Here is a 57,671-nt window from a genome sequence, read left to right as displayed (position 1 = left end):
GGAAATGGAAAAAGACCGTCTTAATATGTGGGTGAAGGATATACAAAAACAGCCTTTTAAACATATCTTTTTTTTAGCATTTGATTCAAAGTGGAAAAAAATGGAAAAGGAATTAGATGGGACTTTAATTTGGCTACCTGGAGTACAAACGGGAGAGTTACAATCAAAAGAAATGCAGCAAATGCTTCGTGACCAAGTAAGTCAAATAGGAGAATTAATCCGTTCTTATTGGTAAGGCATTACCTTGTAACCCATCAGGTAAGAATTTGCAGGACAGATATCGATACTTTACAGTTTATAGTGCCAATAGTTAAGAGTAAAACACAATAAGTTTTTTCATCGGTAAAATACAGTTATTTTTTACATAATTGTATGAATGAGGTAAGGTTATTTATTGACCGAATAAATAGATTGCGCTATCATTGGTATTGTCCTAGTAATCTGTTTATAAGAATATGTCTGTGATTACATGAAAGAGGGGGGAAATTCATGAGTGACAAAAAACAGCAAGTATCCCGAAGACAGTTTCTAAACTATACGCTTACAGGTGTAGGGGGCTTTATGGCGGCTGGTTTATTAGTATCTCCAATTCGCATGGCGATCGATCCTGTACTAAAAGAATCTTCTTCTGGTGACTTAGTCAATGTTGGTTTATCAGTTGACGATATTACAAGTGAACCACAGCGTGTGGATTGGACGGTTGAGCAAGTAGATGGATGGTATGAATCCGAACCCAGTCGTTCAGCATGGGTTTACAAAGAAGACAATGGAGACATTGTAGCTCTATCCCCAATATGTACGCATCTGGGATGTGTCGTTTCATGGGAGGGCAGTGAACAGTATCCAAATCAATTCTTTTGTCCATGTCATGATGGACGCTATGAAAAAGATGGGACTAATGTACCTGGTACGCCACCACTAGCTCCATTGGCAGTATATGAACAAGAGGTAAGAGATGGAATGCTATTCTTAGGAAACACAATATCAAGAGAGGGGGCGTAATTATTTATGCTACAGAAATTATATGATTGGATAGATGAACGTATAGATATTACGCCTATTTGGCGCGATATTGCAGATCATGAAGTACCAGAACATGTTAATCCAGCACACCACTTCTCAGCGTTTGTTTACTGCTTTGGTGGGTTAACATTTTTTGTCGTTGTTATTCAGATTCTATCCGGTATGTTTTTAACCATGTACTATGTACCAGATATTGAAAATGCGTGGAAATCTGTTTATTATCTGCAAACAGAAGTAGCGCATGGTCAAATTGTTCGTGGTATGCATCACTGGGGTGCAAGTGTAGTAATTGTCATGCTGCTGTTACATACGTTAAGAGTATTCTTTCAGGGTGCATACAAGAAGCCACGTGAGCTTAACTGGATTGTTGGGGTTTTAATTTTCTTTGTCATGCTCGGATTAGGTTTCACAGGTTATTTATTACCTTGGGATAATAAAGCATATTTCGCCACACAGGTTGGTCTTGAAATTGCTGAACAAGTACCGTTTATAGGGGAACAATTAAAGACATTGTTAGCTGGTGATGCAAATATTGTTGGTGCGCAAACCTTAACGAGGTTCTTTGCAATCCATGTATTCTTCTTACCAGCAGCATTATTTGGACTTCTGGCAGCACACTTTATATTAATACGTAGACAGGGAATTTCTGGACCACTATAAAAAGGAGGGGAAAGCGATGCATAAGGGTAAAGGTATGAAATTTGTTGGAGACTCTCGTATCTCCGCAGAAAAAACATCACAAATACCAAAAGATTATTCTGAATATCCTGGTAGAACCGAAGCTTTTTGGCCCAACTTTTTATTAAAAGAATGGTTGGTAGGTGCAGTGTTCTTAGTTGGTTTTCTATGTTTGACATTAGCACATACACCACCATTAGAAGGTATGGCTGATCCGACTGACGCTGCTTACATACCGCTACCAGACTGGTATTTCCTATTTCTTTATGAACTTCTAAAATATGAATTTGCAAGTGGGGATTGGGTATTAATGGGGATTTTAGTTATGCCTGGTCTTGCTTTTGGAGCATTATTACTTGCACCGTTCTTGGACAATGGTCCAGGACGCAGACCACATCAACGTCCAATTGCTAATGGAATGATGATTCTAGGGTTAATCTCTGTTATTTGGTTAACGTATGAATCGGCAGCCCATGTTGATTGGGAAGCTCGTGCAGAAGCAAATAAACCTATTCCAGAATCATCTGTAACCATTGACACAGAACACGAAGGATATGCAGTTTACGAAAATAACTGTATGACTTGTCATGGTGGAGAATTAGAAGGAGGTCCTGCAGCACCAACGTTACTGGGCATTGAGTATTCTGCTGAGGAAATTGCAGATATCGCTGTAAATGGTATTGGTGGAATGCCTGGAGGGATCTTTACTGGGTCAGATGAAGAACTGGAGCAGTTAGCCGATTTCATTATAACGGTTAATGAATCAGCTGAATAAAATTATATTAAAAAACACCTTACCAATTTGGTGAAGGTGTTTTTTAATAGCCTGTTAAGGGATGATAATAAATGATTCGATACACATTACTTGATAAACGTTTTTTAATTTGTCTGTTTCTTATTAATTTTATCGGTACTATTTACGGTTATATTTGGTATGAAAGCCAATTGTCCATCACACCTGATATATTTCTCGCTTTTGTTCCTGATAGTCCTACTGCAAGTTTGTTTTTCACAATATTTTTGCTGTTTTCTATTTTTAATAAACATGTACCCTATATTGAGGCATTGGCTATTACATCTTTATTTAAATATGGGATTTGGGCGGTAGTAATGAATATTTTAACGCTCATAATGGAAGGTGGCCTAGATTGGACAGGCTATATGCTTATGGCATCCCATTTAGGTATGGCAATACAAGGAATACTCTATGCTCCATATTACAAAATTGAGCTAAGACATCTTACGGTTGCAGCAATATGGGTACTGCATAATGATATGATTGATTATGTTTTTGGAATGATGCCTATGTATTCTTCTTTGACAGATTATATGAATGAAATTGGCTATTTTACATTCTGGTTAAGTATTATATCTATTTTCATTGCTTACACTTTAACAGTCAGAAAGAACAAGAAATAGGTTGGTTATATATTAGAAAACCGAAACATACATTAGTGAATAAGACGTATGTGAGGTGATCTCTATGGTAAATAAAAAAGTGCTTCATGTTTTACTATTCATCATGCTCATAGGGATGCTATTTTTTTTCCAGCTTGGGGCTTATACAGCAGAAGCAAAATCTGTGCAGGAACCTGTCGTCTCTAATAATTTGGACTGGAGTCCGTTTTTATGGGCAGTTATCATTATCGGTGGTAGTATTGGAATTACATTATCTTATGTTAGTTGGAGAAAATACAAAGGGGAACAAAAATATAGAAAGAAAAAGGACAAAATGATTGACTAAAACTAAAAATTTGACTAAAATTGACCTTAGAAAATACTTCAAAAAAACTATGGAGGAATGCAAATGGCAGGGTATCTGATTTATATTGCACTCTTGTTAATTATCCCAATATGGGCACAATCAAGAGTAAAGAATACCTATCGGAAATATTCAAAACAACCAACATCTTCTTATATGACGGGTGCAGAAGTTGCTCGAAAGATTTTAGATGATAATGGATTATATGATGTAACTATTGAAGAAACTAAAGGTACCTTATCTGACCACTATGACCCTAGAAAGAAAGTTGTCCGACTATCCACTGATAATTACCACGGTCGTTCCATGGCGGCTTCAGCCGTAGCAGCCCATGAAGTAGGTCATGCTATTCAAGACCAGCAGGAATATGCATTCTTGAAGTTTAGAAGTGCCCTCGTACCAGTAGCCAACATTGGGTCTAACTTATCGTTCTTCTTTATTTTTGCAGGTTTGATTTTTGGAGCAATGAACTGGTTACTGTTAGGGATTATCTTCATGTCAGCCGCCGTATTATTCCAGCTTATAACATTACCTGTGGAGTTTGATGCGTCGAATAGAGCAATGGGTCAGCTTGTATCTTCCGGTGTTATTCGAAATAATGAAGAAAGAGAAACCAAAAAAGTATTAAATGCTGCTGCAATGACATATGTTGCCGCTGCATTAGTAGCTGTAGCAGAATTAGTAAGATTTATTTTAATATTTGTATCAGCTAATCAAGACTAAAAAAAGGGTGGCAATTGCCACCTTTTTTTCTTTGCTCGTTAGGATAGTACAAGACTACTCGATAAGCACCTTTTGAAGAAAGATTTTAATTCGTATGTTATATAGACTTCTGATTTATTTAATTACAGGTATTCAATCACTACGGAAATACACTATTGTGTTGCCCTCGCTTGTTCTAATGATGATAGCGGACTTCATTCGCTCCGGCAGAATACTTCGCTTTCCGTGGGCACGACCTCAGCCTCCTCGCGGAAAACCGCCGCTGCGGGGTCTTCGGAACGTGCTATTCCCACAGGAGTCTACGTATTCTGCCTCCGCTAGTACTGGTTTTCCTATTAATTTGTAGCTAATAACCTATAATTGGGACGTTTGATAATACTTCTTTTCATATTGACTTTACTGTACGAGATATTTTTTGGGCCTTAAGGATATAAGGAAATATACTTTTCTCAGATCGAATCAAACATCATTTAAAAGGGGAATGGCATAAACCAGCGGAGGAAATACACGGAGACTCCTGCGGGAAAAGAGGCATCGGTGAGACCCCGCAGTGCGACAGCACGAGGAGGCTCACCAACCGCCCGCGGAAAGCGTAGTGTATTTCCGTAGCGGTAGTATTATCTCAAATTAAACATATTCGCATTTTATATCAAATCAATAACAACAAAACAATGAGAAGAGAGTCAAATTTTAAAGTAGCGATAGAGCGATAGTGTATTAGAAAAAACTCGGCATTCGCTAAAGGACGGGGCGCATGCCGTTTTTCTAAAAAGATAAGAAAGTATAAATTTGCGCTTTGATGTCTAGCTCCATCGCCCAGCGACTAGCGGACTTCCCTCACCTTCGTGCGATAAGTCAACATCGACTCACTCCGTTCGTCGTGTTTCCTTTATCTCCTACGGGGACTGTTCGGTTAAAACCGCCGCTTTGCGCGTCAACACCGCACCACCTGTGGCATGGCCAGGCGCAGTCCGTACGTCGCTAAACGGGCGCTTACGCTTTTCTAATCGTCATTAATAGGGTTTTTATTTTCATCTAATGTGAACCCTTCACCCACAACATCGTGCACCGTGGTGACGGCTACAAATGCATGGGGATCAATGCTGTGAATAATATTTTTTAAACGGACGATTTCATTTCTTCCTACAATACAATAGAGTACATCACGTCTCTCACCGGAATAACTGCCTTTTCCATTAAGAACAGTTACTCCTCTCTCCATTTTCTTCAGTATCATTTCGGCAATCTCATCACTATGATTTGAGATAATCATTGTTCCTTTGGCAGTGTAGGCACCTTCCTGCAGGAAATCAATCACTCTTGCACCAATATATACAGCAACGAGCGTATACATTCCCTCGTGTAATTCAAGGATAACAAAGATGGAAGTAGTGATAACAACTAAATCAAAGAGGAACATGGTTCGCCCCATGCTCCAGCCAACATATTTATTGACCAGGCGGGCGATAATATCAACACCACCAGTAGTTCCACCATACCGAAAAATGATTCCTAAACCAACACCTATGAATACACCTGCAAACAGAGCAACCAGCAGCATATCATCCTGTAAATGGATTTGGAACTGGTACGTCTGGAATAATCTTAAGAACACCGATACAGCCAGTGTTCCAATAATAGTATATATAAATGTATTTCGACCTAAAAATTTCCATCCTATAAAAAAGACAGGTATATTTAATACGATATTGGATATAGCTGGATCAATTTGCCATAAAAAGTATAATAGAAGAGTAATCCCTGTAAAGCCACCTTCACCTAGGTTATGCTGCATATTAAAATGAACAATACCAAAAGAAAATATAGCTGATCCTAATAGAATAAAAAAGATATTTTTCATTTTCAAACCGAAAACCATTATTCCAAATTCCTCCTCTTATTCCTAATAACCCTATCTATTATAGTCATATTTTGTACAATCAAACAATGATTGGGAAAGTATATGATTTGTCAAAATCGTTTCAATTCGCTAACATGAAAGATATGTATAACATGTTAAAGGGGTAATTCATATCGAGAAGCCAATTTATAGTACAGCAGATATTCAAAAAAGAGTAGATGATTATATTTCACAATTTAAGGAAGGGTACTTTTCCCCGTTGAGCCTTATGGCCAGAATTACCGAAGAAGCAGGAGAATTAGCTAGAGAGGTGAATCATTATTACGGGGAGAAACCTAAGAAAGCTACAGAACAAGAAAAAACAGTGGAAGAGGAATTAGGAGATATGATCTTTGTGTTGACATGTTTTGCTAATTCACTTGATATTGACTTGTCTGAAGCTTTCCATATTGCTATGACTAAGTTTGAAACAAGAGACAAAGATCGATGGACACGTAAAGAATAACCATATTTAGGAGGAATGGCAGCAATGATTAATGTAATCATCGCAGGACCACGTGGAAAAATGGGTTCTGAGGCAGTAAACATGGTAACCAATGAAGAAAATTTTAGACTCGTTGCATGTCTGGATCGTAAAAATAGTGGAAGAACATTAAAAGACTTACCTGAATTCCCTGGTCTGGATATTCCAATCTTTGAAGATATAGATCAATGTTTTGAAAACGTTGAAGCTGATGTATTGGTTGATTTAACCGTACCAGAGGTTGGTTATGTACATACAAAAAAAGCTATTGAGAATAATATCAGACCGGTAATTGGTACAACTGGATTTACCAATGAACAAATAACTGAACTTAACGAGATGGCTAAAAGTAAAAATTTAGGGGGAATTATAGCACCTAATTTTGCTGTAGGAGCAGTACTCATGATGAAATTCTCACAGATGGCGGCGAAATATCTACCAGATGTGGAGATTTTGGAAAAGCATCATGACAATAAATTAGATGCTCCATCAGGAACTGCCGTGAAAACAGCAGAAATGATTCGAGAAGCTAGAGAATACAAAAAGCAGGGCCATCCAGATGAAAAAGAAACTATTAATGGTGCTCGCGGAGCTGAACTGGACGGAATGAGAATTCACAGTGTCCGTCTGCCTGGTCTTGTGGCACATCAGGAAGTGATGTTTGGTGGAGCAGGGCAAACCTTAACGATCAAACATGACTCATTAAATCGTGCTTCATTTATGGATGGGGTAAAGCTTTCTATTGAAAAAGTATTCGATTTAAATGAGCTGGTATATGGTCTTGAAAATATAATTTAAGTACGAGGTTAAATAGGAGAATGAAAAGGACCAAGAAGTTCGCCACAGGACATATCGGTAATTAGCTGAACATTCTATATTTCCGCTGTGGCTTTTTCATCAAACTTTTTGAACATCCTCTTTCACAACCTATCAATAATGTATAAGAAACTATCAGATAAAGGAAGAGAATTCGGAATGAAAATTGGAATTACATGCTATCCGACAGTTGGGGGTTCGGGAGTCATCGCCACGGAACTTGGCAAATTATTAGCGGAAAAAGGCAATGACATTCACTTTATAACATCTAGTCTTCCTTTTCGTTTAGATAAAGTGTATCCTAATATTTTTTATCATGAAGTGGAAATGGGACACTATCCGGTTTTTCAGTATCCACCATATGATTTAGCTCTGGCCACTAAAATGGCGGACGTCATTGACCAGGAAAAATTGGATGTTTTACATGTACATTACGCCTTACCACATGCGATTTGTGCTATTTTGGCAAGGGACATTGCTGAACATGATGTAAAAATTATTACTACACTTCACGGAACAGATATTACGGTTTTAGGTGTAGACAATACGTTTAAAAAAATGATCAAACATGGAATTGAGCAATCTGATGCAGTAACCGCTGTTTCTAACAGCCTTGTTAAGCAAACAAAGGAAATGCTCCAACCATCAAAAGAAATCTCAGTTATCTATAATTTTGTCAATGAACAGGATTATCATCGAAAGGATCATTCCAACTTAAGGTTACAATATAAGATTTCATCTGACGAAAAAGTAATTACTCATATATCTAACTTTCGTAAAGTGAAAAGAGTGCATGAGGTTGTTCGTACTTTTAATTATATTAGGAATGAAATGCAAAGCAAATTGCTCTTAGTAGGTGATGGGCCTGAATATTCAGATACTGTTCAGCTAGTTCATGATTTAGGGCTGGACAACGATGTTCTATTTTTGGGAAAACAAAATAACATCAGTGATCTTTTGTCTATATCTGATTTAATGTTATTATTATCAGAAAAGGAAAGTTTTGGATTAGTATTACTGGAAGCAATGGCATGCGAGGTGCCTTGTATTGGAACGAATATTGGTGGTATTCCCGAGGTAATTAAACATAAAGAAACGGGTTATATTGTAGAATTAGGGGATATCGAACAGGCATCTGCTTATGCGATTCAATTACTCAAGGACGATGTGAAACTGCAACAGTTTTCACATAAGGCATTTCAGCGTGCGCAAGAACATTTTAACTCCAGACAAATCGTCGAACAGTATCTCAATTTATATAAAGATGTTCTAAAAGTGCGTGTTTAAAATGGAGGATGAAAAGGGCCACGAAATAACGGACTTTTAAAAACATCCTTTAAATCAGGTTAGAAAATGGTGAATTGCATGCTTACCGAGCCATTCAATAGAGCAAAACCTATTATAGAAACGATCAAAAAACATAACCATCAAGCATACTTTGTTGGTGGATGCGTTCGTGATTATTTATTGAAACGACCAATAGGTGACGTGGATATTAGTACATCTGCATCACCGGCTATCATTCAGAAATTATTTAAAAAAGTGATTCCAGTCGGGATTGAGCATGGAACGGTTGTAGTTATTCATGAAGATACGTCTTACGAGATTACAACGTTCCGGGTTGAAGGGGGTTACTCTGACCAGCGTCATCCAGATTCTGTTAAATTTATCGATCAAATTGATAAAGATTTAGAACGCCGCGATTTCACAATGAATGCTTTAGCGATGGATCTTTCCGGACATATTATCGATCTCTTTGACGGAAAAAAAGATATTAACGCTAAAATAATCCGTACAGTTGGAAATGGATATGAACGATTTAAAGAAGACCCGCTGCGCATTCTCCGAGCATTACGATTCTCCAGCCAACTAGGTTTCCAAATTCATCCTGAGACATTAAAGCAGATGAAGGAAATCAGTAGTGATATTGAAAGCCTTGCGGTAGAAAGGATTACAAAGGAATTTACCAAAATGTTTGCAGGTGAATATATCACCAACGGACTACAGTATCTTAAAATTTCAGGAAGCTATAAATATCTTCCTATTTTTTCTGAGGATCCTGATTTAATGGAGCAAATTCCAAAATCCATTCAACCGTTATATTCGTTTGGTGAGGTTATTGCATTACTTCACTTATTGAATAAAGAAAGAAGTATTATGGAGTGGGGAAAGAAATGGAAATGTTCCAATCAGGAAAAAATGGAAGCTGCAGCACTTGTAAAAGCATTTGAATATTTTCAAACAAATAATATGGATAAATGGTTAGTCTATAAACTGGACAAGGTGTATTACAATGGATTTATCCGGATTATAAATATCTTTCATCCTGGTCGTATAGATAACAAAGATATATTAGATGTATATCAAGCATTACCGCTTCATTCACGTAAGGAATTATGTGTGAATGGCAATGATTTAATACATTGGTTTCCAAACATAAAGCAAGGACCGTGGATTCACGACATGCTTACAAAAATAGAAAAAGAAGTAGTAATAGGAACTTTGATAAATAATAAATCAGATATAAAGGATTGGATAAAATGGAATCCACCCGAAGTAAATTAATTAACCTACTAGCAAAAAATAAAGATCAGTATATTTCTGGACAAGCCTTGTCAGATGAATTGCAAATATCCAGAAGTGCCATTTGGAAACACATGAAGGAATTAAAAAAAGACGGTTATGTAATAGAGGGGAAGTCAAATAAAGGATATCGTATTATTGAATTTCCAGATAAGTTAAGTGAAAATACGATAAAATGGGGACTGGAAACCAACTGGATTGGAAAAAATATCAAGCATTATGAAGCTGTCACATCGACACAAATCATTGCTCATGACGAAGCTCGAAATGATGCACCACATGGTACGATTGTGATAGCGGATGAACAAACTAAAGGAAGGGGAAGAGTTACCAGGAACTGGCATTCTACAAAAGGGAAGGGAATTTGGCTAAGCCTTATTCTAAGACCACGGATTCAGCCACATGAAGCACCACAATTAACTTTGTTAACTGCAACTGTTTTAGCAGATGTCCTTCGTTCATATGTACAGATTAAGCCACAGATAAAATGGCCTAATGACATATTAATTAACGAAAAGAAAGCAGCTGGCATTTTAACGGAAATGCAGGCTGAACAAGATCAGGTATGGTATGTCATTATCGGAATTGGATTAAATGTAAATCATACGGAAGATGATTTGTCAGAGGAACTGAAGGGTATAGCGACCTCATTAAGGCTGGAAACGGATAAAGAATGGAAGCTTAATCACTTGATTCAAGAGATTCTGGTTACTTTTGAACAAACGTATAATTTTTATCTGGAAAATGGTTTTACGAAAATAAAACAAAAGTGGGAAAGCTACGGATTTAAAATCGGGCAGGAAATTTCCATTAAGACATCTAAAGACCATTGGCGCGCTCCTTTTCTCGGAATTAGTGATGATGGGGCACTGCTGACAGAAACCAATGACGGCAGTAAGACAAAGATTTACTCCGCGGAGATAGATTGGTTTAAAAGTTGACGTTGCTTTAATTCCTGCTATTATGGAAACAGAAAAGAATGGAAAATATATAAGAAAATGTTCATTCACGCAACTTAAATAAGAATAGAAGATTAATTTTTGATTATTCAAAGTCTTGGAAAGTTAGGTGGACTTTAATGGAAAATAGATATGTCGTCATTGATTTAGAGACAACAGGTCACTCACCAGTAAATGATGATAAAATTATAGAAGTGGGGATTGTTGTAATAGAAAATGATCAAATAGTAGATACCAAATCTACTTTTTTTAACCCAGATAAATCCATTCCACCTTTCATATCTAATCTAACCGGGATTTCTGATGTTGATGTAAAAAATGCTCCTTTCTTTCATGAGAAAGCAGATGAAATTATAAACATTTTTGAAAATAGTTATCTTGTAGCACATAATGTACCCTTTGATTTAGGTTTTTTAAATGCTGAACTGAAAAAAAACGGCAGGGACCCATTAAAAAATCCGGTTATTGATACGGTTGAGCTTGCGCGTATTTTATTTCCGAAATCCCCCGGCTATAAACTTAGACAATTAGCAGAATTCCTGCATATTGAGCATGATGATCCGCATCGAGCTTTATCAGATGCCTATGTAACAGCAAAAGTACTATTAAGATTAAAAGAAAAACTATTTTCTTTACCGTTTGAAACGATTGATTCTTTATTAAAATTAGAGAAAATGTTTAAATCTGATTTATATGCGCTATTATATAAAAGACACCAGGATTTGGCATTTTCTGTTAACGAAAATGAAACAATCGAAACTTTTCATGGATTAGCTTTTAAAAAGACAGAGCAGACACAAAAATCAACCTTCTCCATCGAACAATCCTTTGGGGAATATTTAGATGATATATATGAAGAAAATGGAACATTGGAGCAGTATAAGATAAATTATGAACGCAGAAATGGCCAAAGAGAAATGTCAGAAATCATATTCGACGCTTTTCAAGCGAAGCAGCATGCATTAGTTGAAGCTGAAACAGGTACTGGTAAGTCATTAGCCTATTTACTTCCAGCCATTTTTGAAGCAATAAAAACGAATGAGAGAATCATTATCAGTACATATACCACACAGCTTCAGTCACAGCTTATTGATGAAGAGATTCCATTAATCAATATACTAGTCAATTTTCCTTTTAAAATAGCGTTATTAAAAGGAAAGAATCATTATATCAGTTTAGAAAAATTTGCTCATGAGTTAGAGATGGGGCATAATGACAATTATGATATTGTATTAACGAAAGCAATGATTCTGGTTTGGTTAACCGAAACGGAAACAGGAGATATCGATGAAATTAATTTACCATCCAGTGGATATCTGTTTTTTAAAAAAATCTCAACAGATGCAGAAGGAATGTTAGACCCGCATTCTCCTTGGTTTTCGAAATCCTATTACCAAAAGGCGAAAAAAAGAGCACAGCAAGCAGATATAATTATAACCAATCATGCATTGTTATGCACGGATATTTTTAATGATTATCAATTTTTGCCTTCCTACAGGAAAATTATAATTGATGAAGCTCATCACTTTGAAGAGACTGCTTCTCATCATTATGGTTTACAAATGGATTACATGAACATGCAGTATATTCTTAATCAAGTCGGTCATTCTGATGAAAACAAATCATTAGGAAAAATTATTGCTCATTATCCATTACATGATGAACTTCCTTTAAAACAATGGGATGACACCCTCGATTCTGCAAGATATGAAGTGGAAGATTTTTTTCGAACGCTTTTTCATTATGTACTAAATCGGCAAAAAGATGGGAAAGCAATTAGTGATATAGGAAGAATCCAATATCGGTATGAGGAAGAGAAGGAAGACCCAACAAAATGGAATGTCATTAATGAAATGGCGACAAGATTAACATTTTATTTTAGGGATTTAATTCATATTCTGGCAGTAATCGAACAACATCTCACTCAAAAAGAACTGCTGGACAAATATGATAAAGATGATTTAAATGGAATTGCCAAATTCTTGCAGGGGTTTATTGATGGTTTAGAAACTTTATTTTTAACAAAGGACGACATTCCCCAAGTGAGATGGATTGAGGTTGACACGAAGGGAAGGAATAACGCCGTTTTCCTTTACTGTGAACCTACAGATGTTTCGAGGTTATTATCCAAGGAGTTCTTTGAAAAAAAAGACAGTGTTGTTCTAACAAGTGCAACATTAACGATGAATCATTCATTCTCCTTTATACAGAAGAGATTAGGTCTGCCACCTGATCGACTGGTCACACAAAAAATAAATTCGCCATTCTCTTATAAAGAACAGGTACAGCTTATGGTACCAAATGATTTTCCTGATATTAAATATGGGAGTATGGATGAATATATCTATGCAACCTGTGAAGCAATCTTATCGCTGGCGGAAATTACGAGTGGAAGAATGCTAATATTATTCACTTCGTATGATATGTTGAAGAAGTCGTATCAATTATTAAGAGATACCATGGAGCTGGATCAATATATGTTAATTGGTCAAGGTATTACAAGTGGGAGCAGAACAAGACTGAAGAAAAATTTCCAAACCTTTGATCAAGCTATTCTCCTGGGAACGAGCTCCTTTTGGGAAGGTGTGGATATTCCTGGCGATGACCTTTCCTGTTTAATGATTGTAAGACTGCCATTTCAGCCGCCAGACCATCCAGTTTACGAAGCGAAATCCAGTTACATAAAGGAACAGGGGAAAAATCCCTTCATGGAATACTCCCTTCCAAATGCTGTCATTCGCTTTAAACAAGGTTTTGGCCGGTTAATACGCTCTTCCAATGATCGGGGAATTGTGTTTGTTTGCGATGCAAGAATGATGAAAGCACGTTATGGAAAGTATTTCTCCAATTCCATTCCAGAAGTTCCCATTACATACGACACAACTAAAAATCTTATGCATAAAGCAAAAGAATGGTTTTAGTTAGGTGTGTAAAAAAATTACTGATGCAATTAATTGCATCAGTATAATATGGTTATAATGGTATGGGCGAAGAATTTTTTAGTTGTATTATAAAAAAATAAAGCAATGGATACGTGAAAATTGGTATACTTTAAATATGCTTCATCTTGATAATATCAACGTAATATTATTGTTTGCATATCTAATTGAACTATGACTAACAAAATTTGATAAATAAAGAAGCATTTTATCTGGAGGGAAAATGATGGATAATAATAAAATTGAAACATTATCAACCGTTAGGCTTCAACATTCATCAGAACTGTATAAAATTGTCGATACATTAAATCGAACACTAAAAGATAATGATTTAATGTTTGGATTAGCATTGGATGAGGAAAATGAAGAACAAGCGATATTCACAATCTACAGGACGTAAATGGTTGCGTAAAAGTATCCTGTTTCTGCTGGTATTTATTATCATATGTATAGCGTTTGGGATTTATTTATATCAGGATATTCATAACAACAGGACAGCAGATTTCGATAAAACAAAGGAAAACATTATTAAGCAAACATCCATCACAGAAGTGAGTAATATCCAATTGTTTCACGGAGATGAAGCATATCACGTTGTTTATGGCAAAAATGAAGAAAACGAAGAAAAGATTATATTTTATCCGTTAGAAGGTACTGAAAAAATCATTACGACAGTGAATACTTCCGAGATTATTTCAAAAGAGGAGATTTACAGCAGATGGAATGCAGCATGCGAAAACTGTGACTTAGTTAAAATCACTCCTGCTTTAATCGAGGATAGTATCTTATGGGAGATTACATACTATGATGAGGACAACCGATATGGATTAGATTATTTATCGATATATGATGGTTCAACGTATGAACAATTTCGATTTAAGCGAATGTTTAACTAGAGAGGAGAAATTTTTTATGCAATTATCCAAAAGAGTAGAAACATTAACACCATCTTCAACATTAGCGATTACAGCCAAGGCAAAAGAATTAAAAAAGCAAGGTCATGACGTTATTGGACTAGGTGCTGGAGAACCAGACTTTAATACTCCGGATTATATTTTAGAAGCTGCTATGGATGCAATGAAAAACGGAATGACAAAATATACTCCAGCAGGTGGTATCGCAGAGCTTAAAGAGGCGATTGTAAATAAATTTAAGGCGGATAACCAATTATCTTATACAGCAGATGAAGTGATTGTTACATCTGGAGCAAAACATGCACTATATACTTTATTTCAAGTTTTATTAAATGAAGGAGATGAAGTCATCGTTCCTGCTCCATACTGGGTTAGTTATCCGGAACAAATTAAATTAGCTGGAGGAGAACCAGTCATTGTTCCTGCTCTAGAGCAAAATGAATTTAAATTAACACCAGAAGAGTTAGAAAAATCGATCACACCAAAAACGAAAGCAATCATTATTAATTCTCCAAGCAATCCAACAGGTATGATGTATAGTAAAGAAGAATTGAAAGCATTAGGGAAGATTTGCTTGGAACAAAACATTGTCATTGTTTCAGATGAAATTTATGAAAAGCTGATTTATACTTCAGATGAGCATGTTCCCATTGCTTCGTTATCACCTGAATTAAAAGAACAAACAATCGTAATCAATGGAGTTTCCAAATCTCATTCAATGACGGGATGGAGAATTGGCTATGCTGCAGGTGCAAAAAATATCATTAAAGCAATGACAAACCTGGCATCCCATTCCACTTCAAATCCGACTTCTATTGCTCAGTATGCAGCATTGGCAGCATATCAGGCAGATGAGAGTTCTTTGAATGAAATGAAAAGAGCTTTTGGAGAAAGGTTAGATACATTTTATGAATTAATTACGGATATTCCTGGAATTTCCTGTAAGAAACCTAAGGGTGCATTTTACATCTTCCCAAACGTAAAAGAAGCGGTAGCTATGAACGGTTTCTCTAATGCGGATGATTGGGTGAAAGCTATTTTGGAAGAGGAAAAGGTAGCACTTGTCCCTGGGGCAGGATTTGGTTTTCCCGAAAATGTTCGACTTTCCTATGCATTAGCATTGGATGACCTAATGGAAGCAGCTAATAGAATTAAACGATTTGTAATAAATCATCAATCATGAGTAACAGAATGACGGAGGTATCTTTCCTATGAAAACAACTATATCACAAGTACCCAAACATCTAGAAGAAACAGTAACCATAGGTGCATGGCTAACAAACAAGCGTTCCAGTGGCAAAATTGCATTTCTGCAGTTACGTGATGGAACAGGATTTATGCAGGGTGTCGTTGCAAAAAGCGATGTACCAGAAGAAACATTCCAAGCGGCGAAAAATATGACACAGGAAACGTCCATGTATATAACTGGTAAAATTGTTGAGGATAAACGGTCGCCATTTGGCTATGAAATGCAAGTAAGTGGCATTGAAGTGATTCAGGAAGCAGTCGATTATCCCATCACACCAAAAGAACACGGAACAGAATTCTTGATGGATCACCGCCACTTATGGCTGCGTTCCAAGAAACAACATGCCGTCATGAAGGTAAGAAATGAAATCATTCGTGCAACGTATCAGTTTTTCAATGATCATGATTTCGTCAAAGTAGATCCGCCAATTCTCACAGGGTCATCAGCAGAAGGAACCACCGAATTATTTCATACAAAATATTTTGATGAAGAAGCATATTTATCGCAGAGTGGTCAATTATATATGGAAGCAGCCGCAATGGCTTTAGGAAAGGTTTTCTCATTTGGACCGACATTTAGAGCCGAAAAATCAAAAACCCGCAGACATCTTATTGAATTCTGGATGATAGAGCCCGAAATGGCTTTTGTCGACCATGAAGAAAGCTTAAAAGTTCAAGAGAATTACGTTAGTTTTATTGTACAATCTGTACTTGAAAACTGTACACTAGAGCTCGATATTTTAGAACGAGATACATCTCAATTGAAAAAGGTAAAGGCACCTTTTCCTAGAATATCTTATGATGATGCAATAACATTATTAAAAGATAAAGGATTCACGGATATTGAATGGGGAGAGGACTTTGGTGCACCCCATGAGACAGCTATCGCTGAAAGTTTTGACCAGCCTGTATTTATTACAAATTATCCAGCTGAAATAAAAGCATTTTACATGCAGCCTGCTCCGGACCGTCCTGAAGTAGTATTGTGTGCAGATTTAATTGCACCAGAAGGATATGGAGAGATTATTGGTGGATCACAGCGTATTGATGATTTGGAGCTTATGAAAGAACGCTATGAACAGCATGGACTGACAGGAGAAGCATATAAATGGTATTTGGAACTTAGACAATACGGCAGTGTCCCACACTCCGGCTTTGGGCTAGGCCTGGAAAGAACGGTAGCCTGGATATCTGGGGTAGAGCATGTTCGAGAAACAATTCCATTCCCAAGATTATTAAATCGTCTATATCCGTAAAACAAATATAAAATCCCTTGCATATGCAAGGGATTTTATATTCTAAGACTATTTTTCTAAAAGAGTGGCACTGAGTTACTCTTCCCACAAAAAGCTTTGTTGCTTTTGTCACTTAATATTATAAACTGCGACATAGCAAACAATTCCTATTGTGGTGCTCTCGCTTGTTCTAATGGTGAAAGCGTGCTTGTATTCGCTCCGGCAGAATACTTACGGTTCGTGGGCACGGCTCAACCTCCTCGCGGAAAACCACCGCTGCTCAGGTCTGGACACGCGCTGTTCCCACAGGACAAGGAACGCGGTCTGCAGCTCTACATCGCACGAAGAAAATCGGTTTTTATTTTCGAGGAGTCTACGTATTCTGCCTACGCTAGTAATGGTTTTCTGATTTATGTATAGATAAAATCCTATAAAAGGGACGTTTTAAAAACTTTCTTTCACATGAAGAGAAACCTTAGTAAAAAGATACGTACTTCACCAGGTTACCTGAACAACGTTAGATCGAAAAAAGAAGATATCTTTGTACTCTAGAGAAATCCAATCAAACATCGATTAGCAACTTCAGATAGAAAGTTGAATAGCACAAACTAGCGGAGGAAATACACGGAGTCTCCTGCAGGAACAGTGACCAAAGTGAGACCCCTAAAGACGAGACAGCACGAGGAGGCTCACGGGTCGCGCTAAGGTGCGCGTAGTGTATTTTCGGAGCGTAGATTAAGCTCCACCATCATCTAAATTTAGTTCGCAGTTTATATCTACTGAGAATATTAAAAAGCAACAAAGCTTCCGTAAAGAGCGTATTCTAATCATACCGTCAATCATGTGATATACTTAGAACGAGGTGCTTCAATATGTCAAAATCTATTCCGTTTCAACAAATTTTTCTTGATCAGGTTCCGGTTCCTGTAAAATTATTAAAGAATTATAAATCACTGGAACTTGATGAGCAGGAAGTGATGGTAGTGCTGCATTTGTTAAACTTTCTTCGGGAAAACAAGGATTTTCCTACACCAGAGGAAATTGCAAACTATATGACACTTGATGACAAAGAATGTGCTCGAATCTTGCGCAAATTAATCCAAAAGAATATATTAAAAATTGATCAGCAAGAAAACGAACAGCATAAATTAAGTGAATCCTATTCCCTTTCTCCACTTTTTGAAAGGCTGTATGTAAATGACGAAAAGCAAGAGAAAACGTCAGATGGAAGTATTTTTATATTATTTGAACAGGAATTCGGCAGACCATTATCCCCATTTGAAATTGAAATGGTAAATGGTTGGCTGGATGAAGATCATATCGAACCCTCTCTGATTAAAGCAGGGCTTCGTGAGTCTGTGTTAATGGGTAAACTAAATTTCAAATATATTGACAGAATTCTAAGAGAATGGAAGAAAAAGGGAATTCATACTGTTGAACAAGCTAGAAATGCAAGCAGAAACTTTCATCATAAACAAGCTGTGAAGCAGGACAATGTTAGAAAAAGAGATACATCCATTTATTACAATTGGTTAGAAGGGGAAGATTAAACGGGATGCTAAATAAAAAGCAAATTAGATATTGCTTAGACAAAATGGCTGAGATGTTTCCAGATGCAAAGGGAGAATTAAATCATTCCAATCCTTTTGAACTTGTTATAGCAGTTTTACTTTCTGCACAATGTACGGATAAACTGGTGAATAAAGTAACAGCAAGCTTATTTCAAAAGTATAAAACACCTGAAGATTATTTAGCTGTTTCATTGGAAGAATTGCAAAATGATATTAAATCAATTGGATTATATCGAAACAAAGCGAAAAATATTCGTAAGCTATGTCAAGTTTTAATTGATGAATATGATGGAGAGGTTCCACGCAGTAAAGCGGAACTTATGAAACTTGCCGGAGTGGGGAGAAAGACTGCGAATGTAGTCGCTTCAATCGCTTTTAATGAGCCAGCAATTGCCGTGGATACACATGTAGAGCGGGTATCTAAGCGTTTAGGGATATGCAGATGGAAGGATTCTGTATTGGAAGTTGAAGAAACACTGATGCGCAAAGTTCCAAAAGAAGAGTGGAGTGTTACACATCACCGTATGATATTTTTTGGCAGATATCATTGCAAAGCAAGAAATCCGAACTGTGCAGAGTGTCCATTGTTGGATTTATGCAGAGAAGGACAGAAAAGAATGAAAAAAGAAGAAGTGAAAGCATAAAAAGGGTCGAACTCCAAAGCTAGGAGTTCGACCCTTTTTCTTACGATTCATCATCTTCATTATCATCACCGTTGTCATTACCACTATCATCACTATTTTCTTCTTCCTGTTCAGATACCGGCTCTGCCTCAGGTTCAGGTACCTGGAATGTGATACTACGTGTTTCTCCTCTTACACCGTTATTGGCACCATTCTGTCCAATCGGAGTAACACGAATATCATACGTTTGCCCTGGAGTCGAATTACCAATTTCGATTCCATTTGCTTCCACTAAATTTGAATGAATCTGTCCATTTACAGATACCTCAAACAATGCTGGCGGACCATTGTAATTCCATGTAACATCAATAATGGAACGGTCTTCTATATAATCTGCACTAAGTCCTTCGACTGGATTGATGTTTCCTTCCGCTTCATCTTCATTCTCTTCCTCATTTTCTTCTTCATCGTCATCAAGTTCTTCTTCAGGTACAGTAACAGTAGTTGTGACAGGTTCACTTCTGTTTTCGTCATCTTCATTGCTCACAACAACTACTTGAATTTGATATTCACCAGGTTCAATTTCATTAATTTCTAAGGATGTTTCTTCTGTGGAAGATAATTCCTGCATAGCACCATCATTTACAGCTGTGCTAACTGTAAAGGAAACATCTTCACTTGGTTCATAATCCCAGCTTACATTTATGGAGTCTTCATCGTATTCTGCTTGTAAATTAGATACTGGGTCAATTTGATCAAACTTCTCGGAAACACTGGTTGGTTCAGTACCTTTAACGAATAGCTCTGTTACGATTTCAGATGACGGTGTATGTTCACTTGGTTTTGCTGGTGGGTTAGAACCTTTTTCTACTTTTGCTTTAACTACTGAATCTGGTTTTTCAAAGTCAGGAGTATCTATTCCTTCCGAGATTTTTGTCATTGTATGCTTAAATAATTGTTGTGATATTTTCGTATCGGGTAATGCTGCACGTTTAAGCTTTTCCTCTTCATCTCTGACGTAACCACCGGACCAAGCTGCTATGGTATAGTTCGTTGTATAACCGGCAAACCATGCATCCGGGGATCCAGATTCATCCTCTAAATTCGTTGTTCCGGTTTTCCCTGCTACCGGTAGCCCTGGAATATTAGCAGCAGTTCCAGTTCCATTTTGAACGACACTCTTTAACATATCGGTCACCATGTATGCTGTGTAATCAGCCATGACCACTTCAGGTTCTGGGGTTAAATCAACCACTTCTCCATCTGGAAATTCTACCTTTGTAACGGCATAAGGTTCGTTATAAATTCCTTCATTACCGAAAGCACGATAAGCACCTGCTAATTGAAGAGGGGTAACATTCGTTGCTGTACCACCAATTGCATCTCGTATATTGATTTGATCGTCAGCAAATCGAATCCCCAAGCTTTCAGCAAATGTTTGTGCATTATTTGCACCAACTTCCTCAAACACTTTAACTGTAGGGACATTGAGAGATTGCTCAAGGGCATATCTTGCAGTTATCCATCCTGAATAGCTACGATTCCAATTTCTAATTGGGGTGGAACCGGCTACTTCATATGGCTTATCATCATTAATTTGATGATAAGTGGACATTTTGTTATATTCAATTGCTGGTCCATAGGCAATAATTGGTTTAGCTGTGGAACCAAGCTGACTTCCGTCTTGAATCGCATAATTGTATTCACCTGAGTTTTTCGGATTTCTTCTACCACCTACTGCTTGAATGGCACCAGTTTTTGTGTCGAGAACCACCATTGCCGATTGCATATCAGGCATTTGTTCGTTTGGATAAGAGATAGGGTTTTCTTCACTGTCTGTTAATAAAAATTCCACATATTCCTGGGCTTCTGTATCTAAAGTCGTATGAATAACTAAGCCGTCTGTTCTAATATCTGCACCATCTAATTTTTCTTTCACTTCAGCTTCTACCTGTTGTATAAAGGCACCGTATTGTCCAGAATTGGCTTGTTTTTCTACAAGTAAATCAGAGATATCAACTTGTCGAGCTTCTTCTGCTTCTTCTTCGGTAATTTTGTCATGTCTTACCATAAGGTTTAATACAGTGTTCATTCTTTCTTTCGTTAAATCCGGATTTTCAAATGGATTATATGCCGTTGGACGCTGTGGCAAACCTGCTAATATGGCAGCTTCCGGCAATGTTAGCTCTTTTAGATCGGTTTTGCCGAAATATCGTTCAGCTGCTTCTGCTACCCCATAGGCATTAGCACCGTAGAAAATTTTATTTAAATACATTTCCAGAATTTCTTCTTTGGAATACTGTCTTTCTAATTTTAATGCTAACCATTGTTCTTGAACTTTTAGCCTTAATTCCTTTTCCGGTGATAAGAATGATTTCTCCACGACTTGTTGTGTAATGGTACTTGCACCTTGAGATCCAAACCCATTTACTACATTTGCTACTACCGCACCGCCAATCCGTCTTAAGTCAATACCGGGATGTTCAAAAAACCTGGCATCTTCGGTTGCGATAACAGCATCAATTAGCACCTGTGGAAGGTCTTCGTATTCTATTTTTTTTCGATTGGCACCTAACTCCGCAAATTTCTCCCCGTTTTTATCTAAGAGAACAGAAGCATAGGGGTCCATGAGCATCTCTTCATCAATATCTGGTGCAGTAGATATCCAATAAGTGACTACAGCACCTACACCAATGCCAACAACGATAACTAATGTTAGTAAGGTTAATAATATCTTTTTCCATACAGGTTTTTTTGCTGATTTCTTTTGCTTTCTTCTTGCTGTACGAGTTTGGCCATTTTCTGCCATCGCTCTAACCTCCGTATCTATAAAGTGAGACTTCATTCAATATTTTGAATGTGGGACGGGTAAAGCCCATATTGGATAAGTTACGAAAAATAAATTTGATCCATTACGCTTAAATAGTCCACCCTTGCCTGATATTGTAAAGGAATCATATAGCCTTGCTCTTTTATTTCTTTATAGGGAATAGATTTCATTCCACCTTTTAATTTGTCGTTCCAGTATTCAAAAAGTTTCTCTGCTGGCAGTAAAAATGTTTCTTCATAGATTGAAAAACGAATAATGATAAAACTAATACCACCGTGATTCACGATTGATTTCATATGCTTTAGTTGGTGCTCGTGAACATTGGTTAACGGAAAAACGGTTTTGTTTTTTGTTTCTTTTGCTTCAAAATCTACATATTTTCCACGATATAATCCATTATAATCTGTAGTGGATGCTTGTTTAAAGTAAGCCTCTGTAATGACCGCTGCACTTCTACTTGGATAATTGACCTTTACGATTTGAACCGGAGTTGGCTTTTTGTGAATGACTGCCTTATCCATATCTAAGTAATATTGATTGGTTATATTAATATCTTCTTCCAGAGACATCCCGCGATTACTATAAATCTTATTTGATTGTTTTGGCATTTGGTGTTGGTTAACAGCTTTTTTCTGTCCATTTGGATAATTCATTGATATCCTCCCAGTCTAAAGTATCATACCAGAAAAATGATGAAATGATAACTATAAAGTAACCTTCAACCAGTGTGGTGGCTTAAAGCATATGAGTCACGAAATAAACTAACTAGAACTGTTAACTATTTACATACATAGGAGCGTCTGACTATGAATAGAGAACAAGATTATATACATTATATATCAAAGCTAACAAAATCACAGAATGTTGATAATATATCCCGAACGAAGGCATATCTAAGCTTCTATCTTGATTTTCCTGAGATAAAATGGTCTTTGCTTGCGAGCATTGTTTCCAGAAATGCTGGATGGAATATGACCGATCTCCATTTAGCCCCATTCCAGACCTTACTAGGAAAAAAGGAAAAAAACGAACTTTTTATGACTTATGAACGGGCAAACTGGTTAATTTTCTCTGATGCATTCCCGCAATTACTAGTATATAAACTTTCCAAACGAAATCATAAACCTATGTTTCACTTACTATCTAACTTTCACGTTTCTAAGTTTATGGTTAAAGAATGGTATCGTTATTGGAAAACAAAAAATAAGGACAGATTAATGAACGCACTGATTATTAATGAACAAAATGTGATTCATGACCCAGTTATCAAACAACCCTATTTTAAAAAACATGTTTTCTATAATTTTCCATATATGATGCAGGATTTTTTATTTATGAGTGCCGTCATCCTACCAACAAAGTCAAAGGGTTTATATGGTATTTATATATCCCGCTTTACTAATTTGGCAAAACGGATTGAAACAGGTAAAGAAATAGCATCTATCTTGTTTTCTAATGAAATTTATCCCGATATAATGCATTTTCTATTAACCGTGGAACACACGGGTTCTCGTTATGATTATGAAAAATATTATCCAATTTTCCTTCCTAGAAATCCAATGCTTCGATTCGTATATCCGGTGATATCTCATAAGGATATTATTCGTAACGACTGGTTTAAATATAGGGGTGTAAAATCCGGGTGGTTCCAAACCTTACCGAAATCAAACAAAGAACCTATTGGCAAGAAGTTTTACTCCAAACGTATTCTTTTATTTGGATACGCCAAATTAAGAGAGAGGGTTTGAGAAAATAAAACATTCTATTAGCATTATAGGCATTTATAAATCTAACTATTACCAGTAATCCTTCCAGATATAATAAAAAACAATGTGCTGGGAAAACTCGCCGTCTAAAAGCAAATTTGTTCCCTTGGCCGAGGAATTCTACTACGGAGTGGTGCAAGCCCGCTATCATTGTTATAACATCGAGAGCATCACGATAGGAAATTTTGATTAGTTCGTAGTTTATACATTTTGTGTCAATAACAACAAATTTTTTCGGAGGATGAATAACCGCAGTCGCAATCTAGAAAACAGCCTTATAAATAGAAAAATCCGAACAAATTCGAATTCTAACTAAAAGAATTTTTGAATCAGGTTCGGATTTTCTTTAACTAGAACAGTTTTGTCCCAGCCTCATTGGTTTTTTTATTAAGATAGGAGGGATAAAATATTACGATCTCTGATAATGTTATGTGGACGGACGATTTGGTCCGTTTAATTTTTTATCCCCTTTTATTTCAGATTTTGCTTTTTGCTGTTGTCTTTCCTTCTTTAAGATTTCTTTACTTTTATCCATTTTAATACCTCCTTTTATTATTATTGTGTCTAATTATAAGAAAAAGATTAGGATTTTTACTTCTTTTGTACGTTTTTTTCTAGTTTTGTCGAACAGGAAGGAGATGGATATCATTTAGCGAAATAATAGTTAATATCTTATATTTAAATGAGGTGAGGATATGTCAGTTGCAGTTCAGAAAATAGAGCCTTATGTCAATGGTGTGGATAAGAAGCAATTCGAAACATCCTTACATGAAATTACCAATCAGATTCGAATCATGGACCAGAAATTAATCATGAAAACTGAAAATGAAATTTCGCTTCGTTACGAAAACCAGCATGATGAAATTTTAAAGGCAAAAGAAACCATTAATCAGCATAAATTCTAAATCGTTTTTTACGAAGATTGTGTTGTAACTCTTATTACTGTTTAATCTTTCTCTTTATAGCAAATTCATAAATTGTATAATCTGGACAGAGACACAAGCGATGAAATTTTAGTAAAATACTTTTGTCCCAACTTCTTCTAAATAATGTTCATTCTTATGCTTTCCTAATATGGAACGAAGTATGTTACAGTAGAAGAGAAGAAACAAAATAAAGGCGGAAGCATAATGGAATTAATTAATAGAACAAAATCACTTAAGAAATATCTTCACAATCTAAAAGAGCACTTCGAACATGGTCAGCCGCCAGAAAACGTAAGAGACAAGGATTTTTTCTTTCGGGTAAAAGAAGAAACGACTCCTATTTTTGAGTTATTGGAACTTTGGGAGGAAGAGGCCTTAATAGCAGTTAAAGAAAGAAAAGTGAACGTTCATCCACAACAGATAGAATCGACGAAGGAAAATATGGAACTGCTGTTAATGCATAGCTATTACAAAGATTTGCGGAGAAGGCGTTACATGGAGTACTATAAATCTATCCTATATATTTTTGACCAGCTGATAAGTGAACTTCAATAGGATTATCCCGTGAAATTGGTTTTAGAAAATGGATAAATTGCTACTATTTTATTTCTGTGATTACATTTAAACAGTAATGGGTTATAATACGATTAGTATACAGGAAACTGATCTTCAGTTTCCTGTTTTCGTTAGGAAGAGTATCGACATTGTCTGATTTTTAAAGTAACATATAGAATATAACGTTCTTTATTATTGATTAATGAATAGAGATTTTGAAAAAATACGCAGGAAACTTATGGTATAATAAATATTACATATAAATGGTGAATATAATGTAAAGTTAGCTAAAAACCTACTGAAAAAAGATTAAAGTGATTAATATGAGGTGATACAGATGGGTGTAAAAGGTGTTCGTCTAAATGGAAAGGAAATACTCGAAAAAGAATTTAAAACAGGCATGCGTGGATATAATCAGGAAGAAGTTGATGAATTTTTAGACATAATCATCCAGGACTACGATGTATTTCAACAAGAAATTGCGCGTTTACAGCAGGAGGTCGAAAAATTAAAGAAAAATACAACAGAACAAACGACCAGACTACGTTCTCCTCAACAGCCTGCACAAGTTAACTATGATATTTTAAAACGTCTATCTAACTTGGAAAAAGCGGTTTTCGGGAAAAAGTTTGCTGATTCAGAAAGCTAAGTCTCAATTTATCATTTACACTTCCATAATATACCATTGAACAGGTAGACTGGACATGTTATGATAAGTAAACAGTTAAACATTAAATACTTACGTAATCGCTGTATGATTAATCATGCAGAGGAAAGTCCATGCTCGCACAAACTGAGATGTTTGTAGTGTTCGTGCTTGACGAAATCATAAGTCAAGGTAGCTGTCAGAGCTAACGGCAGGATACGTTCCTAAGTCCATATTGGATATGGAATCACATCCTTGAAAGTGCCACAGTGACGTAGCTGAAATGGAAACATTTCGGGTGGAACGAGGTAAACCCCGCGAGTGAGCAACCCAAATAATGGTAGGGGCATCCTTTAGTAGGGAATTCAACCGAACGAGGGACAAGTCATAGACTTGTAGATAGATGATTACACCGGCGTACGAGGCTGACCACCGTTTGCAGTACAAAGGTACAGAACATGGCTTATCGAGTATTTAATGGGTCATTACTCAAATATAAAATGAACTAAAAAACCTTTTTTATGGCATTCGCTATAGAAAAGGTTTTTTTCGCTTTTGAGTGTGGTAAACTATAGTAATAAATTTGGTAATGAAAGGGATTTATAATATGAAAAATGTAACATTAATAGCGACGGCTGCAATGGGATTGGAATCAGTTGTGGCTAAAGAAGTAAAAGAGCTTGGTTATGAAGTGCAGGTAGAGAATGGAAGGGTAGTTTTTGAAGCACCAATATCAGCTATTCCAAGATGTAATTTATGGCTTAGAACAGCAGATAGAGTAAAAATATTAGTTGGAGAATTTAAAGCAGTAACATTTGATGAATTGTTTGAAGGAACGAAACAACTTCCATGGGAAAATTACATAACAGAAGAAGGCCAATTTCCGGTTTCGGGTAAATCTGTCAAATCTGAATTGCATAGTGTGCCGGATTGTCAAAAGATTGTAAAAAAGTCGATTGCAGAAAAGTTAAAGCTAAAACATGGGGTTGTCCACAAAATGCCCGAAACTGGTGAACAGTATAAAATTGAGGTTTCCCTGCTTAAAGATATGGCAGCATTAACCATTGATACATCAGGTTATGGTCTTCATAAGAGGGGATACCGTGTAGGACAGGGAGAAGCTCCATTGAAAGAAACGATGGCAGCCGCATTGATTTTATTAACGAATTGGAATCCTGATTATCCGCTGATAGACCCTTTCTGCGGTTCAGGAACGATACCGATTGAAGCAGCATTAATTGGCCAAAATATTGCACCAGGATTTAACCGCGATTTTGTTTCGGAAGACTGGCCTATGATAAAAAAGAAATATTGGGATAAAGCATTCGAAGAGGCAGAGGATTATGCCAACTATGATCAAAAACTATCCATTGTTGGTTCGGATATAGATCACAAAATGATTCAAATTGCCCAGGACAATGCCATGGAAGCAGGTTTAGGAGATTTAGTTACCTGGAAGCAAATGCAAGTAAAGGATTTATCCATTCGAAATAATAACGGATATATCATAGGAAATCCACCTTATGGTCAGCGTTTAAGTGATAAAGAATCGGTTGCTAAAATGTATAGGGATTTAGGTTCAATTATGAAAGAACACCCAAGCTGGAGTGTATATATATTGACTGCTTATGACGAATTTGAAAAAGAGTATGGTCAAAAGGCAACGAAAAAGAGAAAGCTTTTTAATGGGTTTATTCAAACCAATTATTATCAATACTTTGGGCAAAAACTGAAAGGGGAATAAGATAAATGGCCAGTCTTTCTATGGACAAAGAGTTTCAAAAGTATTTACATGAGTTAGATGCTTACCGTGAAGTAATGATGCTTACTCATTGGGATATGCGGACAAAAATACCCAAGAAGGGTGTAGAACAGCGGTCAGAAGTAGTTGGTTTCCTTGCTGAAAAAGTCCATCAGCTACAAACATCAGACAAAATGAAACACTTCATCGAAATATATAAGTCTTCCAGCGATGAATTAATGAAAAAGGTCATTGAAGAATGCGATGAAACATACAACAGAAGCAGTAAAATTCCGGCAGATGAATACAAAGATTATGTGATACTTCAATCCAAAGCTGAATCTGTATGGCAACATGCACGTGAAAAAGCAGATTTTTCCCTATTTGAGCCATATCTTGAAAAATTAGTAGAATACAACAAGAAGTTTGCCAGCTATTGGGGATACGAAGATAACATTTATGATGCGCTTTTACATAATTTTGAACCAGGCATGACGACAAAAATATTGGATGAGGTTTTTCCGAGTCTCCGTCAATCCATCAGCGGTTTACTCATACAAATAATGGATAGCAGTGCGAAGCCTGATCCATCCATTCTCCATGCACATTTTCAAAAGGAAAAGCAAGAAGCCTTTACGATAGAAATACTAAAACAGATGGGCTATGACTTTGATTCAGGAAGATTGGATGAAACGGTCCACCCATTCGAGATTACATTAAATAGTAATGATGTACGAATTACGACAAGGTATGATGAAGAGGATTTCCGAATGGCAGTTTTTGGTACGATTCATGAAGGCGGACATGCATTATATGAACAAAATATTCATCCTAAACTCATGAGAACACCACTTGCTACAGGTACATCGATGGGGATTCATGAATCACAATCCTTATTTTGGGAAAATATTATTAGTAGAAGTAAAGGATTTTGGCATACTAATTATGACCTGTTCAAATCCTATGCTCCAGATCATTTTCAGCATATCCCAATCGATGTTTTTTACCGGGCGGTGAATGAAGTCAAACCATCGTTGATAAGGATTGAGGCGGATGAGTTAACGTATCCTCTACATATTATGGTTCGTTACGAGCTGGAAAAAGGGTTAATCAATGGGGATATCTCAGTAAAAGATTTACCTTATATATGGAATGAAATGATGGAAAATTATTTAGGTGTTAAACCACCTACAGATAGGGAAGGAGTGCTTCAGGATGTACACTGGGCGAGCGGTGACTTCGGTTATTTTCCTTCCTATGCATTGGGATACATGTATGCAGCACAATTTTATTCTGCGATGAAAAAAGAACTTATGGTAGATGATTTAATCCAGTCAGGGAATTTCCTGCCGATTAAAGAATGGCTTTCAAATCATATTCATCAACATGGAAAAATGAAAAAACCACTTGAACTTATTGAAGATGTTACAAGGGAAAAGTTAAATACGGATTATTTAGTAACATATCTTACAGCAAAATATACAGAAATTTATCAGTTATAGTAGGGGAAAATTTGACTCAGAAGGGTGACTATCTTCCATGACTTATATCTGTTCCACAGGTATTAGTACACCTAAATATAATATGCAGCAACAGGAAATCAAAGAATTAGTCAAAAAAGTATTTAGTTATTCAACAAAACAAGTGGACAGGTTACTTCCAGTTTTTGATAATGCCGCTATCCACAACAGGCAATTTGTAGTGGGGAAGTCATGGTTTGAAAGAGAACATTCGTTTGAAGAAAGAAATTCATTATATCAAAGTTTAGCAAAAAAATATTCCCTGGAAGCGATAGATAATTGTTTACAGAATGACATTTTTTTATCAGATGCCATACCATATGAAGCAATTGATATGATTATTTTTGTTTCGAGTTCGGGAATATCCGCACCATCTATGGACGTTCATATTTTTAATGAACGTCCATTTCGTAAAGATATTAGACGAATACCGATATGGGGACTTGGATGTGCAGGTGGAGCAATGGGGTTATCGAGTGCAGCTGATTGGATTCGTGCCCATCCAGATAAAACAGCATTAATTATTTGTTGTGAGCTGTGCAGTCTCACTTTCCAAAAAGGGGATATTAAAAAAAGCAATATTATAGGTACCGCTCTATTTGGGGATGGAGTAAGTGCGGCATTAGTTGTAGGGGAGAACTCTCCATACCTTGATTATAGAAAATCTGCTATACCAAAAGTAATTGCTGCCCGTTCGCTTTTAAACCCGAACAGCACTTCTGTTATGGGGTGGGATGTGACAAACAATGGTTTGGAAGTTATTTTTGCCAAAAGCATTCCATCACTTGTTCTTACATTCTGGAAAGAGCATATAGATTCCTTTTTACATGAAATGAACCTGAAAGAGGAAGATATTCATTCTTACGTAGCCCACCCAGGTGGAAAAAAGGTGTTAATGGCAATGAAAGAAGTATTGAATTGCTCATCAAACAAATTAAAAAACTCCTACAAAGTATTATCGGAACATGGCAATATGTCTTCTGCAACCGTTATATATGTTCTTCGGGAATGGATGAAAGAGGGAATTGGTAACAAGCAAAAAAGTATTATGTCTGCACTTGGACCAGGATTCAGCTCAGAATTACTATTATTGGAGTGGAATAAATAATGCAAAACGTCTTTATGTGGATATTGTTTATTTTCATTATCGTACAGCGAATAGTGGAGTTAAGAATTGCCAAACGTAATGAACAGTGGATGCGTGCTCGTGGTGGAGTAGAACTTGCCTCTGAGCATTATAAATGGTTTATTATTGTACATAGCTTATTTTTTATTTCTGTTTTAATGGAAGTAATTTTTCGCGATTATGAGACGTACGAGCTTAATAACTATTTATTTGCTTTTTTCCTCCTCACCCAATTGGCTAGGGTTTGGTGTATTCAATCCTTAGGCAGATTTTGGAATACAAAAATTATCGTTCTACCAAATGTTGCATTGGTCAAGAGAGGGCCATATAAATACATTCAGCATCCTAATTATGTTATTGTAGGCATCGAATTTTTCATCATTCCATTGCTTTTTGGAGCATATTACACTGCGGTAGTCTTTCCGATCTTTCACTTAATGCTTATGAAAGTGCGTATTCCAGCAGAAGAAAACGCGCTTAAAGGGAGTGTGAAATTGAATAAATAGTAAATAAATAAAAAATAAGAAGACAACAGTTGTTACTGTCTTCTTATTTTTTGAAGCTAATTATTACCAATTGGCCAAGCGAAAGGCGGTGATCCTGGAGGTGCATGTTGAATGACAACTACAATCGGTATCGTATAGGCAAATAAAATTAGAATTACCGTTATGGAAACCCATACTTTCCATTTTTCAAGCCACATTGGTGTTGGTTCAGCATTTTCTTCTTCTTCTGCAATCGGAAATTCTTCCTTACCTTTAGGAGCGAAGAATGTAAGTTGAATAAAGATATAAAGTATTAATATAATCGCGATAAATAGAATCGAACCTCCAATTGCCTGTGCCATTTGATAGGCACCCCATTCTGCAACCTGTTCGGAACCATTATATTCAGAATACGCGGATCGTCTTGGGCCTCCTAATAGTCCTTGAATGTGCATAGCACCAGACATAATGGTCATACCAACTGCCCAAAAAATCGTTTGAATAATTCCAAGTCGATTCATGGATTTTGTTAACTTACGACCAGTTAGGTGTGGTACAAGCCAGTACGTAATACCGAAAAATGTGAGAATGACTGTAGTTGCTACGGTTAAGTGGAAGTGTCCTGTTACCCAAATGGTATTATGAATGACCGAATTTAATTGATAAGAAGCATTAATTAGTCCGCCAGCTCCACCTGGAATAAATGCCAGCATACCGACAAAGGGTGCTAAGAACCGTACATCTTTCCATGGTAAGTGTTTTAACCAGCCAAATAATCCACCATATCCCTTTTTACTACCAGTAATTTCAAATGTAGCAAACATGGAGAACGCTGTCATTAAACTTGGAATAACTACCATAAATGTTAATACGGTTTGAATGAATTTCCATGTTGTATCGAGACCTGGCTCTGTCAGCTGGTGATGAAGACCAACCGGGATAGAGAAGAATAAGAATAAAACAAATGCTAATCTTGCTAGGGAATCACTGAATATTTTCCCGCCAATAATTTTTGGAATAATCGCATACCAAGCCATATATGCAGGTAATAACCAGAAATACACTAATGGATGGCCAAAGTACCAAAATAACGTTCTGCTTAATAATACATCAATTGTCGCTGTATATCCTAATGACCATGGGATAAACTGCAGGAGAACAGTTGCGGCTACACCTAGTGTTGCAATAAACCACATTATCATATTGATGACAACCATAAATGCAAGAAGCGGTGATTTTTCACCTGGATGTTTTTGTTTCCATACGTAAAGCTGACGCCAGTTTACAAAGCAGGCAATCCAGCTGCCCACTATCACTAAAGCTAGACCAATATAGAAGGCTGGGTGTGCTTGTAAAGGTGCATAGAATGTATAAAGTACACTAGCTTTTCCATATAAAACCGTAATGGCAGCCAAAATCGTACCAATTGTCATTACCCAAAATCCAATCCAGCCAACGCGGCGCTGTGTGTCAGATATTCCAACGGTTTTACCCATTAAAGCATATTGAAAACCTACAATAAAATAAGTAGTTAAAACCAGTCCCAGAATCACACCATGTACGGTTAATACTTGATAATAATCGATTCCTGCTGGTAAGGTAAAATGACCGGAACGAACTAAAACCTGCAAGAGCCCCATAAACCCACCGATAAATAATGAAATGAATGCAAAAGTAATAAAAGTCATATAAAGCTTTGAATCTGATTTTGTAACCGTTAAAGGTAATCTTGAGTCCTGCTGGCAATTTATTAATTTTTCTACAGCCATTATTCTGTCACCTCCACAGTGGCATACATCATGTGGTGTCCAACTCCACAATATTCATTACATAAAAGTGTGAATTCTCCAGAAGTATTCAATGTCACTTCCATACTGCTGATATATCCAGGCTCTATCATCATATTTGCATTGGTACCGGCAATATTAAATCCATGTACAACGTCTGGAGTGGTAGCCTGAATTAGTACAGTCGAACCCTTTGGAATTTGAATATGTTTGACAGGATTACCGTCTTCATCTTTACCTAAATCATAATTAAATGCAGTAGCAACCACATTTAATACGTATTGTCCTTCATCTACCTTTGTCAAACCTAAATTTTCTGGTTTAAAAGCTTCTTCTGCTTCAATATTTTCCGGGTCAATGGTTATTCCATGACTCTGTGGATGTGTACCTATATAGAATGCACCAAAACCAAGAACAATCAGAAAGGTTATCAATGCCCCGACTCCAAAAATAAGCCACCATTTTTCATATTTGTGTAAATGCATTTCTTTTCCCCCTTAATGATTAATGTAATTTACCTTGAAAGAAATAAAACAAAAACTACGATCCATGAGGCAACTATAAACAATCCAAGAAATGATACCGAAACAAGTGTTCCTTTTAGGTTTGGTTCTTTTTGTGTATGGGATTGGACTTTATTATTTCTCGTTTTCATTTTCTCACCCCTTTAAAGTTGACTAGGATTATCTGCCTATTTTTATCATACACAATATAAAAATAGAATTTATGGAGATGGGAAACGTTTCACAATTTGTTCAAGAACCCTAATACGAAGCGGGTTAACGATTTTACTAACTTTTTGTTTAGAAAAGTTTATGAACATTTTGTGATCAAATAGGTACATTTGTTCGTTTGATTTCAGGGAATAAGTTAAGAGGTTCTGTGTAAAAGGGGGAAGTTGTGGTCTTTATATTGGCTTGCTATTTAGAACTATAGGCCAATTACATTTTAGAAACATCCTTATTATTTGGAAAAACGGTATACATAGTTGTAGTTAACCATTATTTTAAGCAGAACAAAAGCGTAAGCGCCCGTTTAGCGACGTACGGACTGGACTGAGCCGCAGGAGATAAAGGAAACACGACGAACGAAGGGAGTCGATGTTGACTTATCGTACGGAGGCGAAGGAAGTCTCGCTAGTCGCTGGGCGCTGGAGCTGGATGTGGCTACTTATAGTAATGCAAATTATCCACAGGTTTTACATTTTATAATTTCCTAAGCGCAAAAAAAAGCGGGAATCTTTAGGAGATTTCCGCTTTTGTTATATACGTTTTTTCATTATTTTTTTACAACGTTTGCAGCTTGTGGGCCACGTTCACCTTCTACAATTTCAAAAGAAACTTCTTGGCCTTCTTCTAAGGATTTGAAGCCTTCCTCCTGAATTGCAGAATAATGTACAAATACATCATTTCCTTCTTCTAATTGAATGAACCCATAGCCTTTTTCTGCATTGAACCATTTTACTACTCCGTTTTGCATTTACATATCCTCCTAAAAACTTTCACGTAAAACGTGGTAATACAAAGTAGAGAAACAAAAACATTAAATAAAAAAGGCAACTTACCACTAGAAGTGTAGGATCACTATTACATCCACTTCTATAGGAAGTTGCCTGTTTATTAATGAATCCGTACATCTTCTTTGCTTGTTCCTAATATAGCTCATTTGAAAGCCTTAGTCAAGAAATTAATGCCAATTTTTGAGAATTTGACAATATATTCTATAATTAAATGGGCATCAGTTATATCGTGTACGAAAAGTTAAAAGTTTATCAAATAAAGGTTAAAAAACGTTATAATTTAAGGCTCTTTTCGCAAAGTTTGCTATTATAGAATTGATATAGACTTCTGATTTATTTAATTACAGGTATTCAATCACTACGGAAATACACTATTGTGTTGCTCTCGCTTGTTCTAATGATGATAGCGGAGTTCATTCGCTCCGGCAGAATACTTCGCTTTCCGTGGGCACGACCTCAGCCTCCTCGCGGAAAAACCGCCGCTGCGGGGTCTTCGGAACGCGCTATTCCCACAGGAGTCTACGTATTCTTCCTCCGCTAGTACTGATTTTCTTATTAATGTGTAGCTAATAACCTATAATTGGCACGTTTGATAAAAACTTCTTTTCATATTGACTTTACTGTACGAGATTGTTTTTTGGCCATAAAAATATAGGGAAATATACTTTTCTCAGATCCAATCAAACATCATTTGAAAAGGGGATTAGCATAAACAAGCGGAGGAAATACACGGAGACTCCTGCGGGAAGAAGAGCATCGGTGAGACTACGTAGTGCGTCAGCACGAAGGAGGCTCACCAGCTCCCCGCGGAAAGCGAAGTGTATTTCCGTAGCGGTGTTAAGCACCTTATTATGAATTAAAGATATTAAGAATTTATATCAAATATGGAACAACTTTTCCTGTAAAAGCAACATTTTTTTAGAAAACAGCCTAATTTAAATAATACATAATATGTCTTTTGGAGTGATAAAGGAATGAATAAACATGACCAAATAAAAGCAATAAAAGGATATGTAAAGGAACTTTTTCAACATGATGAGTCTGGACATGATTTTTACCATATGCAGCGTGTGGCAAGGCTGGCCAAAGGAATTGCTGTACAAGAAAAAGCAGACGTCTTTCTTTGTGAAGCGGCTGCCTGGCTACATGACATAGGGGACTACAAGCTTTTCAAACAGCCAGATAATGCAATTGAAAACATGGAACAATTTTTAAATTCACTATCGGTTTCCGAGAAGCAAGTAGAGATTATTCATGAAATGATAAATGATGTCTCTTTTAGCAAAGGCAAAGTCCCTAATACCTTGGAAGGCAAAATTGTACAGGACGCTGATCGGTTAGATGCCATTGGTGCCATTGGAATTGCCAGAACGTTCGCTTATGGCGGTTCAAAAGGGCAATTAATCCATCATGACGGTAGAACCGATACATCCATTCAGCATTTTTACGATAAACTTCTAACATTAAAAAACAGGATGAATACCGTAACAGCAAAAGAAATTGCATTGAAGCGCCATCAATTTATGAAGGAGTTTTTAGAACAATTTTATAAAGAGTGGTAAGGGTTTAGGAAGAGAAGATATCTCTTATCATAGGACATGTAGCCGTATAGCCATGTCCTTTATTTACATTTTCGAAAAGATTTACTATGCTATTGCAAGTTCATTTAATTTTCTAGGATTTGTTTGTCGCTAATAGATGAGTGTTGCAAGTTTTTTCTCACGTTGAACAAATTGAAATTCATTTTATTGGACTCGTTTTGCTCCTAAATATCTTTGCTCCCAATACGAGTCATTGACATTGCTTATCGTTACCCCAGATGAGGATCCAGCATGAATGAAATCACCGTTTCCAAGGTAAATCCCCATATGAGAAGGTCCAGATTTATATGTTGTAAAAAACACTAAATTTCCGACAGCAGGGGAATCCACCACATGCGTGACATTCCATATTTCACCCACTGTTCGGGGAACGCTTATACCTTGAGTACGAAATACATATTGGATAAATCCACTGCAATCAAATCCTGAAGGGGAATCTCCACCCCAAACATAAGGGGACCCAATTAAGGAAGTTGCAGTTTGAATCAAATCCGTATGACTGGTTGTATTTTCTGAATTTTGCTCTTTAGCTTCTGGTTCAGTTGGGGGATTTGAATCTACTTCATTTGTTAATGTAGTTTCTGTTTCTTCATTTGTGATTCTGCTTTGTTCCAGATTGTTCTCGTATATAGCTGCAATTTGTGTTTGGATATCTTCTTTTATTTCGATTTCATGGTTTTCTTCGGCAATTTCTAAAGCCTCTTCCGTTTGTGGACCGTACATTCCATCAACCTCACCGTCATAGTAACCAAAATACTGTAATGCTTCCTGTAATTCTTTTATATCATGATGGTAGTCTTCTATATTCAGATTTTTTGTCAGTTTTTTTAATTCTTTTATAAACCGCTTTTTTTCAGATTCATACAAGATTTTAAACGTCTCATTATCCGTTATCTTCGTTGGGTCGATGTGATTTTTTTCTAGAATTTTTTGGATGATTTGATTTTTTTCAATATAAAAATCACCATCTATATCTTCTTCCTCGAAATAATTGAGGTGATTGAGTTTTTCTTCCAAAAATCGCATAGCTTCACTATGGTTATCATATTTAAGTTCTTGTTCTTTTTTCTCTTCATCTTTTCGTGTTTCTTCTGCAGAACTAATCATCGGTGCACCTAATAAAATAATATGTACGAATAAACTTATGCATAATATCCTGACGACTCTATTTACCATAATAGTTCCTCCTATTATCAGCTAGTCTTCTTTATTAGATTTATGTTAAAATGAGCATCATATGATTTACGGTTATGTTACAATAGATGCAATAAAATCTTAATATTGGAAAGAAAGATGGAGGGAATTAATTCCATGGTAACAGGTGAACAGGCTTATTTAAATTTATGTCAACATATATTAGACAATGGGTACAAAAGAGATGATCGTACAAATACCGGTACATATTCAATCTTTGGACACCAAATGCGATTTGATTTAAAAGAAGGATTTCCATTACTGACAACGAAGAGAGTTCCTTTTAAATTAGTAGCAACTGAGCTGCTCTGGTTTATGAAAGGAGACACAAATATTCGTTACTTGCTGCAAAATAATAATAATATTTGGAATGAGTGGGCATTTGAAAAGTGGGTAACAAGTGATGAATATACTGGACCAGATATGACAAACTTTGGTATAAGGTGTCAAGAGGATTCGGAATTTAATGAGCTTTATCAGCAGCAAATGGCTATATTTAAAGAAAGAATTCTTCATGATGATGCGTTTGCAATTAAATATGGTGACCTCGGTTCGGTTTATGGGAAACAATGGAGAAATTGGAAAACATCTCAGAACGAAACGATTGATCAATTAAAAGATGTGGTTGAATCGATTAAACATAATCCAAATTCGAGAAGGCATATTGTATCTGCTTGGAATCCAGAAGATATTCCGAACATGGCATTACCACCATGCCACACGTTATTTCAGTTTTATGTTGCAGATGGCAAGCTATCATGTCAGTTATATCAAAGGAGTGGCGATGTATTTTTAGGAGTTCCTTTTAATATTGCCAGTTATGCCTTATTAACTTACTTCATTGCCCATGAATGTAATTTGGAAGTCGGGGAGTTTGTTCATACATTAGGAGATGCTCATATTTATTCGAACCATGTGGAACAAGTAAAAACACAAATTAGCCGAGAACCAAAAGACTTTCCTAAATTAAAAATAAATCAGGACAAAAAATCCATTTTTGATTTTGATTTAGAGGATTTTGAAATCTTGGATTATCACCCGCATCCAGCGATTAAAGCACCGATTGCTGTATAGGAAAGTATAAGGAGGAAAATGAAATGATTTCATTACTAGTAGCTATGGATAAAAATCGAGTGATAGGTGCAAATAATGATTTGCCATGGTATCTGCCAAAAGACTTGAAATTTTTTAAAGAAAAAACGACAGGCCATACGGTTATTATGGGAAGAAAGACTTTTGACTCGATAGGGAAAGCACTCCCAAATCGAAGAAACGTTGTCCTTACTAGAAACGATTCGGATTTCCCGGAAGGCATTGAAGTGATACACAATATTTCTAATTTATTAGAATGGAACAATCACAATCCCGATGAAGAGTATTTTGTCATCGGTGGGGGGAATATTTTTAATCAAGTAATGGATGTTGCAGATCGCATGTACGTGACCTGGATTGAGGAGACGTTTAACGGAGATACATATTTTCCTTCGTTTTCAGAAGAAGACTGGGTTTTATCTTCTAAAGTGAAAGGGGAAAAAGATGAGAAAAATCCATATGACTTTTATTTCCTGCAATATGACCGCAGATAGATAGTTGCTAATACTTGTTTCTGCAAATACTAACATGTTAATATTAAATTGACTATTACATTAAAAGGTTTTCAGATATTATAATAACAAAAGAAGGTGTCCGCATGGGGATTTCAGGTATCGGAGTACCAGGCTTAATTTTAATTTTAATCATCGCTTTGGTCATTTTTGGACCAAAAAAACTCCCGGAGATTGGAAAAGCTGCTGGAGATACATTAAGAGAGTTTAAAAAGTCTGCGAATGATTTAACAAGTGATGCAAAAGAAGAAATAGATGAAGCGAAAGCAATTGCTACAGATAAAGATCGCAAATAATCTTTCGGAGTGATGATCATGAGTATTGGATTTCCTGGACTAATTTTGATTTTAATTGTCGCTTTAGTCATCTTTGGTCCTTCCAAACTGCCTGAAATTGGAAAAGCCTTTGGCTCGTCGCTAAAAGAGTTTAAGAAAGCAGTACAGGGCATGAACGATGATACGACAAAGTGATACGTAAGTTTTTTATGGAAGGTGTAAGGATGTAACCTTACATCTTCTTTTGTGCTATAAAGGAGTGAGTCGTAATGGGGGAAGAAGGTAAAAGTAAGGATCATCAAAAAGAAATGGATGTAGTTGGTCACTTGTCAGAACTAAGAAACAGAATCATGGTAACTGCCGTTTTCTTTCTCATATTTTTCATTGCTGGTTTTATCTATGTAGAGGATATATACTGGTTCTTTGCTAAAGAATTGGATTTTCAGCTAACCGCAATTAGTCCAGGTGAAATATTATGGCTCTACTTTTCGATGGCGGGTGTTGTTGCTATTTGTGGAACGCTACCAATTATATCTTATCAAATCTGGGCTTTTGTAAAGCCAGGTCTGACTCCTAATGAGAGAAAAGTATCGTTACCATACATTCCAGCTATTTTTATTTTATTCTTGGCAGGGCTGGTATTTGGTTATTTTCTTTTTACAGAATTCATCATTCCGTTTTTGCTTCATTTGAATAATGGAATGTTTGATGTGATGTTTACTGTTGATCGTTACTTTAAGTTTTTGCTGCGTGTTACATTGCCACTGGCCATATTATTTGAATTGCCAATTATTGTCATGTTCTTAACAAGCTTGGGAATACTTACTCCAGATTTTATGAAAAAGACAAGAAGATATGCTTATTTTCTTTTAATTGTCATTAGTGCGATGATTACGCCACCGGATTTTATTTTGCCGCTTCTTGTATCCATCCCACTAATTTTAATTTATGAAATAAGTATCAGTCTATCTGGACGGGTATACCGCAAAAAACAGAAAAAACATGAAGAATTTATGCATTCAGAAAGTGTTTGATAGGGGGAGGGAGTACGGATGCGTTCATTTTACGAATTTTTAATGACATATCGAGGAAAAAAACACCCTGATGATCAGAGCAGGCTAGCAGACTGGGCTTTTCGTGATCATAATTTTCCTAAACATTCCTCCGATTATCATGAAATCAGCAACTATTTGGAATGGAATAGCCCTTTCTCTAATGCACTTAAAATTTTTGATGAGCTTTGGGATATTTATAGTTTCTAATTAAAATTTGTACTACTAACAATCAGTAGGTAATTATCGCCCCTACTGATTGTTAGTATCATTTTATGAAGTAACAGACAATATCTGATGAAAACCCACATCCATGCTGGTGCCATTCTCTAACTGGAAAACCATGCAGTTTTTTATGTTATCAAGCTTTATTACTTTTCCAGTATAATCAGCTACAGTGGATTGCTGGTAAATTGATATGGTTACAGCAGTGCAAAGTTTATATGCGTGTATTAACTGATTATTAATCTCTTCCATTTGTTGAGAATCTAAAATGGGCATATCCACCTTTTTATCTTCTTGCCACCATTCTTTTAATAACTCCACATGTTCCGGTAGCATTAATGATGTCCATTTAATGGAACCTCTATCTCGTTGCATCCAATCACCTCAACTATTATTATACACGAACATACGTTCCTTTTCAACGTTGTGTCAATTCGTCTTAATGCAATGAATTAGCTTTTTCGCCAAAAATTAGCAAAATGCTGAAATATTATGTCGGTTCTTGCGCTTGCCCAGGAAATAAGGAAATTTAAACGTAAACTTCCATTCATTTTTTAGCCTACACACATTAGACTTCATCACGTAAAATATGTTAGGTGTTTATAATTAAATCTGCTGGCAGCTGTCCTGTAATTACCATATTTAGGAATGATTTTATTCTTTTTTGGAAAGTGGGGACGTGTAACATTTTCGCATTAACCATATTGGTCCAGTAAGGGTAAGAAAACTCTTGTACTCAATAAAAGTCGCGGAGAATCCGTTTTTTCCAATATTCCAGTGAGGATGAAAGCCAGTAAACACGTGATAAATGAGAAAGGAGATCAATATGATATTTCCAACTCAAAGGCTACCACACCGATATCCTATGCCAAGGTACGGTAATCATCCAGATTTTATGAGGCCTCCATCAGCATTTAGAGGATATGCTCCCTTATCCAGAAGTACAAATCCAGGCTGGCTGCAACGATTATTGGGAGGAGCACAGCCACAGATGACAAACATGGGCTCTCAAATGGGCGGGGGGCTATCCAAAACACTAGCAAATGTCCAGCAAGTTTTAAATGTTGTTCAGTCTACAGCGCCAGTTATTCAGGAATATGCACCAATGGTTAAAAATCTGCCTGCTATGTATCGAATGATGAAAGCATTTAAAGATTTAAATATGGATGATGAATCAAATGACTCCAATGAAAGCGATGAAACGGAGGGTTTCGAGGATTCAATTACTGTAGATGACAGCGCTGAAGAATCTTCCGATGAACTATTTGAAGAGATATCCGATGATTCCTCCGATGAAACTTCTATAGATCATTCCAAAACAAAGGAAGTAGACGTAGAAACAAAAGAAAAGAAAAAAACAGGGCAATCGATACCAAAACTATATATTTAAGCAAAGCACTTGATTTTTATTATAATAAAAGGAAAAATAGAAATAAATCTGCTACTAATGGAGGAATGATCTATGGCTTCAAGTATAGAAAAAGCAACGTTCGCTGGTGGTTGCTTCTGGTGTATGGTAGAACCGTTTGATACAAGGCCTGGCATAAAGAGTGTAATTTCCGGATATACGGGCGGCAATGTCGAAAATCCAACGTATGAACAAGTCTGTTCAAACACAACAGGGCATGTAGAAGCCGTTCAAATAACATTTGATCCAGAGGTAATGCCTTATGAACAGCTTGTTGATACGTTTTGGCAGCAAATTGACCCAACAGATCCAGGCGGGCAATTTAATGATCGTGGAGAGTCGTATCAGACTGCCATTTTTTATCATAATGAAAAGCAGAAAGAAATTGCAGAAAAATCGAAACAGGCACTGGATGAAAGTGGGAAATTTTCTAAGCCAGTAGTGACAGAGATTTTACCCGCTAAACCTTTCTATCCAGCAGAAGAAAATCACCAGGATTATTATAAAAAGCAGTCCTTTCATTATCGATTGTATAAAAAAGGATCAGGTAGAGAGGACTTTATTAAAGAAACTTGGGGAATCAATCTGGATAAATCCAAACTAAAAGAAGAGCTTACCCCTATTCAATACCATGTTACCCAAGAAAATGGAACGGAAAGACCTTTTCAAAATGAATATTGGGATAATGAAACAGAAGGTATTTATGTTGATTTAATATCTGGGGAAGTATTATTTTCTTCAAAGGACAAATATGATGCAGGCTGTGGCTGGCCAAGCTTTACTAAACCGGTTGATTCTTATCAGGTTACCGAGGAGCTTGATCAGTCTCATGGGATGATTCGAACGGAAATACGAAGCAGAAAATCAAATTCTCACCTTGGACATGTATTTGAGGATGGACCTCAAGAAGCAGGAGGGCTTCGTTATTGTATGAATTCAGCTGCAATGAAATTTATCCCGAAAGAAGAAATGAAAGAAAAGGGCTATGGCCATTACTTATACTTATTTAACAACTAATGATAAGTGACGATAATAATATTATGTTAACTAGTGAATGGGGTGATATAGAATGATTCATTTAACATGGGAAAACAAAGAAACCATAAAACAGATTGAGTGTGTGCATGCCAATGCAAAAAAATTCGTGGTGAACAATAAACTGGCACCAGGTAAATTATATGATGTAAAAAATGAGACGGATGAATTTTATTTTATTATTGACAACAGCAATCGTATTGGCGGTTATTTGAAAGACTACTTTAAAGAAATAAAATAAGCCTGGGAAAAAGGCGTTTTAACTAAGAGAAAATCCGAACTGTGATTCCAATTCCTTCATTTAGAATTCGAATGAGTTCGGATTTTGTCTTTTTCACAATGTCCCACATAACTTGAAATAATAGTTGGTGTAATTACCAGCTGTGGAATTTACTGTGTATACAATTTGACTTTACCTTATTTACTTGAGGATTCTAGATTTATAAATACAAGTTGGCGAGCATAATTCCTAAGCTTTCCTCATAAATCTCCGGAAACTGGTTAATTGGTAAAGGATTGACACCAGATCCTAGTTCAACTGTGAAACCAGGGCTTCTGTATTCCTGAATAAACCAATCTTTATACCCCGCATAACTATCTACATTTTTTACCTGCCTATATCCACTTACTCTGCTATATTCATTCACAATTCCTTCTGATTCAGGCGGTTCAAGACCTTGAAATCCCCAAAATATGACTTCCCCCTGGGTGTGAAAGGCGTTCATTCTGATGAATGGACGTTGTCTTGCTAATTCTGCCATCGCAATCGCTTCTGGTTCTGTTAATGGACTTTGACCTGGGAAGTCACGGGGCTGAGGAGTAGTCGGTTTTCTTTCCGCTTCTGTTTCCCAAAGGGCAGGGTATTGATTATTTAGATCCACACCATTGATATTGGCTTTCCAATTCGAAAAATCTTCATCCTGATTATTAATGGCTAAAACTTGTTCACGTCTATTTCCAGCTGCTGATGCTCCTACTATGACGAGGTTCACTCCATCTGGATTTACCATAGGAACTAATGATAGTCGAGTATTCATAAAATAGGGGAGCATAAATAGCCCACGAATTGGCAAATTATTCGTAAGGGATAACACATAATCATTTAAAAACCTGACAATTAATGGCGTTGTAATCCATTCATTTGCATGAAACGAACCATTAACATGTACTTCCTTTGTCCCGATACCTACCTGTAATTCTATGATGTCCTTTCCCATAACAGATTGACCAATTGTCTGACTTTCAATAAATGGGTAAATGGAAGTAAGCCGATTTAGATCAGAAACCAATTTTTCATATGTATATTCTGTAATGTCATTCACAATTAAATTGGTTACACGTTCGGGAATGATTAAGGTTTGACCGATTTGCAAGTAGGCAGGATTTATTTGCTGGTTTAATAATTGCAATCCATCTAACGGAGTATTCGTTTCCATTGATATGGTCCATAAGGAGTCATTAGGTTTTACTATATAAGGTCTTGTGACATATCCAGGTATTTTAATCGTTTGGCCTACTTGTAGCAGGTTAGATGAAATATCGGGATTAGAGGCCTCGATTAAGGATAAAGGAACCTCAAATAAGTGACTATAGTACCATAAGGAATCCCCGGTACGTACTGAAATTTCCATAAACTCACTCCCATCCAGATTACTAATAAATAATATGATATTTTATAAAAAAGATGAATCTTTTATTTTTTAACAAAAATAAGTTATACTAAAATGTAGAGATAGTTAGTAAATGTAGGAGGAGATATAGTTGGCTTTTATAATCACATCACCATGTAAAACAGAAAAGGCTGGAGAATGTGTAGAAGTATGTCCTGTAGATTGTATTGAAGAAGGGGAGGATATGTTTTTTATCGATCCTGATATTTGTATAGATTGTGGAGCATGCGAAGCGGTTTGTCCGGTAGAAGCAATTTTCATGGAAGATGAAGTTCCTGAAGGTGAGAATGAGTACATTGAATTAAACCGTAAATTTTTTGAAGACAGATAGGAGGAAGCCACTACTACATAGTATGTGGCTTTTTTATTTGTTTCTGAACATCTCAAAACAAAGGTTCTCTACGATAAAACGATTCGATTAAGATTCAAAGTAATTCCTCAATTACATAATAATTCCTTCATTTGGTAATACTGAAATTAACTAAACGATGAAGGGATGGTTTAATTTGACAGATTTTCAACTTCCACAATTTCCTGAACCGTACTGGCGTGATTCTGTAGAGCTTCCTTCTTTTCCTGCCTTAACGGAATCAGTCAAAGCAGATGTTGGTATTGTTGGTGGCGGAATTACAGGGATTACTGCAGCATATTTACTTTCCAAGCAAAATTTGGATGTTGTATTAATTGATGCAAGTGACATTCTAAATGGAACTACCGGTCATACGACAGCTAAAATTACCGCACAGCATGGATTGATTTATGATGAATTTATTTCACATTTTGGCATGGAAAAAGCTTCCTTATATTACGAAGCCACATCAGAAGCGAAAGATTTCATCAAGCAAACGATAGATGAATTAGGAATGGATTGTGATTTTAAAGAGCAGGATGCTTATATCTACACGAATGATGATTCCTATGTTACCCAATTGGAGAATGAGAAAAAAGCATATGATCAACTAAATATTGAAAGTACACTAAGAGATAAAATACCCCTTGATCTACCAGTTAAATCAGCGCTTATCATGAAGAATCAAGCACAATTTCATCCAATAAAATACTTAAAAGTACTAGTGGAGGAATGTATCAATAACGGGGTAAGGATATATGAAAATACGACTGCAATTGATATGGAGTATAATAAAGAACCAGCTATTTTAACGAGGGACGGCCAACGAATTACGTGCAACCAAATTATTTCCGCATCACATTTCCCGTTTTATGATAAACAAAGTTTTTATTTCGCTCGTATGTATCCCGAACGTTCTTATGTAGTGGCTGTAACGAGTGAGCAAAAATACCCTGGTGGGATGTATATCAACGCTGAATCGCCAACAAGGTCTATCCGTTCAGCAGGTAATCCAGGGGAAGAATTGTGGTTAATTGGTGGAGAGAATCATAAAACAGGGCAGGGGAAATCCACGATAGAGCATTATGAAGCACTACAGGCTTATGCAACAAAGCATTTCCATGTTCGAGATATAGTTTATCGTTGGTCGGCACAGGATTTAACTACTCTGGATAAACTGCCGTATATAGGACCAATCACAAACTCAGAAGAATCGGTTTTCGTTGCGACTGGATTCCGAAAATGGGGAATGACAAATGGAACGATAGCCGCAAAAATCATAACAGATTATATTTTAAATCGTGAAAATAAGTACAAAGACTTATATGTACCTAGCCGATTCCAAGCCGATCCTTCCTTAAAAGAATTTGTGAAAATCAATGCGGATGTAGCGAAACATATGGTAAAAGGGAAGCTGGAATATACAGATAATAATATTGAAAAATTAAAAGCAGACAACGCAACAATTACACGTATTAACGGAAAACGTACTGGTGTCTATAAAGATAAAGAAAAAAAATTACATATGGTCGATACAACCTGTACCCATATGGGATGTGAAGTAGAGTGGAATTCCGGAGACCGAACATGGGATTGCCCGTGTCATGGTTCACGGTTTTCTTATACAGGCGATATTATCGAAGGTCCTGCAAAAAAACCTCTCCCTAAACGAGAAATGAATTAAGCAGTCCGAATCAAGGGCTGCTTCTTTTGTAAAATTTCTTTAAAAAAAACAATCAAAATTTTATAATTCATAAATATATATTATAATAGAATGAGCTAGACAATTTTTATACATAGTTATGGAGGGAAAGTATGAGAATCATTGTAGCAGGTGGAGATGGATTTTGCGGATGGCCGACAGCGTTATATTTATCTAAACAGGGTCATGAGGTAACTATTGTAGATAATTTAGTAAGAAGGAAATATGACGCAGAGCTGCGTTCCAATTCCGTCACTCCCATTGCAACATTGGATGAACGTGTTGCAAAGTGGAAGGAACTAACTGGAAAAGAAATTAAAACGTTTATCGGTGATTTAAATCACTATGATTTCCTAAGTGAAGTATTCAGACAAACAGAGCCAGAAGCATTTGTACATTTTGCCGAACAACGATCAGCTCCTTATTCGATGATTGATAGAGAACATGCGGTATATACGCAATCGAATAATGTAATCGGTAATTTGAATGTACTTTTTGCAATTAAAGAACATGCGCCGGATTGTCATCTTATTAAGTTAGGAACAATGGGAGAATATGGTGCACCAAATATTGACATTGAAGAAGGGTACATTGAGATTGAACATAAAGGCAGAAAAGATAGACTTCCATATCCAAAACAACCAGGGTCATTCTATCATCTGTCAAAAGTTCATGATAGCCATAACATTATGTTTGCATGTAAAATATGGGGAATTCGGGCAACTGATTTAAACCAGGGAATTGTTTATGGTTTGCATACAGATGAAACCGAATTGGATCCGGTTTTATATAATCGTGTAGACTATGACGGGGTGTTTGGAACAGCGTTAAATCGATTTTTAATTCAGTCAGCCATTGGACATGACTTAACCGTTTATGGAGCAGGAGGACAAACAAGAGCATTTTTAAATATTAAGGATACAGTTAGATGTATTGAAATCGCTGCGAATAATCCAGCTGATAAAGGAGAATTCAGGGTGTTTAATCAATTTACTGAATACTTCTCTGTGAAAGATCTAGCTGAACGCGTCCAAAGAGTTGCAGGGGAAATGGGATTATCTGCAAACATTGCTCATATTGAAAACCCGAGAATAGAAGCAGAGGAACATTACTATCATGCAGTGAATACGAATCTACGTGATTTAGGTCTTGAGCCCAACCTATTAACAGATGATGTATTAAAAGGAATTTTGCAAGTGGCCTTAGAATATAAAGATCGTGTAATTGAGGAAAATGTTCTGCCAACTGTATCGTGGAAATAAGAAGGTGTTGTATACGTTTTGAAGATTGCTATAGTTACAGAAACATTTTTACCTTCTACAGACGGAGTAGTAACTAGACTTACACAAGCAATAAAATATTTTCGTATGAAAGGCCACGACGTTTTAGTTATTGCTCCAGACTTAGGGATATACGAATACAAGGGTGCTCGAGTAGAAGGGATTAAACCAATTACTTTACCATTCTATCGATCTAAAAAATTTGCATTACCATCCAAAAAAGTTAAAGAATTATTGCTAGATTTCCAACCAGATATTGTTCACGCAGCAAATCCAGCATTAATCGCTGCCTCTGCGGTGAAATTTGCCAGAAAGCTGGAATTTCCATTAATTGCGTCATACCATACCCATATACCGAAATATCTGGACTACTATAAGATTTATAAACCAGCAAAACCGATCGTTTGGAGTTATATTAAAAAGCTGCACAATTCTGCAGATTTGAACCTTTGTACGTCTGAAACCATTAAACAGGAATTGCTGGAGAAAAAGATAGAAAATTTGCATGTCTTACAGCGTGGAGTAGATATCAAACATCATCACCCTGATTATTTTAATCAGAAAATGCGTGACCGTTTAACACGGGGAGATTCATCTAAGAAACTATTAGTGTTTGTTGGTAGACTCGCCATTGAAAAAGAAATTCATAAGATCAAACCATTATTGGATAAAAGAAATGATGTTGCTCTAGCTATTATCGGTGATGGACCTGCCAGAAGCCAGTTAATGCAATTATTTGAAGGTACGAACACTATTTTTACTGGTTTTCTGCACGGAGAAGAATTGTCACAGGCTTTTGCTTCCGCGGATGCATTTATATTCCCGTCCATCACGGAAACATTAGGATTAGTGATTTTGGAAGCAATGGCATCTGGGCTCCCTGTGATTGCCGCGAAAAGCGGTCCAACAATGGAGCAAATTCAAGATGGGAAAACAGGGGCACTCTTTGAAAATGAGAATACGGACAGTATGGTACAAGCTGTTCAAATTTTAGAAGATGAGGCCCGATTACAGCAGATGAAGCTTAATGCACGGAAAGAAGCGGAGAAATTTGCTTGGGATCATGCATCCCAGCAGTTATTGGACTTTTATGGAAAGACAATAGAGATACATTAAAAAACATGGCCTTTAGGCTGTGTTTTTTAATGTAAAGGAAACAGTGGTGCGACATTATTATGTGAAAAAATCACATATGAAAATTTAAGTTTAAAAATAAAATTTAAGTTTAAAATGTAGTAATATAGATTAAATTTATATTGAAATTAGTATATAGTAAACAGGAATCTGTTAACATTTTTATTTGAAAGATAGATATATAATTAATGGAACTAGGACGAAATAAATGTTAAAACAATGATCTGATTTAATTTAAACAGTTTACAAAAACTTTACAACAATATATGAAATTTGATTGTTTATGGAATCAATATATCCAATGGATAAAAATATTCTTATTTTATCTCACTATCTAAAGTAAACTTAAGTTTTGAGATAATTTTCAACCTCTTTTCACTAACTTCCTATAATAAATATTATGTAAACTAGAAAAAATATCATAAATATCGAAATCACAGTATCTCATCCTCCCACTTGTATAACGATATAAAAATCTAAACTATTGGGATAAGAATGGCCTAGCACTTCTCCTTTCATAAAAAACTTCTTACTCTTTCTAGTTGCCGAAACCCGTAGCCGAAATCAACGCGCAACTCGCAACAAAATTTGCAAAATGAGTCAATTACCAAAAAATAGTTTTCTCCAATATATTCCACTATCCTTTTTCCGTAAAAATGATATATTTATTTTACGATTATATCATCTTTTGTAATCGTTACTATAGAGAGAAATTTGGGGGTATGTGTGATGTCTAAGAATTTATTATCTTTCCTATTATTATCTACTTTCCTATTTTCCAACATGGTCCCTCCTGTTCATGCAGATGTCCCAACAGAAAATGTGATTATCGTATATAAAGATAATGTCGATGAACAAAAAGTTGATAGTGTTAATGGAGATATCAGTGAAGTATTGGACAATATTCCGGTAGCTGTTGCAGAAATACCAGCTGCAGCCATACCTGTATTGGAAAAAAGCGAAGATATTTTAACTGTAGAAGTAGATCAGCGTGTATCAATCCATTCGCAAGTTCAGGACTGGGGAATTCAGTCCGTAAATGCCCCGATATCCTGGGAATCGAAATACACTGGGCAAGGAATCAAAATTGCTGTTCTTGATACTGGAATCTCAGCACATGAAGACGTAGATATTTCAGGTGGAGTCGCGATTACAGATTATACGAAATCATATCATGATGATAATGGGCATGGAACACATGTCGCTGGTATTATTGGAGCCAAGAACAATGATATTGGTATCGTCGGTATTGCACCAGACGCTCAACTCTATGCTGTCAAGGTTTTAGATAAGAACGGATCAGGATACTTATCTGATGTAATTGCTGGTATTGACTGGTCGATTACAAATAAGATGGATATTATTAATTTAAGCTTAGGAGCACCGAATGACTCAGTCGCGCTGCACCAAGCTGTAGATAGAGCTTATCATAGTGGTTTAATTGTCGTAGCTGCTGCAGGTAATAACGGAAAACATGACGGATCTGGTGACACCGTTGAATATCCAGCTCGTTATGACTCAACGATTGCTGTAGCTGCAACAGACTCCGTTGCAAATCGCGGAAGTTTCTCTGCAACTGGCAATACTGTTGAGATATCTGCACCAGGCGTTAATATTTTAAGTACTCATATAGGGAATCGTTACGTTCATATGAGTGGAACCTCGATGGCTGCACCTTATGTTACTGGAGTAATAGCGCTTTTGAAGCAAGTAGATCCATCATTATCCAACGGTCAGTTACGTGAAAAACTTAAAGGTTCTGCAATAGATCTTGGGATTCCGGGCAAGGACTCCTTTTTCGGGTATGGTCTAGTCCAAGCGCCTGTTCCTGTCCAAGAAGTAATCAAGCCTGTAACTGAAAACAAAGAGGAAAAGACAGATCAAGTCCCTTCATCTGTACCTGCAAAAGAAACGATAAAACAAGTCGTTCCTGAAAAGAAAGCGACGGCTACAAAGCCTGCACCTAAGAAAAAAATCAAATCGACTGTATCTACCTACCGTACCACCTACTCAACTGGGAACACCATTTGGGTTAATTTAAAAGCAATCGACCAGGCAACGAAAAAGCCTGTGAAAAGTGGAACTGTAAAACTAACCATCACACCGCCAAAAGGTAAAGCAAAAACAGTGACACTAAAAACAAATAAAAAAGGTGAAGCTTCCTATAAAATGGTTGTAAATAAGCGTACAACCAAGGGATTATATAAGTTCTCTACTTCTACCTCCGTAAAGAACTATCAGACAGCGAAAGCCTCTAAAACGATTCGTATTAAGTAAATTAAACCAATAAAGACCTTCTGTCATTAAATGGGAGGTCTTTATTAAGTTGGTCCCCTTTTCCTTTATTGAATAATTTTTTCAAATATATATTTCCTCCATACGATATATGCAGATTACTTTTGATTTTAACATAATAAAATAAGCCCAAAATTGGAACATCCAATCTGGACTTATTTTGAACTACGATCCTGTAAACATTTGTACCCATGCACCTTGGTAATATCCAACTCCAATGGAATCAAATTCAGGTTTTAAAATATTTTCTCGGTGTCCTGAAGAATTCATCCACGCATTCATTACTTCTTGAGGAGACTTTTGCCCTTTTGCAATATTTTCTCCAGCAGTTCGATAACTAATTCCAAAGGTTCTTAACATATCAAAGGGAGAACCGTAATTTGGACTGTTATGGGAAAAGTAATTGGAGTTTATCATATCCATCGCTTTTTTCTCGGCTACATTTTTAATATCTGCCCTATGCTTCAGTGGAGATAATCCCCGACTTGTTCGTTCCTTGTTTACTAAGTCCGCTACCTGCTGTTCAAAGGATGCCGGACTTTGTGCTGTATCTCTTAAACGGATAACGGAACCAACCTGCATATTCGTCGGAACCACGTCCGGGTTTAAACGCATTAACTCTCTGTAGTCCAATCCATAGCGCTGGGCAATAAACCAAAAAGAATCCCCTTTCGACACCTTGTAATAATCAAAAGGTGGTTCATTAAACATTTTGATCTCCGCTTGGGTACTAACAGGAAATGCTATGGTTAATGCGACCATTGCTATAATAAGCTTTTTCAGCATGATGTAACCTCCAATTTATTAATGGAATCATTTATATCTTCTTCTTGATATTTTAAAGCATGTATGGAGAATGTTGGAATATTTACATATACATGAAAAAAACATAACAAATTTGTTTCAGGAAACCATCTGGTGGAAATGCATGGATTTTTTCTCATCATTCCGCTACACTATACTTTAGCGACGAAGCAATTAAAGGAGCAATTTTATGAAAAATGTATATAGTGATATTATTCAATATAAAGGAGATCATTATAAGTTTGGGTATATGCAAGGTGAACTATTGAGGGATTCTCCAATTTTATATAACAGACAAAAACAATGGGGTTCAAATAAGCGTAATTTTAACATAAGTAAAGATGAAGTTATCCATGCCCTATTAACATTCGCACCAGGCATATTGGAGGAAATTCATGGACTTGCAGATGCTTTAAAGATGGAAATCATTCAAGCATTGAAAGAATTTGGTGGGTATTATATAGAATATGGAAAAAGCGGGTGTTCCATTTTTACCGGAAATAAATATATGATCCGAAATTATGATAACGAACCAATTTCTTACGAAGGGAGATATGTTATTTATCAGCCAACGGATAAAGGTTATGCGACAATTGGACCTTCCATGCAAATCACTGGAAGAACAGATGGCTTAAATGAAAAGGGACTTGCAATGGGGTATAATTTTGTCCACCGAAAAAAAACAGATGATGGATTTGTCTGTAACATGATTGGTCGTATCATCCTGGAAACATGTGCAACCATTGATGAAGCAGTAAGTTTACTGAAAGAAATTCCTCATAGACATTCGTTTAATTATATATTATTAGATCGAAACGAGGAAACGATTATTGTAGAAGCATCACCCAGAAAAGTCGAAACGAGAAAGTCCAATATATGCACAAATCATTTTGAATTATTAACGGAAGAGAACCGTTATCAAATGGAGGATTCATTTCAGAGGATAGACGCAATGAAGACGAACCGTTCTAATGTAACGGATGGGTATACAGCTTTTCGCATGATGAATGATACAGACAAAGGTATTTTTTCGAATAAATATGGTGCATGGGCTGGTACCATCCATACTGCAGCCTACTTTCCACAGGAGATGAAAGCTTGGTTTGCACTTGGGGGTAACAGACTCCCACTCATTCTCGATTTAAAAAAATGGCTTCATGGTGAAAATTTAAATGCTAAAAAAATAAAAGGACAACTACATTCCGCCTCTCCCTTTGTTAATATGCAGAAAATATAAAAGTGAAACTTCAACCTATAGGGACTATACCAATTACGCCCCAACATTGGAACGCCTGTGACCGTCACTTAATTTGACGTCCACAGGCGTTTGGACATGATTAATACTTATACATATGTACGAGCCAAAAAAACATGCAATTTTATCCAACGTATCTTATTAAAATCCGGTCAACCGCACTACCATATGCCTCCCCGAACATGTTTAAATGAACCAATAAATAGTAGAGCTGATACAGTTCTTTACGGTCCGTATATTCATCAGAAAGACGGAAAACAGAATTGTATGCCCCGTAAAACTGATTGGAGAATCCACCAAATAGTTCGGTAAATGCTATTTCCATTTCATGATCACCATACAAAATAGATGGGTCGATTAAATATGGGACTCCATTCGGTCCAGTGAGCCAATTTCCTCCCCATAAATCCCCATGCAATATACTTTGCTTTGGATTATTCGGAATCCATTGATCGAGCTTGTCCATAACCGCGAATAATCTTCTTTCCCTTTTTCCGTAAATGGTCCCTTGCAATCCTCCCTGCTCCAATTGATTATACAGCCGATAATCACGATAGTATGTAATCCAGTCATCAAGTACATTATTTTTTTGTTTTAGTTTGCCAATAAAACCGTTTTCCTCAAAACCATAGCCCGAACCTTCACATAAATGCAGGGAAGCCAACTGCTCTCCTAATAAGTCTTCTGTTTTTTTGTATTTTGTTCTCTTTATCCATTCCAGCCAAAGCATTGGAATGCCTGACTCCTCGTAAACTCCATAAACATCGGGAACTTCAATGGTATTGGTAGATTTAATTTTCTTTAGTCCTTGTGCTTCAAAATCAAAGAAAGCTATATCCGCTTCTATATTTCGTTTCACAAAAAACTCATGATTTTCGGTTTGAATGAAATAAGCTTCATTAATATCCCCACCTGAGACCAGTTGTACAGAAACTACTTCCCCATCATCTCCAAGATGATTTAGTCCTTTGGATACCCAATTATTCAAGTTATCACCTACTTCCCCGTGATTTCAAACAAATCAGAAGATGCCTGTAACGTATGTTATGTTTACAGGCATTTAATAATAGTTATATTGATTAACTTCATTTATTCTATTGTTCTTTCTTTCCCCTCTTCGGTCACAGCGAAATTTCGAACCATTTTCTTGATTTGGCCTGTCTTTCGAAATCGTAAAGCAGACCAATCTTCATCAATCGCAACTTGTCTGACAGGTTCATATCCTTCTTCAGCAAGCATGCCGGTTACGGTTTCACGGCTGCAGTTGGACCCTTTATATTTTTTCGATGATTTTTTTGGATAACACAACCACAGTAGACCATTTTCTGAAACGTGATGGACGACATTTTTTGCGGTAAACTGTAACGTTTCATTCGATTCACCAAAAACTTGTACAAAATCATAGCTATCGTTTCTGGCTTCTTCGTGTACAGCACCAGTAAAATCATTCATGATTGGTTCATAGGATGCTGGCGCATGTACGATTAATACAGGTTGTCCATAATCCTTGAATTGAAGCTTTTTAATTATGGGATTGAATTCTTTCATACCATTTTTCCTTCCATCAACTATATTTACTGCCTGCTAAATTTGGCAGTTCATGATTTTGGATAAATTGACTAACGGACGAATATTCCTTCCCTTCCCATCCTACTATTCCTCACCGAATAAATTCATGCTTAAATATCGTTCCCCAGTATCCGGGGCAAGGCATACAACTTGTTTTCCTTTTCCGAGTTTTTTGGCAACCTCGATGGCGGCATATACTGCTGCGGCTCCAGAAGGTCCAATAAATATCCCTTCTTGTCTTGCAAGCTTCCTTAACATGTCTATTGCTTCCTCATCCTTGATTTGGATGATTTCATCATAAACATCTGTATTTAAAATGCTAGGCACAAATCCAGGACTAGTTCCTACTAACTTATGCTTTCCTGGCTTTCCACCGGATAATACAGGGGATCCTTGGGGTTCGACGACTGCTACATGAACGTTTGGAAGCTTTTCCTTCAAGGTTTCTCCTGTCCCAGTTACCGTTCCACCTGTACCAGCCGTACATACGAACGCGTCTAATTTTTCTTCGGTTTGTTCCAAGATTTCGAGAGCGGTAGTTGTACGGTGAATATCAGGATTTGCTGTATTTTCAAATTGCTGTGGAATGAAACTTCCTGGAATTTCTTTTTGAAGTTCTAATGCTTTTCTGATACAACCAGGCATTTTTTCTTGACTCGGTGTTAGAACAACCTTTGCCCCATATGCCTGTAAAATATTTCTTCTTTCCATCGTACTGTTATCAGGCATAACTAAAATTGCTTTATAACCTCTCGCCGCAGCATTCATGGCTAAACCAATTCCTGTGTTTCCACTTGTTGGCTCAATAATTGTATCACCTGGTTTAATAAGGCCTTCTTCTTCGGCAACTTTTATCATATTATATGCTGCACGGTCCTTTACACTTTTACTTGGATTAAACATCTCCAATTTTACATAGACATCTGCCGCTTCTTTTGAAATAACTTTATTCAGTTTAACAATAGGAGTTTCTCCAATTAATTCAGATACGTTTTCGACTACCTTCATTTTAAAACCTACTTTCTTCATTCTTTTGGCAATAGTCGGCGATCAATTGCTATATCAGGATATTTTTATAAATGAATTTTTCTTGACTCAAGGGAAATACAAATATATGACCTTTCCTCCATCTAAAATACACTATGGTCTTCATTATAACGATAAGTATTAACCATTTCCATCATTTGCTTTATTCGAAAATTGATTTATTCTTTCTTTTAATTTATCTATATAGGATTCGCTAAGTATTCCAGATGCACCACGAATAATTTCGGTTGCATACCGGTGGGTTGGTTTCGTTTCCTCGCTTTTTTTTACTCCAATAAAGGTAAGAGCATCCAAGAAGTCTCCCTCATTGAATTGAACAGTAACAATTGCAGGACGGTATGCTTGATGGTATACACCTTCACGCTTATACAAATAATCCACTGCTTCGTGAGGGACCTGGTAAATAATTCCCTCTACTATTTCACCATCCGATTCAATGATATCAGCTTTTCCTCCATCCGAAGAAATTCTGGAAAATCGAAATCCGTAATCTGTTAATATTCCTTTGCCAGTTATATCCTGAAAATATGGATCAACATTTGCTATCCGAAAACGCTCATCATCCATACATGAGCCATAAGCAAAATAATGGATGGAATTCTTCTTTAAGTAGTTATACACTTTCCAATTTCCATGTTCAATTTCATCAGAGGCGTGTTGTAGCAAAGCACCACTCACATAAGTAATTGCAGCAATGGATTGCTCCTTATCATTATAAACGTTAACCTTCACTCGTTCATATAAATTATTCTTCTGTTTTTCTTTGTATCCTTCCAATTCATTAATTTGCTCTAGCTGGGTGTCTGTTACCTCATATACAGAACCAAATGTGCGCTTCTTTTCATCCTGCTTCATTACTGGATATCCCTCATTGGTATCAAAAAGTTTTCCATATATCCATGCATTACGAATAATAAGTTTTGCTTTGTTCAAATAATGGTGATTTCTTTCCCCTTCTAATAAGGTGCCGTATACAAACAGTTTGTGCATAATCATTCTCCTCTCTATTTCTATAAAAACTATATACCCTTATAAATCTATCGGTCAATCCTATATATAGAGCAGCATGATATACACCTATATACCCCATGGATAGTATGCACTTTGCCGTAATACAATTCTGCAACTATAATAATCGTTAATTTTTCAACCATCCAAATATATCGTGTAATTCTTCTCATTTGTATATTTTCTATCTCTTTAACGAAATCTAAAAATAAGTTTATAAGGAGGAAAAGCGATGAAAGCTGTAACTTATCAAGGGAAATACAATGTAGGCGTAAAAAATGTGATAGATCCTATTATAAAGGATTCGGAAGATATTATTATAAAAGTTACCTCAACGGCCATTTGTGGGTCTGATCTACACTTATACCAAGGGAATTTTCCAATTCCTATGGATTATATTATTGGCCATGAACCAATGGGAATTGTAGAAGAAGTAGGGCCGGATGTAACTAAAGTGAAAAAAGGAAATCGTGTTGTTATTCCATTTACCGTAGCATGTGGGCAGTGCCAGTATTGTCATAATCATTTAGAAAGTCAATGTGACAATGCCAACCCGCATTATGATTCTGGAGGATATTTTGGTTATACGGAAAAATTCGGAAACTATCCTGGAGGGCAAGCGGAATATCTACGTGTTCCCTTTGGAAATTATACACCATTTGTCATTCCGCCAGATTGCGAATTAGATGATGAACATTTATTGTTTTTATCTGATGTTTTACCTACTGCCTATTGGAGTGTAGAACATGCAGGTGTGAAAAAAGGAGACACCGTGATTGTTTTAGGTTGTGGTCCTATTGGATTA

At 36.4% G+C, this 57,671-nt stretch carries 59 protein-coding genes and 1 other RNA gene (2 of these 60 running past the window's edge); 45 read left to right on the top strand and 15 right to left on the bottom strand.

Features of this window, described 5'->3' with window-relative positions; all coding sequences use genetic code 11:
* The 7 genes from GMJ66_RS04955 to GMJ66_RS04925 all read left to right on the top strand — a co-directional run.
* A protein-coding gene (locus GMJ66_RS04955; RefSeq protein ID WP_156289225.1) for a YpiF family protein crosses the window boundary here: on the top strand, positions 1–235 show its 3' portion. It extends 224 nt beyond the left edge of the window; only the last 235 of its 459 coding nucleotides appear in the window; its start codon lies off the left edge, out of view; the stop codon is at positions 233–235.
* Between the two features lie 254 nt (positions 236–489).
* Entirely contained in the window at positions 490–1,002 is a 513-nt protein-coding gene (locus GMJ66_RS04950; RefSeq protein WP_156289224.1) for a QcrA and Rieske domain-containing protein, read from the top strand.
* 6 nt (positions 1,003–1,008) lie between these two features.
* A complete protein-coding gene (gene qcrB / locus GMJ66_RS04945; RefSeq protein WP_156289223.1) occupies positions 1,009–1,683 on the top strand; it encodes a menaquinol-cytochrome c reductase cytochrome b subunit in 675 nt (224 codons plus the stop codon).
* A gap of 16 nt (positions 1,684–1,699) precedes the next feature.
* Positions 1,700–2,476, top strand: a complete 777-nt coding sequence (locus tag GMJ66_RS04940; RefSeq protein ID WP_156289222.1) for a menaquinol-cytochrome c reductase cytochrome b/c subunit — start codon at positions 1,700–1,702, stop codon at positions 2,474–2,476.
* 71 nt (positions 2,477–2,547) lie between these two features.
* Positions 2,548–3,120, top strand: a complete 573-nt coding sequence (gene lhaT, locus GMJ66_RS04935) for a lipoprotein heptaprenylglyceryl N-acetyltransferase LhaT (RefSeq protein WP_156289221.1) — start codon at positions 2,548–2,550, stop codon at positions 3,118–3,120.
* Positions 3,121–3,184: 64 nt separating this feature from the next.
* On the top strand, positions 3,185–3,445 hold the full coding sequence (locus GMJ66_RS04930; RefSeq protein WP_231514813.1) for a sporulation protein YpjB: 261 nt from the start codon (positions 3,185–3,187) through the stop codon (positions 3,443–3,445).
* A gap of 57 nt (positions 3,446–3,502) precedes the next feature.
* Entirely contained in the window at positions 3,503–4,186 is a 684-nt protein-coding gene (locus GMJ66_RS04925) for a zinc metallopeptidase (RefSeq protein WP_156289220.1), read from the top strand.
* A 1,003-nt stretch (positions 4,187–5,189) separates the two neighbouring features.
* On the opposite strand, the gene GMJ66_RS04920 is transcribed toward GMJ66_RS04925, so the two are convergent.
* On the bottom strand, positions 5,190–6,065 hold the full coding sequence (locus GMJ66_RS04920) for a YitT family protein (RefSeq protein ID WP_156289219.1): 876 nt from the start codon (positions 6,063–6,065) through the stop codon (positions 5,190–5,192).
* Between the two features lie 148 nt (positions 6,066–6,213).
* Here GMJ66_RS04920 and GMJ66_RS04915 point away from each other — a divergent pair, with 148 nt between their 5' ends.
* The 12 genes from GMJ66_RS04915 (at position 6,214) to nth (ending at position 19,479) form a co-directional block, all read left to right on the top strand.
* Positions 6,214–6,552, top strand: coding sequence for a nucleotide pyrophosphohydrolase (locus GMJ66_RS04915; RefSeq protein ID WP_197046608.1), 339 nt, complete (start codon positions 6,214–6,216; stop codon positions 6,550–6,552).
* A 24-nt stretch (positions 6,553–6,576) separates the two neighbouring features.
* Positions 6,577–7,368 carry a 4-hydroxy-tetrahydrodipicolinate reductase gene (gene dapB / locus GMJ66_RS04910; RefSeq protein ID WP_156289217.1) on the top strand — a complete coding sequence of 264 codons (792 nt, stop codon included), beginning with the start codon at positions 6,577–6,579 and terminating at the stop codon, positions 7,366–7,368.
* Positions 7,369–7,545: 177 nt separating this feature from the next.
* The gene (gene bshA / locus GMJ66_RS04905) at positions 7,546–8,673 is read left to right on the top strand and encodes an N-acetyl-alpha-D-glucosaminyl L-malate synthase BshA (protein ID WP_156289216.1); all 1,128 of its coding nucleotides are present in this window, start codon (positions 7,546–7,548) and stop codon (positions 8,671–8,673) included.
* Positions 8,674–8,739: 66 nt separating this feature from the next.
* Positions 8,740–9,951: a CCA tRNA nucleotidyltransferase gene (locus tag GMJ66_RS04900; protein ID WP_231514812.1), complete on the top strand. Its 1,212-nt coding sequence runs from the start codon at positions 8,740–8,742 to the stop codon at positions 9,949–9,951.
* Entirely contained in the window at positions 9,927–10,910 is a 984-nt protein-coding gene (locus tag GMJ66_RS04895) for a biotin--[acetyl-CoA-carboxylase] ligase (protein ID WP_156289215.1), read from the top strand. The genes GMJ66_RS04900 and GMJ66_RS04895 overlap by 25 nt, the downstream gene beginning before the upstream one ends.
* 137 nt (positions 10,911–11,047) lie before the next feature.
* Complete coding sequence (dinG, locus tag GMJ66_RS04890; protein WP_156289214.1) at positions 11,048–13,849, top strand: ATP-dependent DNA helicase DinG; 2,802 nt, start codon at positions 11,048–11,050, stop codon at positions 13,847–13,849.
* A 244-nt stretch (positions 13,850–14,093) separates the two neighbouring features.
* On the top strand, positions 14,094–14,267 hold the full coding sequence (locus tag GMJ66_RS04885) for a YpmA family protein (protein ID WP_156289213.1): 174 nt from the start codon (positions 14,094–14,096) through the stop codon (positions 14,265–14,267).
* Complete coding sequence (locus GMJ66_RS04880; protein WP_197046603.1) at positions 14,230–14,763, top strand: cell wall elongation regulator TseB-like domain-containing protein; 534 nt, start codon at positions 14,230–14,232, stop codon at positions 14,761–14,763. The genes GMJ66_RS04885 and GMJ66_RS04880 overlap by 38 nt, the downstream gene beginning before the upstream one ends.
* Positions 14,764–14,779: 16 nt before the next feature.
* Complete coding sequence (locus GMJ66_RS04875) at positions 14,780–15,964, top strand: pyridoxal phosphate-dependent aminotransferase (RefSeq protein WP_156289211.1); 1,185 nt, start codon at positions 14,780–14,782, stop codon at positions 15,962–15,964.
* Positions 15,965–15,992: 28 nt separating this feature from the next.
* Positions 15,993–17,285: an asparagine--tRNA ligase gene (asnS, locus tag GMJ66_RS04870; protein ID WP_156289210.1), complete on the top strand. Its 1,293-nt coding sequence runs from the start codon at positions 15,993–15,995 to the stop codon at positions 17,283–17,285.
* An 851-nt stretch (positions 17,286–18,136) separates the two neighbouring features.
* A complete protein-coding gene (locus GMJ66_RS04865; RefSeq protein ID WP_156289209.1) occupies positions 18,137–18,814 on the top strand; it encodes a DnaD domain-containing protein in 678 nt (225 codons plus the stop codon).
* Positions 18,815–18,819: 5 nt separating this feature from the next.
* Complete coding sequence (gene nth / locus GMJ66_RS04860; protein WP_156289208.1) at positions 18,820–19,479, top strand: endonuclease III; 660 nt, start codon at positions 18,820–18,822, stop codon at positions 19,477–19,479.
* Between the two features lie 40 nt (positions 19,480–19,519).
* Here the strand turns inward: nth and GMJ66_RS04855 are convergent, their stop codons facing one another.
* Both GMJ66_RS04855 and recU read right to left on the bottom strand, forming a co-directional pair.
* Complete coding sequence (locus GMJ66_RS04855) at positions 19,520–22,267, bottom strand: transglycosylase domain-containing protein (protein WP_156289207.1); 2,748 nt, start codon at positions 22,265–22,267, stop codon at positions 19,520–19,522.
* Between the two features lie 80 nt (positions 22,268–22,347).
* Positions 22,348–22,941, bottom strand: a complete 594-nt coding sequence (gene recU / locus GMJ66_RS04850; protein ID WP_156289206.1) for a Holliday junction resolvase RecU — start codon at positions 22,939–22,941, stop codon at positions 22,348–22,350.
* Between the two features lie 153 nt (positions 22,942–23,094).
* Here recU and GMJ66_RS04845 point away from each other — a divergent pair, with 153 nt between their 5' ends.
* The 9 genes from GMJ66_RS04845 to GMJ66_RS04805 all read left to right on the top strand — a co-directional run bounded on the left by GMJ66_RS04845 (position 23,095) and on the right by GMJ66_RS04805 (position 31,074).
* Positions 23,095–24,036, top strand: coding sequence for a DUF2515 family protein (locus GMJ66_RS04845; RefSeq protein WP_156289205.1), 942 nt, complete (start codon positions 23,095–23,097; stop codon positions 24,034–24,036).
* A 713-nt stretch (positions 24,037–24,749) separates the two neighbouring features.
* On the top strand, positions 24,750–24,959 hold the full coding sequence (locus GMJ66_RS04840; RefSeq protein WP_156289204.1) for a hypothetical protein: 210 nt from the start codon (positions 24,750–24,752) through the stop codon (positions 24,957–24,959).
* A 225-nt stretch (positions 24,960–25,184) separates the two neighbouring features.
* Complete coding sequence (locus GMJ66_RS04835; RefSeq protein ID WP_156289203.1) at positions 25,185–25,535, top strand: DUF1798 family protein; 351 nt, start codon at positions 25,185–25,187, stop codon at positions 25,533–25,535.
* Between the two features lie 337 nt (positions 25,536–25,872).
* A complete protein-coding gene (gpsB, locus tag GMJ66_RS04830) occupies positions 25,873–26,184 on the top strand; it encodes a cell division regulator GpsB (RefSeq protein ID WP_156289202.1) in 312 nt (103 codons plus the stop codon).
* A gap of 86 nt (positions 26,185–26,270) precedes the next feature.
* An RNA gene (gene rnpB, locus GMJ66_RS04825) (RNase P RNA component class B) lies at positions 26,271–26,652 on the top strand.
* 136 nt (positions 26,653–26,788) lie between these two features.
* Positions 26,789–27,925, top strand: a complete 1,137-nt coding sequence (locus tag GMJ66_RS04820) for a THUMP domain-containing class I SAM-dependent RNA methyltransferase (protein WP_156289201.1) — start codon at positions 26,789–26,791, stop codon at positions 27,923–27,925.
* A 5-nt stretch (positions 27,926–27,930) separates the two neighbouring features.
* Entirely contained in the window at positions 27,931–29,424 is a 1,494-nt protein-coding gene (locus tag GMJ66_RS04815) for a carboxypeptidase M32 (RefSeq protein ID WP_156289200.1), read from the top strand.
* Positions 29,425–29,461: 37 nt separating this feature from the next.
* Positions 29,462–30,550 carry a type III polyketide synthase gene (locus tag GMJ66_RS04810; RefSeq protein WP_156289199.1) on the top strand — a complete coding sequence of 363 codons (1,089 nt, stop codon included), beginning with the start codon at positions 29,462–29,464 and terminating at the stop codon, positions 30,548–30,550.
* Positions 30,550–31,074, top strand: coding sequence for an isoprenylcysteine carboxyl methyltransferase family protein (locus GMJ66_RS04805; RefSeq protein ID WP_156289198.1), 525 nt, complete (start codon positions 30,550–30,552; stop codon positions 31,072–31,074). The genes GMJ66_RS04810 and GMJ66_RS04805 overlap by 1 nt, the downstream gene beginning before the upstream one ends.
* Before the next feature lie 56 nt (positions 31,075–31,130).
* On the opposite strand, the gene GMJ66_RS04800 is transcribed toward GMJ66_RS04805, so the two are convergent.
* From GMJ66_RS04800 to GMJ66_RS04785, 4 genes are all read right to left on the bottom strand, one after another.
* A complete protein-coding gene (locus tag GMJ66_RS04800; protein ID WP_156289197.1) occupies positions 31,131–32,822 on the bottom strand; it encodes a b(o/a)3-type cytochrome-c oxidase subunit 1 in 1,692 nt (563 codons plus the stop codon).
* Positions 32,822–33,325 carry a cupredoxin domain-containing protein gene (locus GMJ66_RS04795; RefSeq protein WP_156289196.1) on the bottom strand — a complete coding sequence of 168 codons (504 nt, stop codon included), beginning with the start codon at positions 33,323–33,325 and terminating at the stop codon, positions 32,822–32,824. Before GMJ66_RS04795 ends, GMJ66_RS04800 begins: the two co-directional genes overlap by 1 nt.
* A gap of 29 nt (positions 33,326–33,354) precedes the next feature.
* Positions 33,355–33,495: a cytochrome c oxidase subunit 2A gene (locus GMJ66_RS04790; protein ID WP_156289195.1), complete on the bottom strand. Its 141-nt coding sequence runs from the start codon at positions 33,493–33,495 to the stop codon at positions 33,355–33,357.
* Positions 33,496–34,118: 623 nt separating this feature from the next.
* Positions 34,119–34,319: a cold-shock protein gene (locus GMJ66_RS04785; protein ID WP_156289194.1), complete on the bottom strand. Its 201-nt coding sequence runs from the start codon at positions 34,317–34,319 to the stop codon at positions 34,119–34,121.
* A gap of 1,014 nt (positions 34,320–35,333) precedes the next feature.
* Here GMJ66_RS04785 and GMJ66_RS04780 point away from each other — a divergent pair.
* Positions 35,334–35,921, top strand: a complete 588-nt coding sequence (locus tag GMJ66_RS04780; protein ID WP_156289193.1) for an HD domain-containing protein — start codon at positions 35,334–35,336, stop codon at positions 35,919–35,921.
* Between the two features lie 183 nt (positions 35,922–36,104).
* Here the strand turns inward: GMJ66_RS04780 and GMJ66_RS20875 are convergent, their stop codons facing one another.
* Positions 36,105–37,136: a C40 family peptidase gene (locus GMJ66_RS20875; RefSeq protein WP_156289192.1), complete on the bottom strand. Its 1,032-nt coding sequence runs from the start codon at positions 37,134–37,136 to the stop codon at positions 36,105–36,107.
* A 135-nt stretch (positions 37,137–37,271) separates the two neighbouring features.
* Between GMJ66_RS20875 and GMJ66_RS04770 the strand changes: the two genes are divergently transcribed.
* From GMJ66_RS04770 to GMJ66_RS04745, 6 genes are all read left to right on the top strand, one after another.
* The gene (locus GMJ66_RS04770) at positions 37,272–38,228 is read left to right on the top strand and encodes a thymidylate synthase (RefSeq protein ID WP_156289191.1); all 957 of its coding nucleotides are present in this window, start codon (positions 37,272–37,274) and stop codon (positions 38,226–38,228) included.
* 23 nt (positions 38,229–38,251) lie between these two features.
* On the top strand, positions 38,252–38,740 hold the full coding sequence (locus GMJ66_RS04765) for a dihydrofolate reductase (RefSeq protein ID WP_156289190.1): 489 nt from the start codon (positions 38,252–38,254) through the stop codon (positions 38,738–38,740).
* A 104-nt stretch (positions 38,741–38,844) separates the two neighbouring features.
* Entirely contained in the window at positions 38,845–39,054 is a 210-nt protein-coding gene (gene tatA / locus GMJ66_RS04760; protein WP_156289189.1) for a twin-arginine translocase TatA/TatE family subunit, read from the top strand.
* Between the two features lie 12 nt (positions 39,055–39,066).
* Positions 39,067–39,228, top strand: a complete 162-nt coding sequence (locus GMJ66_RS04755; protein ID WP_156289188.1) for a twin-arginine translocase TatA/TatE family subunit — start codon at positions 39,067–39,069, stop codon at positions 39,226–39,228.
* Between the two features lie 74 nt (positions 39,229–39,302).
* The gene (tatC, locus tag GMJ66_RS04750) at positions 39,303–40,067 is read left to right on the top strand and encodes a twin-arginine translocase subunit TatC (protein ID WP_156289187.1); all 765 of its coding nucleotides are present in this window, start codon (positions 39,303–39,305) and stop codon (positions 40,065–40,067) included.
* An 18-nt stretch (positions 40,068–40,085) separates the two neighbouring features.
* Positions 40,086–40,295 carry a YozE family protein gene (locus tag GMJ66_RS04745; RefSeq protein WP_156289186.1) on the top strand — a complete coding sequence of 70 codons (210 nt, stop codon included), beginning with the start codon at positions 40,086–40,088 and terminating at the stop codon, positions 40,293–40,295.
* 63 nt (positions 40,296–40,358) lie between these two features.
* Here the strand turns inward: GMJ66_RS04745 and GMJ66_RS04740 are convergent, their stop codons facing one another.
* A complete protein-coding gene (locus tag GMJ66_RS04740; RefSeq protein ID WP_156289185.1) occupies positions 40,359–40,685 on the bottom strand; it encodes a YolD-like family protein in 327 nt (108 codons plus the stop codon).
* Between the two features lie 451 nt (positions 40,686–41,136).
* Here GMJ66_RS04740 and vrrA point away from each other — a divergent pair, with 451 nt between their 5' ends.
* From vrrA to GMJ66_RS04725, 3 genes are all read left to right on the top strand, one after another.
* Positions 41,137–41,700 (top strand): VrrA/YqfQ family protein, encoded by a 564-nt coding sequence (gene vrrA / locus GMJ66_RS04735; protein WP_197046602.1) that lies wholly within the window; start codon positions 41,137–41,139, stop codon positions 41,698–41,700.
* Between the two features lie 72 nt (positions 41,701–41,772).
* Positions 41,773–42,735: a peptide-methionine (S)-S-oxide reductase MsrA gene (gene msrA / locus GMJ66_RS04730; RefSeq protein WP_156289183.1), complete on the top strand. Its 963-nt coding sequence runs from the start codon at positions 41,773–41,775 to the stop codon at positions 42,733–42,735.
* Positions 42,736–42,787: 52 nt separating this feature from the next.
* A complete protein-coding gene (locus GMJ66_RS04725; protein ID WP_156289182.1) occupies positions 42,788–42,994 on the top strand; it encodes a DUF6501 family protein in 207 nt (68 codons plus the stop codon).
* A 199-nt stretch (positions 42,995–43,193) separates the two neighbouring features.
* Here the strand turns inward: GMJ66_RS04725 and GMJ66_RS04720 are convergent, their stop codons facing one another.
* Positions 43,194–44,384 carry a M14 family metallopeptidase gene (locus tag GMJ66_RS04720; RefSeq protein ID WP_156289181.1) on the bottom strand — a complete coding sequence of 397 codons (1,191 nt, stop codon included), beginning with the start codon at positions 44,382–44,384 and terminating at the stop codon, positions 43,194–43,196.
* A 130-nt stretch (positions 44,385–44,514) separates the two neighbouring features.
* Here GMJ66_RS04720 and GMJ66_RS04715 point away from each other — a divergent pair, with 130 nt between their 5' ends.
* From GMJ66_RS04715 to GMJ66_RS04695, 5 genes are all read left to right on the top strand, one after another.
* Entirely contained in the window at positions 44,515–44,754 is a 240-nt protein-coding gene (locus GMJ66_RS04715) for an indolepyruvate ferredoxin oxidoreductase subunit alpha (protein ID WP_156289180.1), read from the top strand.
* Between the two features lie 157 nt (positions 44,755–44,911).
* Positions 44,912–46,456: an FAD-dependent oxidoreductase gene (locus GMJ66_RS04710; protein ID WP_156289179.1), complete on the top strand. Its 1,545-nt coding sequence runs from the start codon at positions 44,912–44,914 to the stop codon at positions 46,454–46,456.
* 131 nt (positions 46,457–46,587) lie between these two features.
* Positions 46,588–47,736 (top strand): NAD-dependent epimerase/dehydratase family protein, encoded by a 1,149-nt coding sequence (locus GMJ66_RS04705; protein WP_156289178.1) that lies wholly within the window; start codon positions 46,588–46,590, stop codon positions 47,734–47,736.
* 18 nt (positions 47,737–47,754) lie between these two features.
* A complete protein-coding gene (locus GMJ66_RS04700) occupies positions 47,755–48,870 on the top strand; it encodes a glycosyltransferase family 4 protein (RefSeq protein WP_156289177.1) in 1,116 nt (371 codons plus the stop codon).
* A gap of 747 nt (positions 48,871–49,617) precedes the next feature.
* Positions 49,618–51,165, top strand: a complete 1,548-nt coding sequence (locus GMJ66_RS04695; protein ID WP_156289176.1) for a S8 family peptidase — start codon at positions 49,618–49,620, stop codon at positions 51,163–51,165.
* A gap of 183 nt (positions 51,166–51,348) precedes the next feature.
* Here the strand turns inward: GMJ66_RS04695 and GMJ66_RS04690 are convergent, their stop codons facing one another.
* Positions 51,349–51,969: a CAP domain-containing protein gene (locus GMJ66_RS04690; protein WP_156289175.1), complete on the bottom strand. Its 621-nt coding sequence runs from the start codon at positions 51,967–51,969 to the stop codon at positions 51,349–51,351.
* A gap of 208 nt (positions 51,970–52,177) precedes the next feature.
* Here GMJ66_RS04690 and GMJ66_RS04685 point away from each other — a divergent pair, with 208 nt between their 5' ends.
* Positions 52,178–53,224: a C45 family autoproteolytic acyltransferase/hydolase gene (locus GMJ66_RS04685; protein WP_156289174.1), complete on the top strand. Its 1,047-nt coding sequence runs from the start codon at positions 52,178–52,180 to the stop codon at positions 53,222–53,224.
* A gap of 142 nt (positions 53,225–53,366) precedes the next feature.
* Here the strand turns inward: GMJ66_RS04685 and GMJ66_RS04680 are convergent, their stop codons facing one another.
* The 4 genes from GMJ66_RS04680 to GMJ66_RS04665 all read right to left on the bottom strand — a co-directional run bounded on the left by GMJ66_RS04680 (position 53,367) and on the right by GMJ66_RS04665 (position 56,848).
* Complete coding sequence (locus GMJ66_RS04680) at positions 53,367–54,230, bottom strand: fructosamine kinase family protein (protein WP_156289173.1); 864 nt, start codon at positions 54,228–54,230, stop codon at positions 53,367–53,369.
* Between the two features lie 101 nt (positions 54,231–54,331).
* Entirely contained in the window at positions 54,332–54,790 is a 459-nt protein-coding gene (locus tag GMJ66_RS04675; RefSeq protein WP_156289172.1) for a DUF3052 domain-containing protein, read from the bottom strand.
* A 105-nt stretch (positions 54,791–54,895) separates the two neighbouring features.
* On the bottom strand, positions 54,896–55,819 hold the full coding sequence (cysK, locus tag GMJ66_RS04670; RefSeq protein ID WP_156289171.1) for a cysteine synthase A: 924 nt from the start codon (positions 55,817–55,819) through the stop codon (positions 54,896–54,898).
* Positions 55,820–55,978: 159 nt separating this feature from the next.
* Complete coding sequence (locus GMJ66_RS04665) at positions 55,979–56,848, bottom strand: gamma-glutamylcyclotransferase (RefSeq protein WP_197046601.1); 870 nt, start codon at positions 56,846–56,848, stop codon at positions 55,979–55,981.
* A gap of 250 nt (positions 56,849–57,098) precedes the next feature.
* Here GMJ66_RS04665 and GMJ66_RS04660 point away from each other — a divergent pair, with 250 nt between their 5' ends.
* On the top strand, positions 57,099–57,671 hold the 5' portion of the coding sequence (locus GMJ66_RS04660) for a zinc-dependent alcohol dehydrogenase (RefSeq protein WP_156289169.1). The gene runs 561 nt beyond the window's last position; the window shows 573 of its 1,134 coding nt (coding positions 1–573); it begins with the start codon at positions 57,099–57,101; its stop codon lies off the right edge, out of view.

Source organism: Oceanobacillus salinisoli (assembly GCF_009733865.1).
Taxonomy (GTDB): domain Bacteria; phylum Bacillota; class Bacilli; order Bacillales; family Amphibacillaceae; genus Oceanobacillus; species Oceanobacillus salinisoli.
The sequence above is the reverse complement of the archived record's forward strand: the minus strand, read 5'-3'. Positions and strand labels throughout refer to the sequence as shown.

Bases quoted from the DNA above. Each gene is read 5' to 3' on its own strand.
- GMJ66_RS04950 (WP_156289224.1), top strand. From the start codon at position 490: ATGAGTGACAAAAAACAGCAAGTATCCCGAAGACAGTTTCTAAACTAT.
- qcrB (WP_156289223.1), top strand. From the start codon at position 1,009: ATGCTACAGAAATTATATGATTGGATAGATGAACGTATAGATATTACG.
- GMJ66_RS04940 (WP_156289222.1), top strand. From the start codon at position 1,700: ATGCATAAGGGTAAAGGTATGAAATTTGTTGGAGACTCTCGTATCTCC.
- lhaT (WP_156289221.1), top strand. From the start codon at position 2,548: ATGATTCGATACACATTACTTGATAAACGTTTTTTAATTTGTCTGTTT.
- GMJ66_RS04930 (WP_231514813.1), top strand. From the start codon at position 3,185: ATGGTAAATAAAAAAGTGCTTCATGTTTTACTATTCATCATGCTCATA.
- GMJ66_RS04925 (WP_156289220.1), top strand. From the start codon at position 3,503: ATGCAAATGGCAGGGTATCTGATTTATATTGCACTCTTGTTAATTATC.
- GMJ66_RS04920 (WP_156289219.1), bottom strand. From the start codon at position 6,065: ATGGTTTTCGGTTTGAAAATGAAAAATATCTTTTTTATTCTATTAGGA.
- dapB (WP_156289217.1), top strand. From the start codon at position 6,577: ATGATTAATGTAATCATCGCAGGACCACGTGGAAAAATGGGTTCTGAG.
- bshA (WP_156289216.1), top strand. From the start codon at position 7,546: ATGAAAATTGGAATTACATGCTATCCGACAGTTGGGGGTTCGGGAGTC.
- GMJ66_RS04900 (WP_231514812.1), top strand. From the start codon at position 8,740: ATGGTGAATTGCATGCTTACCGAGCCATTCAATAGAGCAAAACCTATT.
- GMJ66_RS04895 (WP_156289215.1), top strand. From the start codon at position 9,927: ATGGAATCCACCCGAAGTAAATTAATTAACCTACTAGCAAAAAATAAA.
- dinG (WP_156289214.1), top strand. From the start codon at position 11,048: ATGGAAAATAGATATGTCGTCATTGATTTAGAGACAACAGGTCACTCA.
- GMJ66_RS04885 (WP_156289213.1), top strand. From the start codon at position 14,094: ATGGATAATAATAAAATTGAAACATTATCAACCGTTAGGCTTCAACAT.
- GMJ66_RS04880 (WP_197046603.1), top strand. From the start codon at position 14,230: ATGAAGAACAAGCGATATTCACAATCTACAGGACGTAAATGGTTGCGT.
- GMJ66_RS04875 (WP_156289211.1), top strand. From the start codon at position 14,780: ATGCAATTATCCAAAAGAGTAGAAACATTAACACCATCTTCAACATTA.
- asnS (WP_156289210.1), top strand. From the start codon at position 15,993: ATGAAAACAACTATATCACAAGTACCCAAACATCTAGAAGAAACAGTA.
- GMJ66_RS04865 (WP_156289209.1), top strand. From the start codon at position 18,137: ATGTCAAAATCTATTCCGTTTCAACAAATTTTTCTTGATCAGGTTCCG.
- nth (WP_156289208.1), top strand. From the start codon at position 18,820: ATGCTAAATAAAAAGCAAATTAGATATTGCTTAGACAAAATGGCTGAG.
- GMJ66_RS04855 (WP_156289207.1), bottom strand. From the start codon at position 22,267: ATGGCAGAAAATGGCCAAACTCGTACAGCAAGAAGAAAGCAAAAGAAA.
- recU (WP_156289206.1), bottom strand. From the start codon at position 22,941: ATGAATTATCCAAATGGACAGAAAAAAGCTGTTAACCAACACCAAATG.
- GMJ66_RS04845 (WP_156289205.1), top strand. From the start codon at position 23,095: ATGAATAGAGAACAAGATTATATACATTATATATCAAAGCTAACAAAA.
- GMJ66_RS04840 (WP_156289204.1), top strand. From the start codon at position 24,750: ATGTCAGTTGCAGTTCAGAAAATAGAGCCTTATGTCAATGGTGTGGAT.
- GMJ66_RS04835 (WP_156289203.1), top strand. From the start codon at position 25,185: ATGGAATTAATTAATAGAACAAAATCACTTAAGAAATATCTTCACAAT.
- gpsB (WP_156289202.1), top strand. From the start codon at position 25,873: ATGGGTGTAAAAGGTGTTCGTCTAAATGGAAAGGAAATACTCGAAAAA.
- GMJ66_RS04820 (WP_156289201.1), top strand. From the start codon at position 26,789: ATGAAAAATGTAACATTAATAGCGACGGCTGCAATGGGATTGGAATCA.
- GMJ66_RS04815 (WP_156289200.1), top strand. From the start codon at position 27,931: ATGGCCAGTCTTTCTATGGACAAAGAGTTTCAAAAGTATTTACATGAG.
- GMJ66_RS04810 (WP_156289199.1), top strand. From the start codon at position 29,462: ATGACTTATATCTGTTCCACAGGTATTAGTACACCTAAATATAATATG.
- GMJ66_RS04805 (WP_156289198.1), top strand. From the start codon at position 30,550: ATGCAAAACGTCTTTATGTGGATATTGTTTATTTTCATTATCGTACAG.
- GMJ66_RS04800 (WP_156289197.1), bottom strand. From the start codon at position 32,822: ATGGCTGTAGAAAAATTAATAAATTGCCAGCAGGACTCAAGATTACCT.
- GMJ66_RS04795 (WP_156289196.1), bottom strand. From the start codon at position 33,325: ATGCATTTACACAAATATGAAAAATGGTGGCTTATTTTTGGAGTCGGG.
- GMJ66_RS04790 (WP_156289195.1), bottom strand. From the start codon at position 33,495: ATGAAAACGAGAAATAATAAAGTCCAATCCCATACACAAAAAGAACCA.
- GMJ66_RS04785 (WP_156289194.1), bottom strand. From the start codon at position 34,319: ATGCAAAACGGAGTAGTAAAATGGTTCAATGCAGAAAAAGGCTATGGG.
- GMJ66_RS04780 (WP_156289193.1), top strand. From the start codon at position 35,334: ATGAATAAACATGACCAAATAAAAGCAATAAAAGGATATGTAAAGGAA.
- GMJ66_RS20875 (WP_156289192.1), bottom strand. From the start codon at position 37,136: ATGGTAAATAGAGTCGTCAGGATATTATGCATAAGTTTATTCGTACAT.
- GMJ66_RS04770 (WP_156289191.1), top strand. From the start codon at position 37,272: ATGGTAACAGGTGAACAGGCTTATTTAAATTTATGTCAACATATATTA.
- GMJ66_RS04765 (WP_156289190.1), top strand. From the start codon at position 38,252: ATGATTTCATTACTAGTAGCTATGGATAAAAATCGAGTGATAGGTGCA.
- tatA (WP_156289189.1), top strand. From the start codon at position 38,845: ATGGGGATTTCAGGTATCGGAGTACCAGGCTTAATTTTAATTTTAATC.
- GMJ66_RS04755 (WP_156289188.1), top strand. From the start codon at position 39,067: ATGATCATGAGTATTGGATTTCCTGGACTAATTTTGATTTTAATTGTC.
- tatC (WP_156289187.1), top strand. From the start codon at position 39,303: ATGGGGGAAGAAGGTAAAAGTAAGGATCATCAAAAAGAAATGGATGTA.
- GMJ66_RS04745 (WP_156289186.1), top strand. From the start codon at position 40,086: ATGCGTTCATTTTACGAATTTTTAATGACATATCGAGGAAAAAAACAC.
- GMJ66_RS04740 (WP_156289185.1), bottom strand. From the start codon at position 40,685: ATGCAACGAGATAGAGGTTCCATTAAATGGACATCATTAATGCTACCG.
- vrrA (WP_197046602.1), top strand. From the start codon at position 41,137: ATGATATTTCCAACTCAAAGGCTACCACACCGATATCCTATGCCAAGG.
- msrA (WP_156289183.1), top strand. From the start codon at position 41,773: ATGGCTTCAAGTATAGAAAAAGCAACGTTCGCTGGTGGTTGCTTCTGG.
- GMJ66_RS04725 (WP_156289182.1), top strand. From the start codon at position 42,788: ATGATTCATTTAACATGGGAAAACAAAGAAACCATAAAACAGATTGAG.
- GMJ66_RS04720 (WP_156289181.1), bottom strand. From the start codon at position 44,384: ATGGAAATTTCAGTACGTACCGGGGATTCCTTATGGTACTATAGTCAC.
- GMJ66_RS04710 (WP_156289179.1), top strand. From the start codon at position 44,912: ATGAAGGGATGGTTTAATTTGACAGATTTTCAACTTCCACAATTTCCT.
- GMJ66_RS04705 (WP_156289178.1), top strand. From the start codon at position 46,588: ATGAGAATCATTGTAGCAGGTGGAGATGGATTTTGCGGATGGCCGACA.
- GMJ66_RS04695 (WP_156289176.1), top strand. From the start codon at position 49,618: ATGTCTAAGAATTTATTATCTTTCCTATTATTATCTACTTTCCTATTT.
- GMJ66_RS04690 (WP_156289175.1), bottom strand. From the start codon at position 51,969: ATGCTGAAAAAGCTTATTATAGCAATGGTCGCATTAACCATAGCATTT.
- GMJ66_RS04685 (WP_156289174.1), top strand. From the start codon at position 52,178: ATGAAAAATGTATATAGTGATATTATTCAATATAAAGGAGATCATTAT.
- GMJ66_RS04675 (WP_156289172.1), bottom strand. From the start codon at position 54,790: ATGAAAGAATTCAATCCCATAATTAAAAAGCTTCAATTCAAGGATTAT.
- cysK (WP_156289171.1), bottom strand. From the start codon at position 55,819: ATGAAGGTAGTCGAAAACGTATCTGAATTAATTGGAGAAACTCCTATT.
- GMJ66_RS04665 (WP_197046601.1), bottom strand. From the start codon at position 56,848: ATGCACAAACTGTTTGTATACGGCACCTTATTAGAAGGGGAAAGAAAT.